Raw genomic sequence first — 57,671 nt, forward strand, 5'->3', positions numbered from 1 at the left:
TTGTTTTATCTATTCCTGATTATGCTTTTACTCCTTTTGGAAATGGAAACAAAATTATTTCACAAGAAATTCAAAAATACAACACGTACATCAAAAATTTTTGCTCAAGTAATAATATCACATTTTTAAATATTACAAACATCACCCAATCTGGTCTAGCAAATCCAGATTATGTTGCCAATGATGGTTTACATCCTTCTAAAGAAGCTTACACAGAGTTTGTAAAGCTACTGCTACCTTTGGCAACCCAAAAACTTGGATTATAATTTTTGTTTCTAAGTAAATATCTCCTAAAACGTATTCGTAGATTCTACTGATAACATGACATTTGACATGTTTTTTTGGGCATACTTGCTATAGTTTTGTTTCTGAAACTGAACTATTAATATTAAGTAATACATTATGCAAGAAACTAGAAAAGACACTGTACAGTTTATCAACTTACAATTGGCATCTTTAGGGCAACCAACTTTTAAAGATGATAAAGGAGAGTTTTTAGATCCTAAATTTGAAGAATTAACTACAGGACTTATAAAAAGCCTTCAACAAAAATCTAGATTACTAACAAATCATCATGCACCAGTAGATGCAAGAATTCAAAATTTTATTGATGATTATTTAAAAGATGTATCTATAGATAAACCCATAGTTGTTCCAAACAATACTTTAATATTATCTAAGAAAGGACAAGCTAGAGAAGTTAGTTTGCCACCAAATGGAGATTCTTTTAAAAGTGATTTAGTAACTTCTAATAGAGTAAAGCAAGGTATTTTAAATAATCCTTTACACGATAAAAGAACTACAAAAGGTACTTTTCATATTGTTGAAGGAGATTTACCTGTACCTCTTGATAAGTTTGAAGTTCCAAAAGTTGTTTTTGCACATTTTTTAAACGCAGCTTTTAATCCTAATGATGATTTAAAAGTGCTACCATTTACTTCTAATCAAGAAGAAAAAGCAAAAGTGATGGTTTCAATGTTATTAAGACCCACTGTTTGTCCTGAAGTAAAAGGTGTAATTTCAAAAAAATCTTTAGAAGTTAGGTTCTTTGTTCCTGGAAACTTAGTAAGTAATTTAGATTTTGTAGAATCTATCTTTGGTAATGCTGGCGATCCTAATTTAGCTCAAAACGATGCTGCATTAGACACAGAACATTGGACAGGTCATACAGGTTGTATTGTATTAGCTCCTCAATTATTAAAACTTACAAAAAAAGAAGTTGGTTTACCTCATTTTGATGATGCAACAGAGCGTCAACGTAAAGATGGTATGTGCTGGAAAGATGAAAATGAACTGTATAATGATGGTGGTGCCTTTAAAATTACTTGTAGAGATGACAGAGGTGTAGTAATTACTTTAATAGCTGATAATTATTACGGATATTCTAAAAAAGAAATAAAAACTCAAATTAGTTATTCTGCCAACTTATATGGTTTGGTAGAAGAAGAACACGCTGGTGGTGCAATTGCATTTGCAAGAAGAGTAATGGGTGATACTCTTGATGGTAAAGACTATTCTGAGTTCCATAATTTTCAACATACTTTTGAAGGGGTTAAAGAACTTTTAGGAGACAGAATTGATGTGAAGCCAGAAAACTATGCTGTTGATAAAAAATATCCAAATATCATATACATTCCAGAGTTTTCTTATGTAAACACAAACACCAATAGCATTACTTGGACGCATAATAGTAAAGAGCAAAAACTTACATTATCTCCTCATAAAACATACGTACACCCTACTGGAAATAAATTCAAATTAGAAAAACACAAATCGGTTAATCTTTGGAGAATTGTAGATACGTTTGCAGAAGGTATATTCTGTCATAAGCCTTGTACAGTATCTGGTGGAGGAAAATCTGAGATTTCTAAATCGATGCAAAATGCGATTACATATAGCACTTTTAACATCCAAAATATAGAAGAAGATTTTAAGAAAGCTGATGAAATTATAGAATACACATATTCTAATCGTTGGAAAGTAAAAGATCCTAATAGACCCGTTTCTAGATCTTTCTTAAGTGAAGAAAGAACATTAAGTTCTGCTGTAAGGTTGTTAACACCATCAGATCAAAACTCTGATGAATTTAATGAGATGTTAAGAAACATTCCTGTTCATATCCGTTCTTTAGTGTTGTTTGTAAAACGATTATACAGACAAGCACATGGTGGATTAAACTGGAAGGAGTACATGACTGTTGAAATTATCAACGGTAAAAAAGGAACTGGAGTGATTTACAACAATAATCCTGTGGTGGGTAGTTATGTTCGTATCGGATTTAATCCTCAAGGAAACTGGATGTTAAACAAATTACGTTCTGATTTTTCTCCGTGTGAAAAAATTCAAACAGAAGATGATATTACAGCATCTATAACTATACCAAGAAACAGATTAGACAACTTAAACCCAGAGTTTACCAATAAAAGTTTAAAAGTTCTTACCAATTGCGAAGCACATTTGTTTCAAAGACCAGATGAAGCTGTAGTAAGAGGTTATGACAAAGGTGCTGAATTAGATTTGGTAACAGAAGGTAGATTTTTAACAAACTATGAGTTGTTGAAAAAAGAAGATGCAATTGCTTTGTATGAAGACACCATCAACTTTGATAAATACACAAAACCGGTACAAGACTTTATAGAAAGTATTGTAAAAAGTGATAAAGAGGAAGAATATTTTGTTGTTCCTTCGCATACAAGAATTGTAAATGGAGAACCAACTAAAAATCCTCGTTATCTAGAGCCAAATAGATTTATTGAAGAAACTGAAGCAAGTTATTTAGCTGATATTGGAGTTCGGTTAGTTAGAAAAATGGGATTAAATGAACCATTAAATCATGTTGTAAATGCAGTTTTACCAGGTAGAAGAAACAACCCTGTTGATAAAGCTAATGGAATTAGACCTTTAGCAGTGTATAATCCAATTCATTTCCAAGAAACTCCAGAATTATTTATGGACTTTATCTGTAGTTTAACAGGTAAATCTCCGTCAACAACAGGAGCTGGTTCTGAAGGGGCTTTAACTAAAGCACCGTTTAATATGTTAACACCAACAACAGATTTAAACAATGCTTTATTATCACATATTTTAACAGAGTCTCACGGATTTAGTACTGCTGCTGGTTATGTAGGAGCTGAAAATAAAATTGACCATGATGTTAGTTTATTAATTCCTGAAATTTGGGCAAGATTAGAAACTGAAGATAGAAACCCAAAAAGCCTAATAGAAACTGGGTGTTTAGAAAAAATTGAAGATTTTGAACATGAAGGTGAAACTATTTTAGCGAGTAGATTAGGGTACAGAATTACCAAAAAATTCTCTTACAGATGTATGAGTAGAATTTTTGACGAACCTACAGCTGTATTTAGTGATAGAATGTTAAAACCAGAATTACAAGGTTTAGAAGATTATGTAGATGGTATTAAAAACATCACTGAAGCACAACAAAAAGTAGCTTTAAACTATTTTGAAGATGGAAGTATAGAAGCTGCAATACCTCCTTTAAAAATTTTGTTACACATTATGGCGTATGGAAATTATGAAGGAAAAGAGATTAGTGATCCAGAGTTAAGAAAATACTTTGATAGAGATTATGTAGTGAATAGCGATTGGTATAAAGAACGATTAAAATTAAAACAAGAAAAAGATATTGCATTTTTCACAAAACAAATTCAATATTTAGAAGATTTTATTTCTAATCCATTCAACACAAATATTGCTAATGAATTAAATATTCAAGATCGTTTAACACAAGTTAAACAACGTCTAGAAGAAGTAAGTTCTAAAGTGTATTTAAATCTTTTAGAAGGAACTATAGGTGTAGATCCTTTATGTAGAAAGTAAATTTATGTATTAAGAAGCTGTTTTCAGCAGAATATTAGGGCATCGCTTACAGTTGATGCCCTTTTTTTTGTATTTATTACAACACTTGCTTTTTAAAGAAAAAAACTGTTAAGTAATATTAAAGACGATTTTTTTTACTTTTTAAAATCTATTTTAAATTGAAAAACTTCCTTGTAAAACTTAAATTATAGTTAAATAACTATAATTTAAGTTGTATAACTATAAAAATAGTTATACGTTTGTAGTGCTTTTAATAATTATCAATTTAAAATGGAAAAACTAACGAACAAAGAAGAAGAAATTATGCACGTTTTATGGAAGCTAAAAAAAGCTTTTGTAAAAGATGTTTTAGCAGCAATTAAAACAGACAAACCTCATTACAACACACTTTCTACAATTATTAGAAAACTAGAAGAAAAAGGCTATGTTGGTTACACAGCTTATGGAAAAACACATCAATATTTTCCTATTGTGTCTCTAGAAAATTATAGAAAAAAATTTATGAATACAGCTATTAACAACTATTTTAATAGCTCTTATAAAAATATGGTATCTTTTTTTGCGAAGGAAGAAAAAATTAGTGTGGAAGAGCTTAAAGAGATTATTGCTTTAATTGAACAAAAAAAATAATTATGGAATATTTTTTTAAAGCAAGTTTAATAACGGCAATTTTGTATTTGTTTTACAAAATAGTATTACAAAACGATACGTTTTTTCAGTTTAATAGAATTTTCTTATTCGTAGGAGTTTTTGCAATATTTTTAATTCCTTTCATTACAATTCCTATTTATATAGAATATACTCCAGAATTTACAACAAATTCTTTTGCTGAAACTTCATTCATTCCTATAACGACAGAACATATAGAACAGCCTTTTCAGATAATAAATTATATACCTTCTATTTATCTACTTGGTGTTTTAGGATTTTCTATTCGTCTTGTGCTTCAATTCGTATCCCTAATTCGTGTCACCAAACAAAACATATCTATAAAACAAGACGGTTTTACAATTATAAAAACAAATGAAAATATATTACCATTTTCGTTTTTTAAATGGATTGTATACAATTCTACAATGTTTAGCAAAGTAGAATTAGCGCATATTTTAAAACACGAAAAAGCACATGTTAAAGAACTACATTCTATAGATATCATCTTAACACAACTCTCTTGTGTAGTCTTTTGGTTTAACCCTTTTATGTGGTTGTATGCTAAAGCTGTAAAAGAAAACTTAGAATTTATTGCTGATGAAAATGCAATTAAGAATACAAACTGTAAAAAAAATTATCAATATACTTTACTTAAAACGAGTATCAAAAATAAACAGTTGGCGATATCCAATAGCTTTTATAAATCACCCATAAAAAAACGAATTGTTATGTTACAAAAAACTAAATCTAAAAAAATTAACCAACTAAAATATGCGCTGGTAATTCCTGTATTAGCTCTTTTTCTTATGAATTTTAATAAAGAAGAGGTTTATGTTGAAAAGGAAATAGAAAAAAATATTCCAGAATACAATCAGGAATCTTTTATCATAAGAAGTTATGATACTGATGCAGCTTTAAAAAGAATTAAAAATTCTTTAAAAAAGAAAGGAATGGATGCCAAAATCACAGGCGTTAAAAGAAACAATAATGGAGAAATTATTGCTATTAAAATTAATGTAAAATCTAAAAGTGGTAGTACAGTAAATTATAGTCAAAATAATAACAAACCTATTGAATCAATCGAAATAACCTCTTACACAGATGAAAATGGACTTAAAATTGGTCCTCATAGAAAGAGCAACAATTCCAAAAAAATAAACAAATCTAGTGATAAGACAACATCGCTTTTAGTAATTGAATTATTAGAAAGGTATAAAGGTTCTGCTTTTTTTTTAGACGGAAAAAAAATTACAGAAAAAAAATTACAAAAAATAAATGAAGTTGATATACATTCTATATCAGTATTAACTGGAGAATCTACTAAAGTATTTGGCCAAAAAGGAAAAAATGGGGTCGTACTTATAAACACCAAAGAAAAATTCATAGAAATTATTTTCAATAAAAACACAACTTTAGAAAAACTAAAAGCACAAAGTAAGTCTTTAAAAGAAAATTATAATATTGGTTTTGATTTTGAAATCATAAATAAAAATGGTGAGGTTGCAGATTTTAAATATCTATTTGACAATGGAGAGCATAAGCAAGAAGCAATCTTTGAAAGAATATATCCATTTACCACAATGAGAGAAACTAATTCTTTAATTTTAAAATACGATTTAAAAACTAAATCACTCTCTATGTATACTATTATTGATAATACGTTTGGAGAAGAACACAAATTAAATTTTTTCAGCAACAGTTTATTTTATATAAATGATAAAGACACGAATGAAATATTAGAAAAACAAAAAAAATCAATAAAAGAAAAAGGAGTAATTATCGAGTTTTTAGATATCAAACGTGATACAAATAACAGAATTACAGAAATTAAAATTAATGCACAAACTAAAGACTCGAAATCATCTTATAACTACAAATTAGATGGAAAGAATTTTAATGGAATATCAATAAGCTTTTATTCAAACGGTAATGGTTTAGAAATTAAACCTGTGTTAAATACGTTTTAATTTAAGAAGCTTTTTGCAACAAAATGTGAGGGCATCGCTTACAGTTGATGCCCTTTTTTTGATACTTTTTACAGCATTTACTTTTTGGTTTTATACAATTAGACGAACAAACACTATCGCAAACTGAAGTGTTTGTCATTGTAATTGTTGGCTTATTATCAGTATAAAATATAATCATTATTATAAAATATACTGCAAATATAAATGTTTATTTAGAATAAATAAAAATAAAAAGTTGTTAAAATTAAAAAGAGGTTTCTTCTTAAAATGAAGAAAACCTCTTTTTTTGAGTTGGAGAACAGTTATTTAACAAGAAGAGCAAGAAGCACTTTCTTTTTTTACACCAAGTTTAACTAAAATAGTTTCTAACAAACACCATTTTGTAAATGCAGATTGTATCATATTTACACCAATAAAGACACCAAACCACAACCAATTTATGCTCACAAAGTAAGATAAGCTTACCATTAATAAAACCATAAACCCTACTATTACTCTAAAATACGTATTTAACATTTTCTTATTTTTTTATTATTATATAAATCTTTCAATGGGCAACACCACTCCTTTTACAGGGTTATTGGTTTCCATGTTTTTATTAAAATCTTCAATTAAATTGAACAATACATCAATATGTTCATCATCTGTAAAAGAGAAAAACAACGTGGAATCATTACCATTTTTTCCTGCTGAAAACCAATTGGAAGAAATTTCTGAAGGAATATTTTTAAACCCATTAATTTCTGTGATACTTAAATTTTCTATCGCTGCTTTTTTAAAGATTTTTAAAATAGCTGCCTGAAATTCTTCTACTGCTGTTACGAATACTAATTTCATCTGATTATTTATTTATAATTCTTTTTTTCAATCATATAATACACCAATGGCACTACTAATAAAGTTAGCACTGTAGATACTATGGTTCCTCCCATTAAAGAGATTGCCAATCCTTGAAAAATGGGATCAAATAAGATTACAAAGGCTCCAATTACTACAGTTCCTGCGGTTAATAAAATTGGTGTTGTTCTAACTGCTCCAGCTTCTATGGCTGCTTGTTTTAACGGAATTCCTTCTGCTAACCTTAGGTTGATAAAATCAATCAGTAAAACAGAGTTTCTTACCATAATTCCTGCTAAAGCAATCATTCCAATAAAAGAAGTTGCTGTAAAAAAGGCACCCATCATCCAGTGTCCTAAAATAATTCCAATTAAGGATAAAGGTACAGCAACCATCATTACAACAGGTGCTTTAAAGTTTTGAAACCAGCCTACAATTAAAATGTAAATTAGAATTAATGCTCCTAAAAAGGCGATTCCTAAATCTCTAAAAACTTCTAAAGTAATTTGCCATTCTCCATCCCATTTTACTGTAAAATCGTCTTCAAAATCTGGTTGACCTAAATACATTTCATTTAATTGATAACCTTCTGGAAGTTTAATTTCTTTCAATTTCTTTTCCATTCCTAAAATTGCGTATGCAGGACTTTCTAATTCACCAGCCATATCTGCCAACACATACACCACTCTTTTCTGGTTTTTTCTGTAGATGCTTTTTGCGGAATTGGTTTCTATAATTTCAACCAAATCTGCAATAGGAATCATGTTTCCTTGTTTCGATTTTACTTTTAGTTGAGAAATATCAGAAATGGTAGATTTTTCTTTTTCATCTAAACTCAACACCAAACCAACTTGATGTACTGAAGCTTCATCATATAAATTGGTGATTGGTCTATTAGATAAAGCCATATTCATGGTATAAGCAATTTGCTGTGGTGCAACTCCATACAACATGGCTTTTTCTCTATTAATTTCAAATTGATATTCTTTTTGATTGGCTTCTACCATCCAATCAATATCAACCACATCATCTGTATTTTTTAGAATGTTTTGAACATCGTTTGCAATTCTAATTTGCTCATTATAATCTGGCCCATAAACTTCTGCAACAATGGTTGATAAAACTGGTGGTCCAGGTGGAACCTCTACCAACTTTACATTGGCATTGTATTTTAATGCAATTTTCTGAATTTCTGGTCGTAATAATTTTGCAATTCCATGACTTTGAATAGAGCGTTCTCCTTTATCAACTAAATTCACTTGAATATCTGCCATATTAGAGCCACCACGTAAATCGTAATGACGTACCAAACCATTAAATGTAATGGGTGCAGAAGTACCAATATAGTTTTGGTAATTCACCACTTCTGGTCTTGTGGCTAAATATTGTGCAATTTCTTGGGTAACTACTGCTGTTCTTTCTAAAGTAGTTCCTTCTGGCATATCAATAACCACTTGAAACTCATTTTTGTTATCAAAAGGCAGCATTTTTACTGCTACAGAATTGGTTAAAAACAAGCCCATTGTTACTATTAACACAAAGAATGTTCCTCCTAAAAATAACCACCTTTTGGTTTTACTTTCTAATAATGGTCTTTCTAACTTGCTATAAATTCTATAAATTAAAGTTTCTTCTAAAGGCTTTTCAGCTTTCTTTTCTGCGCCGTTTTTATCTTTTTCTCTTAAGAAAATATATCCTAAATAAGGTGTAATGGTTAACGCTACAAATAATGATAAAATCATTGCAATAGAAGCTCCAATTGGCATTGGTGCCATATAAGGCCCCATTAAACCAGATACAAAAGCCATTGGCAACACAGAAGCAATTACTGTAAAGGTTGCTAAAATGGTTGGGTTACCCACTTCGTTAATGGCATACAAAGCCGCTTGTTTAAATGGCAAGCGTTTCATTTTAAAATGCCTGTGCATATTTTCGGCGATAATAATGGAATCATCAACTACAATACCTGTTACAAAAACCAGTGCAAACAACGTAATTCTGTTTAAGGTGTAATCTAGCATATAATAGCTCAACAACGTTAATGCAAACGTAATGGGCACAGATAAAAATACCACCAAACCACCTCTCCAGCCCATAGCTAGCATTACCACTAAAGTTACTGCAAAGATAGAACCAATAAGGTGTAACAATAATTCTGATACTTTATGAGAAGCAGTTTCGCCATAATTTCTTGTTACTTCTACATGAACATCATCAGGAATTAAAGTAGTTCTTAAATGTTCTACTTTATCAATAATTACCTCAGCAATTTTCATAGCATCAGCCCCTTTTCTTTTGGCTACAGAAATAGTTACTGCAGGATATTCAGATTTGTAAGTTGTAGATTTATCACTTGCTTTTCCAAACCCTAAAGACACGTAATTTTGTGGAATTTCTGGTCCGTCAATAATATTTGCAATTTGTTTTAAATAAATTGGCTGATTTTGTTTTACACCCACCACTAAATTCTCCACATCTTTTTTAGAGGCTAAAAACTTTCCTGTTTTTACTAAAAACTCGGTATCATTTTTATCAAAACTTCCAGCACTTAATTGCGTGTTATTGGCTTTTATCATTTTAGAAACAGATAAGAAATCTAATCCGCTTGCGGCTAATTTATCCTTGTCTAAAACAACGCGTAATTGTCTGTTTCTTCCCCCAATTTTATGGGTAATCGAAACATCATTTACTTTTTTAATTTCACTTTCTAATTCTTGCGCCATTTGCCCAAGCTGAAAATCGTTATAATTTTCACTCCACAAGGTTAAACCCAACATAGGTACATCATCAATAGCACGTGTTTTTACTAATGGAAACGTAACGCCTTGTGGCATTTGGTCCATGTGTTTGTTAATTTCATTGTACAACTTTACAAACGAACGCTCAATATCTTCGCCCACATAAAATTGCACAATTACCATGGCTTTTTCGTTCATCGAGGTCGAATACACATACTCTACACCTTTGATATTCGAAATTAATTTCTCTAAAGGTTTTACCACTCTAGACTCTACTTCTGTAGGACTTGCACCTGGATAACCCACAAAAATATCTGCCATTGGCACATCTATTTGTGGCTCTTCTTCACGCGGAATTAAAAACGAACTATACACACCAATGACCATAAAAACAATCATTAGCAACACCGTTAATTTAGAACCGATAAAGACTTTTGCAATTTTTCCTGCTAAACCTTCTTTCATATTGTTTATTTTTTTGGGCGTTTTAACAGGCTATCCGTTTCAATCTTTTTTTGCCATATATGGCAGCAAAAAAAGGATTTCCACTACTATCCTTAACGCGACTTTTTAATTATTGAATTGAAATTTTTGCTCCGTTAAATAATTTTCCATCAGCAGAAATGATATAAGATTCTGATGCTGATAAACCAGATAAAACCTCAACTTTATCTCCATACATTCTTCCTAAACGTAACCAACGTAACAAAGCTGTATTGCTTTGGCTTGTGGTATACACGCCAGATAATTGTCCGTTTTTAACAATAGCATCTGTAGGAATTAAAACCATTGCTGATTTTACATTTTGCGAAACAGGAAACTGAATTGTTGTAAACATTCCTGATAAAATGTTTGCGTCTGTTTTTTCTAAATCTACTTTTACCAAATACTGCCCACCTGTATTTTTAGCAGATGTACTAACTTCTGTAACTTTTCCTTTAATGGTTTTATAAATAGATTTTACCAAAACATTTACAGTTATTCCTTTTTTAATGTTAGAAATTTCTGTTTCTGGCACCATTGCCATTACTTCAAACTTTTTTGGAGTTTCTAAGCTAATTAAAGGCATTCCTGGATTTGCCATATCTCCATTTTCTACATTTTTACTGGTAATTACACCACTAAAAGGAGCAGTAATATTAGAATATGCAAACTGAGCATTAATTTCGTTTTTCATTTGTTTGGCAGACTCTAAACCTGCTTTTGCCATTTTGTAATTGGCAGTCATATCATCCATTTCTTTTTGGGTAATACTATTGCTAGCAAACAAATTTTTAAAACGTTTGTAATTTTTTTCAGCATTTGTAAAAGCAGTTTTAGCTTGTGTAATGCCTGCATCTATTTGTGCTTTTTTAGCTTGTAAATCTGCATTGTTAATAGCCACTAATAATTGACCTTTTTTAACTTTATCGCCTACATTTACATACACTTTTTTTACATAACCCATCATTCTTGTACTTAAATCTGCACTATTTGTAGCTTGTATTTTTCCACTTACAGATAAAAAAGGATTGTTAGCATTTAGCTGAACTTTAGCAACTTTTACATGGATTGTTGGTGAATTATCTTGTGCTACTTTTTTGTCTTCACTACCACAGCTTGTAACAAATATTGATAAAGCAATTAGTGTAATTATATTAATGTATTTTTTCATTTTTTCTGTTTTATTGTTTTTTTGACTGTATACTGAAACTGTATAATGACTTCTATTCTTTCGTTAAAAATTCTAAATATTTTTGAGTATAATTATATTCAAATATGGTTTGGTAATACTCTAATTGTTTTTGTGCAAATTGGGTTTCTGCTTGTAATAAGTCAGAAGTTTTTTCTAAACCTTCTTTAAATCTGTTTTTACGGATTCTTAAAGATTCTTTAGATTGTTGCACTGCTAATGCTGTTAGTTCTAATTTGTTTTTAGCATCTATTAACTGACGCTTTACTTTATTTAATTCTAAATTACTTTGAGATACATATTGATTGTAAGCTAACTTAGATTTTTCGAATTCTGCTTTACTTTTTTGTGCTTTTCCAAAACGTTTAGAGCCTTTAAAAATATCCCAGCTTAATTGTGCACCAATTAAGTATCCACTTGCATTTCCTTGAAAAATGGTATTGTCATACATTTCATAACTTCCAAAAGCATTTAAACGTGGTAAAAAAGACATTTTATCGGCTTTATTCATTGCCTCATAAGCTTTGGTAGAAAGTTGCATTGCTTTAATATCAGATCTGTTTTCTGAAATCGTTTTGTTATCCATAGAAAAATTAGAAACCGTTAAACTATCTGTGGGTTTGTATATTACATAGCGCTCATCATTCATTAAAAAAGACAAATAATTAGACGCATTTTGTACGTTGCTTTTTGCTGTTTGCAACTGATTTTTAATTTCTGTAACACGCACTTCTACATTTAATACATCTGCACGTTGTAAATACCCTTGTTGAAAACTGTTTTCTGCTAACTTTTTGTTTTCATTTGCTGTCTGTAAAGCTTTTTCTAGAACTTGCTCTCCTTTATAAGCCAATTGCAATTGCATGTATGCTTTTTCTACTTCAAAAAACAAATAATCTTCTGTTCTTTGCGATTGTAAAGACATGGCATCCATTTTAGATTTGGCAGCTTTTCTTTGATAAACTCCGTCTAAATTAATTAGAGGTTGTTCTACTTTTATAACAGTTGTAAAATTCTGAGTTTGTTCTGGGTTGTTTAACAATGCAGGATTAAAATCGTTCTGAGTTAAAATACCTTGATTTAACTTAGAACCAAATGCCATTAACGGATTTGTAGTGGAAATTCCGGTATGAGTTGCTGTAATATTTGGTAAAAAAACAGCATTGGTTTGTTTGTAATCTGCTTTGGCAGCATTAAACGACTCTTTAGAAATTTTTAAAGATAAATTTTGATCAGAAATTTTAGACAAAACCTCAGACTTATCTATCGAAATTATTTCTTGCGCTCCTAATTGTTTAGAAAACAATAACACAATTATAAGTATGCTTTTTACTATTTTTTTCATGTATTCTATTTTAACACTGCAAAACTAAATCGAATAAAATGTTTTTTTAGTAACATTAGTTACCAAACAAAAAGCACTTAAATCATAGAGATTTAAGTGCTTTCTAACCAAACTGAAAACTAAAATTTAATTACATTGCTCTTGACTACTATTTAATATCGCATCAAAGGCGTCTTGAGTTATAAATTGAGGTGTGTAAGTGCCTCCATTTTTTTCTAAGCCTTTCATAAAACTTCTTAAGTGATTTCTAGACCCACATATTAAATTTTGATATACATTTATTAAGGTATTATTTTTAGTAAGAGAGACATAGTTTTCTAAATCTTTTATATCTAAATCTTCTATAGTTGCACCAATTTTTAATGCATTTATAACACTTTTTGCACCATCTTCTTTAAATGTATCGTAATGCGCTTGTAATTCTTTATTATTAAAAACTCCTTCTGGCAAAATAGTGTAAGAAATCTCGTTTTGTTTTAATAAATTTTCAATAGCATCCATATGCGTTTGTTCGCTTTTTTTAATGTTTGCAAACTGATTTAAACCCCATTTTTCATATAGAATACTATAAGTGTCTCTTGCTAATTTTTCTTCTTCTAACATAAACAATAATGCATCAGCGTCTTCTTGTAAAATTGTTATATTTTCTTCAATTTTATCTCCAATGAATTCGTCTTCTGAATCATTAGAACATGCATTTGTAGAGATTATCAATATGATAAACGTAAATATGTACTGTATTTTTAGTATTGTTTTCATAATTTTTAATATTTAAAATTCTTTGTATAAAGGTATTACGAAAAAGAGAATCTATAAGTAACCTAAGTAACACGGATATGTTATTTTTGAAGCCTATATTTGTACTGTTATAACTTTAATACAAAACGTTACTTCTGTTGGTTTTTCTTTCTAAAAATAAAACCTTTTTCTATGCTATTTTTTTAAGCAGTCTTGTATTATATAATATGTTAAGGGTTTCTTTTACCTATATATACTATACTATAGATCCTATTGGTTTTATTGAAGAGTTGTGTGAAAATAAAGACCAACCCCAATTGCAATGTAATGGTAAATGTCATTTAAAAAAAGTTACAGAAAGTAGTAAAAGTTCAGAAGAAGTTCCTCTTCAAATCATTGATTTTAAAGATATTTTACTTCATCAAAACTCAGCTTTAGCAATAGATTTTAAGATAAAACCAACCACCAAAAAAGGTGTTTTTGGTTATCAAAATTATTACAAATACTTAGTTAGCAATTCTAGTTTCCATCCACCACGAGTTTAGTTTTTTTACTATTTAAAAAACCTCTTATTAAGTAATAAGAGTGTACAATCTTATAAAAAACTAAAAATTTAAAAATGAAAACAATTTTTAGTGTGCTTTTATGCGCACTTATTTCTACAGTTTCTTTTTCTCAAGACAAAAAAGAGACTAAAAAAGACACCCTAAAAAGAGTAAAACTAGATGAAGTAATTGTAACTGGGAAATTACAAAAAGACCCTATACATACCATTATTTCTAATAGATATGCTAAAAACGTTGTGCAACCAAAAAACGTGGCAGATTTATTTAATAACATCAATGGTTTTTCTGTAATCAAAAGAGGAAATTATGCTATTGATCCCTCTTTTAGAGGAAGCCAGTATGAACAATTAAATATACAATATGATGGAGGAACCAAAGCAATGCACGCTTGCCCAAACAGAATGGATCCTATTACAACGCATATTATTCCAGAAGAAATTTCTAAAATAGAAATTATAAAAGGACCTTATACAGTGCGTTATGGAGCTACTTTTGGTGGTATTGTAAATATGGTTTCTAAACAAACTAATTATTTAGAAAATGGCTTTCATGGTAAGTTTTCTTCGGGTTTTGAAACCAATGGAAATTCTACCGTAAATATGCTGCAATTACAGTATATTAAAGACAAATATGATGTGGTTGGTAATTTTGGTTACAGAGATTTTGGAAGTTATAAAGATGGTGATGGCACAGAAATTCCGTCTTCTTTTTTAAGTACAGATTATGGTGTAAAAGTGGGTTATAATTTTTCTGATGTTGAGCGTTTGCAATTTCATTGGAGACAATCTTTTGGACGTGATGTTTTACACGCAGGTTTGCCTATGGATACAGAGTATGACAATAGTAGCATTGCTTCTTTAGACTATAAAAAAACGAATTTATCAGGAAAATTAAATAGTATTTCTGCCAAAGCGTATTATAGTTATGTAGATCATTTAATGACAAATACCAACAGACCTTCTTTTATGATGATGGAAGCTTCTTCTGCTGTAGAAGCTACAACAATGGGTGGAAAAATAGAATTGAATTGGCAACCTACTAAAAATGTAGATATTTTTACAGGTGTAGATGTGATGCTTATTGCTAGAGATGGTGGAAGAACTCGTTTGGTAAAAGTAATGAACGGAAACATGCTACCAACTCCAAGAGAATTTAACGATAAAGTTTGGCAAGATTCTTACGTAAATGATTTTGGTTTATTTACAGAGGCAAAATGGTTACTTACAGAAAATACATTATTAACTGCTGGGGTAAGATATGATAAAATAATTTCTGACATTAAAGACCCAGAAACTGATTTTGCAGCATTGTATGATTTAGAGAAAAGAACAGAAAATAATATTAGCGGAACTGTTTCATTAAAAAAAATAGTTTCTAAAAACTTTACTCTGGAAGCTGCTTTTGGTAGAGGAGTTCGTTCTGCAAATATGATTGAGCGTTTTATCAATCACTTTACCATCAATCAAGATCCTTATGAATATATTGGAAATCCTGATTTAAAAGCAGAGGTGAACAATCAATTTGAAATTGGTTTTAAAGCAAAAAACACCAAAAACAGTATTAAATATGCTGCTTCTGTGTATTATTCTGATTTGCAAAACTTTATTGTGGGTATTGTAGATCCAACAAAAACCAGAAAGTTTATGCCAACTGCACAACCTGTAAACCCTAAAGTGTTTCAAAATTTAGACAACGCTTACAGAACAGGTTTTGAAGCTTCTTTTGAAACTGCAATTTTAACTGATTATTATTTTAAATCTGAAATGGCTTTTGTATATGCAAAAAATAAAGATTTAGATGAATCTTTACCTTTAACACCACCTTTTAATGCAAGATTAATTTTAGGAACAAATAAAGAAAAATACTGGGCAAATGTACAGTATAATATTACCAGTTCTCAAAATGAGATTGCACCAAGCTTTGGAGAAACAAGCACAGATGGTTACCAAACTGTTGATGTTCGTTTTGGATTTAAACCTTTTAAAAATGCAAATTTAGGTTTTGCTGCTATTAATGTTTTTGATAAAACGTATAACAATCATTTAAACTTTAGTTTTACCAATCAAGCTAATTTTGGTAGGGTTCCTATTACTGAACCTGGAAGGAATTTCACTGCTTTTTTTCAGTATAATTTTTAAACTATTCATAAAAAAGAGGGCTACAAAAAGCCCTCTTTTTTTATTAAACTTACCTTGCTATAAAATAACGAACAATCTTATTAAAACTATTTTTTAAGTAATTTTTGCCTAATGGTTTTGTTGTTATTTTTAAAAACCAATATATATTCACCAGAAGCTTCTTTAGTTAAATCTAAAGAAACTTTTTTTATTCCTATTGTATTTTTTAAAGTGATGGTCTTTATTTTTTTCCCTAAAATATCAAATATTTCTAAACTGCTTTTTTCTGTATTTGGTGTAAAAACCTCAATAGAAAAAAGACCTAGTGATGGGTTTGGATATACTTTTACATTATAAATATTGTCTAACTTAAGTGCAACCTCACTTGTATTTAATGTTGATTTTTTATCGATAAATACTTTAAAAGCTAAACTACTTGCAGAACTTTGCGAACCATCATTAATAAAAAAAATATTTTCTTGTGTACTTTCTATTCCTCCAAAAATATAACCAACTAATGTTTTGCCCTCTTGTAAATTATTCAAATCTACAATTTCATCTGATACATAATTAGTTTCATTATGCAATGGAATAAACTCTGCACCAGAACCTAAAAAGGTTGGCATTTCTATTCCTAAACTACTTTCTTCCATAGTGCCATCATTAAACCTAGATACTTTACTTATGGTTTTTACAAATGGTACATTATCATCTTGTATTAGATTGTTATTGGCATCTAATTTATATTGACTCATTCCTCCAAAAAACAAGGTGTGCATTGTATTATTTTCTTCATCAAAAACAGGAATTTTTGCACTATGATATTGACTTAAATATTGGTTAAAAGTAGTATTAACTGAATAACCAGAAGCTGTAACATCTACTGAATTTAACCAAGGTAAATTAGCTGTATGCTGAAAAACGCCACTAAACATGGTAAATCCTTCTGTACCATCTGGAAAAATTTGATAAGCCATATTGTAATCTCTTCTATGTAAATTATTAGTGTCTTGTTGCGCTGAATAATTTGCAATACTTAGGTTAGTACCATCATCATTGATTTGAAATGTTCTAATTTCATCAGTATATTTTTGAATAAATCCAGGTCCATTATTTGGTCCTTGCGGATTATATCTTCCTTCAAAATATTGACCACCACATAAATAAAATACATCGTTTAACAAGCCCAATTGCCCACCTGTTACAGCAAGATTTGTATCGGAAATTTGTCTAAAAAAAGACGTAATACTTGTATTATTTATAACTGCATTAGCTAAGCCATCAATATTTACTGCTGTTAATTTATCGTAAGTAATATGGTCATTTTGTGTGGCACTAAAACCATATCCACCAATAATATATAAAGTGTTTCCTCTTTGTATAAACTCTTGGTTTGTAGATTGTAATTGCTCAAATAATGACGCTGGTAAAACACTTATTGAAGTGCTCCAAGTTTGCTTTGTTACTGGATCTATTACAAATACATTTTTATTATTATCGTTTTCTAAAAAAGAAGCAAAAGGCTGTCTTTGATGTAAACCATCAATTCTACCACCGAAAATTACCCATTTCCCATCAGAAGTTTTTCCCCATGAAAATGAATGAACACTTGGCGCATTTGTAATTACTAATGGCTCTATTTGAACTGTAAATTGATCTTGAGATAAACTTGAACTTACTATTAAAATTGAGAATAGAAACGCGAATATTATTTTCATAATGCTAAAGTATTTTTGAATTTGATAAATTTATAAAAACAAATTCTTTATCAGCGCAACTTTTGTTACATAAAAAAGCACTCTAAAGGTGCTTTATAAACAATATAAATTGAATACTTAATAACTTGTATCATCTAATTTTACCTTACCATGAAATGTTTTGTACAAGAACAAAAAATACCCTGCCAAAAGTGGTGCACCTATAAGAACAATAGTTAGCATAATTCCTAGCGATTTTTGTGAAGAAGCTGCATTGTATATGGTAACACTAAATTTAGGATCTATTGTAGAAGGTAATAAAACAGGATACAATTGAAACGCGACTAACATTAATAAAAATGCCATTGTTAATGATGAAAATACCAGAGCATTCGCATATTTTTTCTTAGAAACCAATCTTGGTACGTTTGCAACCGCCAAAAATGCCAAAATAGGTAATATAAAAAATACAGGATTTTCTTTAAATTTATCAGTTACACCTGGCAAAAATACTAGTGTATATAATGAAGTAACAGCAAAAGAAATGATGAAAAAAATCATTCCTTTTTTAAGTAAAAACGTTAATCTTGCGTATAGGCGACCTTCTGTTTTTAACAATAAAAAAATGGCCCCTTGTGTCATAAAAATAGACAAAGTAGTAAATCCTACCATAATTGCATAAGGACTTAAAAAAGCAAAAAATATTCCACCTTTGTAGCTAAAATTTTCGCCAATTTCAAAGCCTTGCAATACATTTCCTAAAACTACACCTAATAAAAAAGCAATTAATGTGTTGGAAATAAAATAAATAATATCCCACGTTTTTCGCCACCAAATCATTTCTTCTGAACTTCTAAACTTTATAGCAGAAGAACGTAATACCAATAAAACCAAAAACAACATAAACGGAATATACATTGCAGATAACATGGTTGCATACATTACAGGAAAACCCGCAAACAAAGCACCACCACCAATTATTAACCATACTTGATTGGCATCCCATAGAGGACCAATGGCATTAATAGCAATTCGTCTGCTCAAATCTTTTTTTAAGAACAAATGCCAAGCTCCTGCACCATAATCAAAGCCTTCTAAAATTGCATATCCTGAAAATAGTAACCCAACCACTAAATACCAAAGTGTTGGATAATCGATCCCTAAAAACGTTTCTAACTCTACCATTTTATATAATTTTTAAATCGTTTTTAGCTTCATCATAAGGTCCATGTTTTATTTTTTTATTTAAAGAATACATAAATAAAAGAAATAATAGCGTGTAGACTACTAAAAATAAGATTAATGAGAAAAGAATTTGGTTTGATGATACCTCTTGAGAAAAGCCTTCATTGGTTCTTAAATGGCCATAAACAATCCAAGGTTGTCTACCCATTTCTGCAGCAAACCAACCCACTTGATTGGCTATTTGCGGTAAAATTACCGAGAACGCAAAAAATATGTAAAAGCCATCTTTTGTCGAATAATTTTCCTCTCCACCATAAAAAACTTGCATATAATGTTAATGCGATTAAAAACATTCCAATAGCAATCATAATATGATAAAACTGAAAAACAGCATTGACTTGACTTGGTCTATCTTCTTCAGGAAATGCATTTAAACCAGTAATGGGTGCTTCAAAATCTTGATGTACTAAAAAGGATAATCCACCAGGTAAAGCTAAACCTGTAACTTCTTGACTTTGGTTATCAACCCAACCAAAAAGATACAAATCTGCAGGTGCAGATTTCTCATAATGTCCTTCCATTGCTGCTAATTTTGCAGGTTGATTTTTGGCAACCCCATCAGCAGAACTATGTCCTGAAATTAATTGTGTTAAAGAAATGATGGTTGCTACAGCTAAAGCAATTTTAAATGCTTTTTTAGAAATTGTAGTATATCGTCCTTTTAAAAGATAATAGGCATGCACACTTAGCACCAAGAAAGCTCCAGCTAAAAAAGCTCCTTGCCAAACGTGAATAATTCTATCTACACTAGATGGATTGAATACCATTTCCCAAAAATCGGTAACTTCTGCTCTAGCATTTAAACCTTCTCCAACAATGTGGTAACCAGCAGGAGTTTGTTGCCAACTATTGGCTACAACAATCCAAACTGCAGAAAACATAGATCCTAAAAACACACCAATTGTAGAGATAAAATGTACTTTGGGTGACACTCTGTTCCATCCAAAAATTAAAATACCTAAAAAGGTACTTTCTAAACCAAATGCAAATAAACCTTCTGCTGCTAATGCACTACCAAAAATATCACCCACATATTTTGAATAAACAGACCAATTGGTACCAAATTCAAACTCCATAATAATTCCGGTAGCAACACCTATACCAAAAGTTATAGCGAATATTTTTAACCAAAAACGAGTTAAAACTTCATAATATTTATTACCCGTTTTTAAATATAAACCCTCCATAATTACCATAATTAAGCCTATTCCTATACTTAAAGGTGGATATATGTAATGAAAGGCAATGGTGAAGGCAAACTGAATTCTTGCTAATATTTCTGTATCCATAATAATGATTTAAAAATAGAGTAAATGTAAGATCTTACACCTGTTTTTAGTGTAACAAATATTACACTTTTTCAATTTTAACAAACAGCTCCATTCCCTGTCTATTTGGATAAGAATTATAACAAGGTTCCATTTGAATATTCTTAAAATAAGGTTGAAAATAGTTGAGATATTCCTCTTTGTTTCCGCCAAAAGGTGGATGATCTTCGTTTAAAACTGCATCAAAAAGTACACCTACTAATTTTCCTTTGGGTTTTAAAATAGCATTTATTTTGGTAGCATATTTTGCTCTTAATGTAGGGTTTATGGCACAGAAAAATGTTTGTTCGATAATCAAATCAAATTGATTGTCTAAATCAAAAAAATTAGCATGAATTAATTGAGATTCTGGAAAATCTGGGACTCTTAATTTTATATTTTTTAAAGGTTGTTTAGCAATGTCTACTACATAAACATTTTTAAATCCGTTTTTAAAAAAATACTCAGCCTCATAAGAATTTCCTCCTCCAGGAATCAATATTTTTTGTTCTTTGTTCTGTAATTGATCAAAATAATTTTTTAAAGGAGGAGATACTTCTCCTAAATCCCAACCAATTTTGTTTGTTTTGTACTTATTTGTCCAAAAATTTTCCGATAAATTCAACATTTCTTGCATTATAGTTATAATTTAATAGAATGACTTTAATCATTTTCCTACCAATAAAATAGAGTTTATATTTGTGTAATAGTTCAAATTAAACAATTTTTATGGAAACTTTAATCGCTGCTAAAGAAAAATTGAACGAAAAAGGGTTTTTAGATATCGAAACTCCTAACATTAACTACGTTGAAGAAATTCTTCGATTAAAGAAAGAGAAAAATGCAGTCTTATTAGCGCATTATTATCAAATTGATGAGATTCAAGAAATTGCAGATTTTGTTGGTGATAGTTTAGCTTTGGCACAACAAGCTGCCAAAACAGATGCAGATATGATTGTATTTGCTGGTGTGCATTTTATGGCAGAAACTGCTAAAATTTTAAATCCAACTAAAAAAGTTTTATTACCCGATTTATTGGCAGGTTGTTCCTTGGCAGATTCTTGTCCACCAGAAGAATTTTCTGCTTTTAAAGCAAAATACCCAAATCATGTTGTTGTAACTTACATTAATTGTTCTGCAGAAATTAAGGCTTTAAGCGATTATGTGTGTACCTCATCTAATGCTAGAAAAATAATTGATGCGATTCCTAAAGACCAACCCATTATTTTTGCTCCTGATAGAAATTTAGGTGATTATTTAAACAAAGAAACTGGAAGAGAAATGCTACTTTGGGATGGAGCATGTATGGTTCACGAAGCTTTTTCTATGGAAAAATTAATTGATTTGTACAAAGAACATCCAGATGCCGAATTGATTGCACATCCAGAATCTGAAGCACATATGCTAAAAGTTGCCAAATATATTGGCTCTACTTCTGGACTTTTAAATCATGTTAGAAACAGCGATAAAAATAAATTTATTGTAGCCACAGAAGCTGGTATATTGTTTCAAATGATGCAAGAAAACCCTGATAAAGAAATAATTCCTGCTCCTGCAAAAGAAGATAATACTTGCGCTTGCAGTGAATGTGCGTATATGAAAATGAATACGCTGAAAAAATTATACTTGTGTTTAAAACACGAATTACCAGATATTGAAGTAGATGCTGAATTGTGCCAAAAAGCTATTGTACCTATTCAAAGAATGTTAGAAATCTCTAAATAACACTATGCCTTCTGAGCAAAAAATATTTACTACCGATTTTTTAGTGATTGGTTCTGGAATTGCAGGATTAACATTTGCCTTAAAAACAGCAACCAAATTTAAAGAAGCTAAAATTACCATCATCACTAAAGATGAACAAAGCGAATCTAACACCAAATATGCGCAAGGTGGTATTGCTTCTGTATACAATAAAACTGTGGATACTTTTGAACAGCATATTAAAGATACTTTAATTGCAGGCGATAGTTTATGTGATGAAGAAGTAGTAAAAATGGTGGTTGAAGATGCACCAAAAAGATTACAAGAATTAATTGATTGGGGTGCTCAATTTGATGAAAATGAACAAGGAAATTATGACTTAGGTCGTGAAGGTGGACATTCTCAAAACAGAATTTTACATCATGCAGATATTACTGGGGCTGAGATTGAACGTACTTTATTAGCACAAGTAAATGCACAACCAAATATTGATTTTTTAACGTATCATTATGCCATTGACTTGATAACAGAACATCAAGTTAAACAGAAAAAAACCAAAAGAAACTCTAAAGTTTCTTGTTTTGGAGCCTATGTGTTAGACATAAAAAAGGAAAGCGTAAAAACCATCATCAGTAAATTCACCATTTTAGCTTCTGGTGGAAATGGTCAGGTATATGAAACTACAACAAATCCTCCAGTTGCAACTGGAGATGGAATTGCCATGGCCTACAGAGCTAAAGCTGAAATTTCTGAAATGGAATTTATTCAATTTCACCCAACTGCGTTATATAATCCTGGAGAATATCCTGCCTTTTTAATTTCTGAGGCAGTAAGAGGTTTTGGAGCAAAATTAAGAGATTTTAATGGCAATTTCTTTATGCAAAACTATGATGAACGTGAAGAATTAGCATCTAGAGATATTGTTGCAAGAGCTATTGATAACGAACTTAAAAAAAGCGGTAAACCACATCTGTATTTAGATTGTACACATTTAGATATGGAAAAATTTAAGGAGCATTTTCCTAACATCACCAAAAAGTGTTTGTCTTTAAATATTGATGTATCTAAAGATTATATTCCTGTGGTACCTGCTGCACATTACATTTGTGGTGGCATAAATGTGAACAAAAAAGCAAAAACCTCCATTAAAAAACTATATGCTTGTGGAGAAGTTACTAGAACTGGTTTACATGGTGGAAACAGGTTAGCTTCCAACTCTTTGTTAGAAGGTTTGGTTTATGCCCATAATGCTTTTAAAAATGTTTCTAAGAAATTTAACAAAGTAAAATTACCAGAAAATGTTCCTGTTTGGAATGATAGTGGTGTAATAAAAAATATGGAAAAAGTCTTAATTTCTCACGATAGAAATGAGGTTAAAACCATTATGACCAACTATGTTGGAATTGTACGTTCTAATGAACGATTAAAACGTGCAGAAAAACGATTACGTGTCTTATACGAAGACAACAAACGTTTGTATGATTATTCTGAACTTTCTGTAGATTTATGTGAATTGAGAAACCTAATTACAACAGCCTATTTAATTACTCAATTCTCTAAAAAAAGAACCAGCAATTGTGGTGGATTTTATAGTTTAGATTGTATCTAGCATAAAAAAAGCACCTGAACATTAATCCAGGTGCTTACTAACTAAACTATTATAATAATCAACCAACGTTATTAATAATAGAAACTAATTCGTTTTTCTGTACCATACCAGATTGTCTCCAAACCTGTTTTCCAGATTTATATAAAATTAATGTAGGCACACCTCTAACTTGATATTTTGCTGCAATAGCTTGGTTTTTATCAACATCAATTTTAAGAATTACAACTTTATCTTGCAATGTGTCTTTTACTTCTTTTAAAATAGGACTCATCATTTTACATGGCCCACACCATTCTGCAAAAAAATCTACTAAAACGGGTTTTTCTTGATTTATTATTTCTGAAAATTTGCTCATGCCAAAGAACTATTATTTACTAAATGAAACATTCCAAATTCCACGAACTTGGTTTATATCATAACTCAAAGCTTTATCATTTGGGTATAATTTTTTTAATGCAGCAAGTGTATTTTCTGTAACTTGTGTTTTAGGTGTACCATGGCATTGTAAACACATACTATTTGTTTTTATAGGATAATACACATTTACATGATTTGACGATTCTACAACTATGGGTTCTGAATCTTTGTTTGATGCTACATCATTTTTAAATGAATTAATCATTTTTAGCTCCTCTAAATTGGCAGCATTTTTAGGGTTTCTAGGTTTATCTGATACTCTTTTGATAGTTGCATTGTGATAAACAGACATACTATCTGTTAAAGGATATGCTTTTACATTACAAAATTTTAATGCAGCTAAAGTGCCTTCTTTTTGAATTTTACCCATTAAATTTTTGCCTAAAACCGCTTTTGTAGAAAGTGCATATTGCAAACCTCTTTCTGAGTTTGGTAAATCTTTTAAATTTTCACCCATTTTATGGTTCTGCTTTCCTTTCATTTTTCCTTTTCCCTTTCCTTTTCCTCTTTCTTCATTAAAGTGAGACTCAAACCATTCTGGTTCTTCAATATCGTTATCAAAAATGTAATCTGCAATTTTTTTAATATCGTCTGCTGCAAAAGCTTGTTTTGGCATTACTCCAAATCTTTTAACAGCACCTCTCATTTTTGTAGCTTCTTTAGTTGGGTTATTTACAAAATTTTGTATGGATTTTATAAACTCTTCTTTAGTAGTTTTTGAAGAAATATAGTGCTTCTTAATGGCGATCATTGGTGGTGCAATTCTATCATCATGAGAAGCAGATGGACTATGACAAACATAACATTTGTTTTCCATGAGTTTTTTACCTTCATGTTGTTGTGTGTCTTTTGCAGTTGCCAAATTCTTTTTAGAATAAGAAGGTCTGTTAGTATCTTTACAACTAAAAAATACTGTAAATGCTAAGAGTAATATTAGTATTCTCATCTTTTTTTCACAAAAGTAAGATGTAGTTTTCTTTTCTACAGTAACCTATGTTACAGTTCTAAAACTTTTATACTATTTCTAAAAAGTTGGATTTTTTCATCGTTTTCTAACTTTTTTAATAATCTTGAAATTACCACTCTAGACGTATGCAAATCTTCTGATATTTCTTGATGTGTTATTGAGATAACATCGTTATGATTTACCATTGCCTTGTCTTTTAGGTATTTAAACAAGCGTTCATCCATTTTTAAGAAAGCAATAGTATCTACTGCCTCTAAAAGCTCGTCTACTCTGTTGTGATAACTGCCTAAAATAAAAGCTTGCCAAGAACTATATTTTCCTAACCAATCTGACATTTTTTCTTTAGGTACCATGATCAAATTAACATCAGTTTCTGCTATTGCTCTAATTTTACTTTTTGTTTCACCCAAACAACAAGATAAGGTCATTGCACAAGTATCTCCTTTTTCTAGATAATAGAGCACCAATTCATCTCCATTTTTATCTTCTCTTAATATTTTAATAGCACCATCTAAAAGTAAAGGCATAAATTTAATATAACTACCAATTTCCATGATAGCTTGATCTTTTTTAATGGTTTTATGGACTCCTACTTCTTGAATTTCGGCGATTAATTCATCCTCAAACAAATAACCAAAATTGGCGTGTAAATTATTTTCAATCTCTAACATTAAACTTTGATTTGATTTTATAAATTTACTAAAATGTAAGGAATAATAAGTAATATAGAAATGAAAAATCCGAGTTGAACTCGGATTTTTCTTGACTAAACTACTACTATTTACTCTTAGGTTTCTTATCGCTATTCATAAGAAGAAAAAGCGTGACCACTAAGCCTACAACAACCAAGGCAAAAACACCAATCATAATGGTGCCATTTGTCCAAGAAACCTGAGGTAAAATTAAAAAACTCATCTATCACTATTTTGATACTGTAAAATTAAGAGATATTTAAACAGTGAAATATGATAAAAATCAGTTTCCTAAAAATTAACATTTAAAATATCTCCACTTAATTGTAGTAACTGTAATTCTATCAATTTAGCATCAAATTTTGCGTTGTTTAATGCTGTTTTTGCATTGATTAAATTGATTTGTGCTTGACGAAACTCTACAGAAGAGATTTGTCCCAATTTAAAACGCTCTTCTGATCTATCAAAATTGTTTTGAGTAGTTAACACATTGGTTTCTTGTGCTTTTAAAATAAACAACTGGTTTTTATAATTCTCCCAGGTATTTTTTAAGTTATTTTCTATAGTTATTTTTTGCTGTTCTAATTGCAATTGCTGATTTTCAATCGAAATTTTTGCATTAGCAATTCTTGTTTTTCTGTTACCACCATCAAAGATATTCCATGTTAAATTTAAACCTGCATTTAAACCATCAGAAGTAATTAATCTTGCTCCAAAAGGGTTGACTAAGTTTTCGTTTTCTGTTCTGTTAAAAGCATATGAGGCATTAAAACCTAAAGTTGGGAAAAAATCTGATTGGTTGACCTTTAAATTAAATTCGCTTATTGCTAAGTTTTTCTTGTTCTGATTTAGTAGCGAATTGTTTTGTAATGTTTTCTGCTGCAAATCATCAAGGTTTAATATATTTTCAAAATCAACGTTTGTTTCAACTTCATAAGTGGTTTCCTTTTTCTGACCTAAAATTACATTTAAACCACGTTTTGCGTTACTTAATTGTTGTTTTGCTGAAATTAAAGTGATGCTATCATTATTAACATCAACTTGAGCATTTAAGTATTCTAATTTAGTAGATTGTCCATACTCATATTGATATTTCGCACGCTCTAATCGTCTTTTAGAAATGGCTAATGCTTCTTTTAAATTTGTTGTATTTTCTGATAATCGAGCAATTTGAAAATATACCGTAAATAATTGTAAATAGGTATTTTCAATAGTTTCTTTAGCTTGTAATTCTGATAGATTATACTGTTCTTTTAATTGTTTGTAATTGTATTTTCTACCTAAACCATCAAAAATTGTATAATTTACTGCTACAGAAGCATTGTAACTTTTAGTAACAACACCATTACCAACACGTTCACTGTCATTACCTGTTTGTGGATCTGTAAATACAATCTTTTGATTATTTCTTCTATAATCTGCTCCAGAATTTAAAATTGCAGTAGGTAAAAACCCTGTATTGTAGATACTAGAATTATTTTTAGCAACTTCTAAATTATTTTTGGCAATTTTAATTCCGAAATTGTTTTCTAAAGTAATTTCTAAAGCCTCTTTTTTGGTTAAAATTTCTTGTGAAAACCCATTTAGAGTTATCATAAGAACTAGAATAACAATATGTGTTTTATTAAATTTCATCTTCATCAAATTTAGATTCTATAATAGCTCTTTCTACTTCTTCTCTAGTTATTTCACCATCATGAATAAGCCATTTAATTTTTACTTTTATCTGATTTGAAACAGACAACATCATTGGTAACATTACCAGCGTTAAAACTGTAGCAATTGCAATACCATAAGCAATAGATATGGCCATAGGAATTAAAAATTGAGCTTGTCTACTTTTTTCGAAAATTAAAGGTGCTAAACCTGCAATAGTTGTTAAAGAGGTTAAGAAAATTGCCCTAAAACGAGATTGACCTGCTCTAATTAAAGCATCATTAAATTTTGTTCCTTCTTTTAAGTAACTATTAAACTTACCAATTAATACCAAACCATCATTTACCATAATTCCTATTAAGGCTATAATTCCTAAAAAAGATAAAATACCAAGAGCAAAGTTGTGCACATAATGCCCCCAAATAACACCAATCATACTAAAAGGTATCATTATTATCAATAAAATGGGTTGCGAATAAGAACGGAATGTAAATGCAATTACAATGTAAATTAATATTAAGATAATGGGTCCTACCAAACCTAAAGAATCTGTAGTTTTTTTAGCCTCTCTATTCTGCCCTTCATATAAAGGAGTTACAGTTGGATATTTAGATAAAATTTCGGGCATAATATTAGCTTTAATATTATCTAAAATATCTGTCTCACTTGCTGTTAAATCTTTTAAATCTGCTGTAATTTGAATTTCTCTTTTTCCTTCTAAATGATTAATAGCAATATCTCCCCTTTCTATGATATAATTAGCAATTTCAGAAAACGGAACTCTACTTCCAGATGGAGTTACAATTCGCATATCGTCTAAATTTTTAATAGAAGACCTGTCTTTTTTGTCATAACGTACCCAAACTTTAATTTCATCTTGACCTCTTTGAAAACGTTGTGCTTGAAAACCAAAAAATCCTGCTCTAATTTGAGCCATTACCGACTGTAAATTTAGGCCTAATAAATACGCATTGTCTTTTAATTTTATTCTTACTTCTTTAATTCCAGCAGGATCATTGTCTGAGACATCTTTTAACACAGGGTTGTTTTCTAACACTTGTTTTAGTTCCTCCTTTACTGCTTTTAATTCTGTAATATTATTTCCTAATAAAGAGACTGCTACAGGACTTCCACCAAAGTTACCTCCAGAACCAAAAATCAAACTTTCTACACCATAGATTTTACCTACTTTTTGTTGAATAGCATTTGTAATTTCTGGTGATGAAAAATCTCTTGTTTCTCCTGGTAAAAGGTTTACACTTAACGTTGCATTTGCACTTCCTGGACCCACTCTTTTAATTACATTTTCTACAACAGGAATGTTTCCTGTTTGCTTTTGGGTATATTCGTCACTTACCAGCCAAACTTTTTCTTCGATAAAAGAAATGATAGAATCTGTAATTTGTTCGTTAGTACCTTGTGGCATGTTTAGAGTGATTTGAACTCTATCACTTGCAATTCTTGGAAAAAATGAACTTTTAATAACTCCTCCTCTTAAAGCCGAAAAACTAATTAAAAGTGTTGCTACAAAAAGACAGAAAACAAAAATCTTATTATTTAATGAGAACTTTAAAAAAGGTACATAATAATTATCTCTAAATTTACCTAAATAAGTATCAGCTCCTTTATTTACTTTCTTAAAAAAAGCATCTATTTTATTTGTTTTTTTCACTTCACCATTTTCTAACCTTTTTCTATCTAAAGCTTTAGAATGTGCAATATGCGCAGGCAAAATAATTAAAGCTTCAACTAGAGAAACCGCTAAAGTTAAGATTACAATTGTAGAAACCTCTCCAAAAAAACTTCCTATTCTACCATCCACGAAAAAGAAAGTTGAAAAGGCAATAATAGTTGTTAAAATTGCGGATACAATAGGCGGAATTACCTCCATTGTTCCATCTATTGCAGCTTTAATTTTAGATTTTCCTAAATCGTAATAATGATGGTAAATGTTTTCTCCAATCACAATTCCATCATCAACCAAAATACCAATAACAATAATCATCCCAAAAAGAGAAAGTACGTTAATGGTTACATTAAACTGAGCTGCAAAAACAAACATTCCTAAAAAGGCAACTGGTAACCCAAATGCTACCCAAATAGCTAATCTTAGATTTAAGAATAATGCTAAGAAAAAAAGTACTAATAAGATTCCTGAAATTGCATTTTTAGCTAGAAGTTCTGTTCTTCCTTTTAGTGTGATACTTCTATCGCTTGTAACACTTAATTGAACATTTTGTTGCTTTTGATTGAACTCGTGAATGTAATCTTTAATTTTATCTGCAGAAGAAATTAAGTCTTCATTATTGGTATTACTCACAGTAATATCTATACCTAAATTTCCATTATAATACAGTCTGTCCGGGTTTTCAGACCAAGTATCTCTTACTTCAGCAATATCTTGTAAACGGATAATATTACCATTTGTTTCTGTTCTAACAATTAAATTCTGTAATTCTACTCCATAATAAGAACGATTACTGGCTCTAATTAAATAATCTTCATCTGCTGTTTTAATGTTTCCACCTGTAATTAGAATGTTAGAGTTTCGAATTGCATTGGCCACTTCTGTAAATGATAAATTATAGGCACGTAAATCATTTTCTCTAACAGCAATTTCAATTTCTTCATCAGGGAAACCAGAGATTTCTACTTGTGAGATTCCTTCAATTCCTCTAATATCATTTTCAACATTTCTTGCATATTGTTTTAATGATTTCAAAGAAACATTTTCTCCGCTAACTGTAAAGCTAATGGTTGGTCTTATACTTTCTACCTTAGCAATAACAGGTGGTTCCATACCAGAAGGGAAAGAAGGAACTCTATCTACTGCATTTTTTACATCAGATAAAACGATATCTATATTTTTTCCTTTTTCTACTTCAACATTTACACTTGCAGAATTTTCTCTAGAGACAGATGTTACTCTTTCTACACCAACAATTCCTTTTAAATTATCTTCTATTTTTAACACAACACCTTCTTCCATTTCTGCAGGTGAAGCTCCTGGGTAAGCAAGTGTAATTCTAATTAGTTGAGAATCTACCAATGGAAAAAAGGAAGATTTCATACTAAAATAACCAAGTACACCAAAAAGGAGAAATGCAATAATGATTACGTTTACAGCAACAGGATATTTAATAAAATAAGTAATGATTTTTTTCATAGCTTATTTCTTTTTATTGATTTTTACAATCATACCATCAAAAGCTCCTGGTAATGTTTGAGTTAAAATTTTATCGTTATTATTTAATCCTTTTACAACAACTTTATCAGATCCAAAGTAAACAGGTTTTACATTTACAAGGCTTAAAACGCTATCATTTTTAACCGTATAAACAGCTCTATTATCAACCAAAAGTTTTCTTGAAATTTCAATCGCATTAGATTCAGATTTCGCAGTCAAATCAGCTTCTAAAAACATACCCTCTTTTAAATCTGGATGCTTAACATCTATATATGCTTTTATAGTTTGTGACACCTGATCTACCTTGCCATTAACACGAACTACAGTACCTTTATAATTCTTAGTTTTTTCTAAATTAGAAAGTGCTACTGAGTTCCCTACTTTTAATAAATCTGCAAATTCAGAATTTACAGAAACTTCCATTTCATAGATGCTTGGGTCAATAAATTCTCCTAATTTTTGTCCAGATCTTACCAAAGTTCCAGAACTTACAAGTGCTTCTGTTAGGATACCAGAAAAAGGCGCTTTAATTTGATGTTTAGAATAACGTACTTCTAAATTATTAACATTATAATATGCTGTTAAAATTCCTCTACCAGATATAAAATATTTTTCTTTATCTGTTGAGAAATTTGGGAGTTTAGGAACAGGTTTACTCATCTCAAAACCCTGTAAATAGGTTTCCCATTTTTTAAATTCTGATGGATAGTCTAAACGAATGTCTGGAAGAATAGCAGTAATTAAATTAAATAAATTACTTTTTTGAGATTGTAAACTTGCGTAAAATTCATCACTTTTAATACTTAAAAGTATTTCTCCTCTGTTGTATTTAGTTCCTGGTTTAAACGCTTTTTTTGATGTTTTTAAAACACCCTGAACCTCAGAGAATAAATCAATTTTATTCTTAGCAACTAAGTTTCCGCTGGCAGTTATAATAATTGGAATGTCTTTGTTTTTGACATTTGATACGAAAACCGTTTTTATTGATTTCTTAAATTTTGGCCTAGGTTTAAGGCTTTTTTCAACCAAATAATTTCCCAAAATTATAGCTCCAACAACAGCAAGAATTCCTAAAGTTGTTAATATTATTTTTCTCATAGTTTGTTAGTTGATATTTCTTTAGAAGATAAAAGAAAGTTTAAAGTTGCTGCAAAGATACTTTTTAGACAGAACCATTAAAGCATAGTTTAACTGTTACTTTGTTAAAGAAACGTTATAATTAGACTTTTACAAGGGTAAAAGAGTAAAAATCACTTTTTTTTAGCATCTTTATACTAGAATAAATTTTCACTAAATCTAACTATTGAAATTCTGCTCAAACACAAATAACGCCTCATTTTTTGCTTCTGTAGATGATATTTCTGAGGATATTTGGCAAATTCTAAATTGTGAAAACAATATCTATTTTCATCGAGATTTTTTAAAGTCAATTGAAAAAAATCATCCTAAGATTCTCTTTTCTTATATTGTTTTAAATGATGAAAACAAGCAACCTATTGCTTTAGCCTCTGTTCAAATTGTTGATTTTTATATAAACGGAATTAAAAATGACCTGGAATCGTTTCTTAAAAAAATTGAACAATTTGCAAGAAAAATTCATCTATTCCCTTCAAAAAAACCACTTCGATTATTAATCTGTGGAAATACTTTTGTAAGTGGTGAACATGGTGTTTTTATCAAAAAAAATAATGATAAAAAAAAGGTGATTAAAAAACTAGCAAAATCCATCTCTCACCTTTCAAATTCAAATAAAAGTTTAAAGGCAGATGCTTACCTTTTAAAAGATTTTACAAACGAATCTCTTTTTATTACTAATGAGCTTAAAGAATATTACTACCATCCTTTTTTAGTAGAGCCTAATATGGTTTTAAAAATTGATGAGCAATGGCATTCTTTTGATGATTATTTGGCAGCAATGAAAACCAAATTTAGGGTAAAAGCAAGAAAAGCATTTAAGCAAAGTTTATCTCTAAGAATAGAGGAAGTTACCTTAAAAAACATAGAAGATCAATTGCCAGAAATGACAACACTTTATCAAAAGGTAGCCAATAATGCTGATTTTAATTTAGGTACTTTTAATCTTGCTTCTTACAAAAATTTAAAAGAAAAATTGGGTGAAAACTATATTTTAAAAACCTATTGGCTAGAAGATAAAATTGTTGGTTTTATATCGGGTATTGTCTCAAATACTTCTTTAGACGCGCATTTTGTTGGTATTGATTATAGCCTTAACAGAACATATGCTATTTATCAAAGAATGTTGTATGATTACATAGAAATTGCCATAAATAAAAAGTTAAAAACATTGAATTATGGAAGAACGGCAAGCGAAATTAAAAGTTCTGTTGGTGCTTACCCGCAAGATTTAACCATGTATCTTCGACATAAAAAAACCATCACAAACAAAATTTTAAAGTTATTTTTGCAAAGAGTGCAGCCCACTCCATTTCAACAAAAATTCCCGTTTAAAAAAATAGAATTGGTCAATGAAAAATAGCAAAGAACTTATTGAACTTTTAAATTTAAAAGATTTAGGAAATCATAATTTTAGTGGAGATAGTGTAACTATTGGTAGTCCACATGTTTTTGGTGGACAGGTATTGGCACAGGCAGTAAATGCTGCTTACAGAACCATTCCTGCAAATCGGTTTTTGCACTCTTTACATTCTTATTTTTTAGAAGCTGGAGATTTAACCATTCCTATTAACTATCATGTGGCAGAAATGCGAGATGGAGGTAGTTTCTCTACACGAAGAGTTACTGCAAGTCAAAGAGAAAAAACCATATTTATTTTAGCAGCATCTTTTCATAAAAATGAGGAGGGTTTTGAACATCAAATAGAAATTCCTATAGTAAAAAAACAACCTGAAGAGTTGTTAAGTTGGGATAATATGCTAACACAGTTTGGTGATTTTTTACCAAAATCTACCAAAGCTTTTCTAAGTATAGAAAGACCCATAGAATTTAAACCTGTTAGAGTTCCAAATCCTTTAGAACCTAAAGATTTACCTGCTAATGAACAAGTTTGGTTTCGTTTAAAAGGAGAGAAACCTAGTTTAGACTACAGAACAAAACAAGAAATTTTGACCTATATTTCTGATTATAATGTATTAAATGCCGCTTTTAATCCGAATGCAAGTAAATTTAATTTTGGGAATACACAAACTGCAAGTTTAGATCACTCTATGTGGTTTTTTAGAGATTTTGATTTTGATGATTGGATGCTATTTTCTGCTGAATCTCCAAATACATTTGGAGCGAGAGGTTTGGCAAAAGGAAATATTTTTACAAGAGATGGAAAATTAGTAGCTTCTTTTGCTCAAGAAGGATTATTAAGACCAAAAAAGAAATAATTATGAATGCTATTACATACGTATTAACCACAAATGGTTTGCTTTTTTTACTGAGTATCGTTTTCTGGAAATTTCCACCAAAGAAGATTAACAATTGGTATGGCTATAGAACACATAAATCTATGCTTAACAAAAAAATATGGGATTTTGCCAATGCAGTTTTCTCAAAAAACTTAATAATCTATTCAGGTATCTCTTTTCTTGGAGGCTTACTTTTTGCCAATTTTGCAACAAAAGAAATTTCTTGGCAACCTATGGCTTTAGTTTTTTTAGCTGTTATTGTTTGCATCATTAAAACAGAAAAAGCCTTATCTGATAATTTTACTGAAGAAGGAAAACCTAAAAATTAGCTGTAAAAGCAACTGATAAATTTCTTCCAGGTGCTGCAACACCAGAGGCAAATTCTAGGTAATGTTCATCAAATATATTGTCTAACCTTGCTTGCACAGAAAAAGTATCGTTTACAGTATAGGTTCCATTAAGGCCTAAAGTCATCCAACTTGGTGATCCATAAAATTTATCTACATCTTCTGTTGCATTAGCATTAACTACTGGTGTTAAATCATGATTATCTATACCTTCTGTAATATTAAAATCTGCGATATCTTTTTTGCTGTTAAACCTAAAATCTGCTCCTAATTCTATTTTTTCTTTTTTATAATTGATTTGAAATTGACCAAATAAAGGAGGAATTGATGACATAGGTTCTTCTGTATCATAAGTTCTACCCTTTGTGTAAGTAATAAACCCTGAAGTATTCCACTGATTTGATAGCTTTCCTAAATAATTTAAAGTATATCCCCAAATATATGCAGTCTCCTTATTTTGATTAGAAACAGCATTACCAAATTCACCGTCAAATTCAACTTGTTTTTTACTTCCATCAGCATTAAAAACAAAATCTCTCTGAATATAATTATCTAATAAAGTATAGTAGAAATTACCTCCTATCTTAAATTTTCTGTCGTTAAAATATTTTTGAATTCCTATTTCTGCATTGTATGCGAATTCTGGTGCTACCAGAATATTTGGTACTGTAACATTACCTGATTTTTCGCGAACTCTACCTACATCATCTATATTAGGTGAGCGGAAACCTGATGATAAAACACTTGTAATTTGCCAATTTATATTGGGTCTATACACATAGCCTAAAGTTGCTGTTACTGCAGAATTATCTGCAACTAAGTTGGTATTTGGCAACTGAATAAAAGTTTGATCTATCCAGTTGGCTTCTAAATGTGTTTTTGTAAAACGGATTCCTGAATTTAAGGTTGATTTTCTACCTAAATCTTGTCTGTAATCTAAATAAGCAGCAGAACTCATATAACTACTACCACCATCTGGATAGCGCGATTGTACTTTAAAATCGTTAGAAAAACCATTAATTTCACTATTAACAATATTTAATGTTTTACCATAAGAATTTGAGGTTACATCATTGTAAGAAAACTCAAAACCATAGGATAAATTTCTTGTTTTATCTTGGGTAAGTGGTACAGAAAAATCTCCATTTATACTAAAAACATCAACTGCTTCTTCTCTGTAAGAGCGGTCTAAACTATTAAATTTACGCTGAATTCTACTTTCTTTAATATTCTGATAAGCTAAAGTAATCGCCCCATTTTCTATCCAATTTTTGTTTGGATTAAAAAGTAGTTGACTAGAAGCTAGAAATCTGCTTTGTGGCCCATAATTCCATTCTGCAAATTTTAAAGAAGAGGTATCTGTGATATCTGTCAACTCTGCTAATCGATCAAATCTTGGAATGTCTGAAGATGTTGAATATTGTAGGTTTACTTTTAAATCTGTTTTTTTTGATAATGGAATGTAAAACTTCTGTAATACATCTGTTTGATTGTACCCTGTATTTCTTAACAAATTAGGATCTGAGTTTTGTGTTGGATTTGCTGCATAGTTACCGTTAACATTCTCTGAGTAGTAAAATACTTTTCCCCAATCTTCAAAGCCATGATTTCTACTTTTACCAGCTTTTAAATCACCAAAATCACTATAAGAAATACTAGTAAAAGATGCCCAGTTAGAAAAGCGTAATTCTGCAGAAACATTGGTTGTAATTTCATGATTTACAGTTGAAAATCTAGAAAACAACTGACTTCTAACCTCTCCTTCTTCCGATAACTTTGGTGTTTTTGTATAATAATGAATTACACCTCCTAAAGCGTCAGAACCATAAATTACGGAAGATGGCCCAAAAACAACTTCGGTCTTGTCTAACATATTAGGCGTAACCGTAATTGAGTTTTGTAGATGTCCTTTTCTGTAAATTGCATTATTCATTCTAACTCCATCAACCACCAATAAAACACGGTTAGATTCCATACCACGAATTACAGGACTACCACCACCAAACTGCGATTTTTGTACTTTAATACCTGGAATTGTTGCTAACAAATCTGCTGAAGTTTGAGGAGATACTTTTTGAATATCTTTAGCAGATAGAACTGCAACCTGTTCTGCGATTCTTTTGGCTTTTGCATCTTTTTTAAAAAGCGACAACACAATTTCATCTAACTGTTCTGATTCTTTGGTTAGATAAACAATAAATTTTTGACGTTTTAATTGAGATTTTTTTATGCGTTTAACAGCATAAGATAAGTGCGAAAACACAATAATTTCATTTTCTTTGAATTGAGAAACATTAACAAATCCTGTGTCATCTGATGTAAGACTTATAGTATAATCATCATTAAAAATAGTCACATCATTTACAGACTTACCCGTATTTTTATCTAAAACTTGTACTTTTTGTGCATAAACAATACTGCTTACTAAAGCTAAAAAACCTAAAATTATATACCTCATCAACTAAATACTGCTTCTAAAATTTGTAACGATTTTGGTGTTTTAAAACCGTCCAAATGTAATTCAAAATATCGAACTATTATCTTTAAAACTTGCTGCCTTTCTTGTTTACTAAAAGACACATTTTCTATACTATCAAAATTTATGCCTAACAGCTTTTTAAATTGATAAAAATCGTTTTTGTAAATGATATTTTTTTGAGAGGTGTCATCAGTAAAATTTCCCTCCATAAGATCAAACCCTAATTTCTCTTTTTCTGACAAATCTGGATAAAAACCAAGAAACTGAGTAAGATTTAGTAAAAAAAGTAAGTGAAAATTAGATACTTTATCATGAATATCTAACCAACTAAATGCAGTTTCTAAAAAGCTAAATAAGTGTTTATTTGGTTCTTCTTCTTTAATAGCGTGGGTTAAAACCTCAGCTAAAAACATCACAATAGATTGTTTAACAATATCTTGATAAATGGTTTTGTAAGGGTTAGCAATGTGAACCTCTTTAATGTTATGTAAAGATCTCTTTTCTGAATGATTGGCTACTAAATTTAACTGAGTTAGTGGTTGGAAATAACCTACTTTTATTCCTCCTTTTTTAGATTTAAGAACACCTCTAACCAAGTAAGATTTTAAACCATCTTCTAAAGTATAACACTTAACTATTAAGCTTGAATCACTATATTTAATCGTATTAAAAACGATAGCTTTTGTAGATACAACAGCCATTTAGTTTACTATAGCAATTTTTGTAACAGAAGTTTCTGAAGCATCATCACTAGACAACAAAACAATATATACACCAGAGGCTACTTTTCTGCCTGCCAAATTTGTCTTGTTCCAAACTACTTTTCCTCCCTGTAACTCTTGCCCTTCTACTACGTTAGTTTCATACACCAAATTTCCAGAAACATCTACAATTTTTACGTTGGTTCCTTTTGGTAAATTGGTTCCATTTCTTCCGGTAACAGTTACTGTTTCGTGATTTCTAAGTGCAGGGTTTGGGTATGCATAAACATCACCCAAGACATCTCCAAACGGAGCTACATCACTATTATACACAACAATTCCTTTGTTTGTAGCAAAATATACTTTACCATTTGTATCATCAACAGCAATTTTTACAATCTTGTTTGAAGGTAAAGGCGAGTTCTGTTTATTAAAATTTGCTAAGGTTTTTTGACCACTGGGATTTGTATAAATTACTCCTCCATTGTCTGTTCCAAACCATTTATTATCTGCACCATCTACAACAATAGAATTAACAGTTTGATCGCCTAACAATCGGTCTCCAAAACCATCTTCATTTGCATTAACAACAATAGGAGTTGCGTTTGGTGTATCGTCTGCAAAAACTCCAGAAGCATTGTTATATACTACCATACCTGATCTTGTACCTAACCAAACTCTATTATTTCTATCAACAGCAACTGTTCTAACGTTTGAATCTGGTAAATTTCCTAAATTGGGAGTAGCGATAAGCGCTTTCTTTCTATTTCCGTTTTCATTGTAAGCATAAACTCCATTTCCTCTAGAACCAATCCAAACAGTATTATTCCTATCTACAAAAACTTCATTTAGACCTTGTGAATCACTGGTTTTTACGCTACTTAAATCTATTGAACTCCATTGACCGTTAGAAGATAATTTTTTTAGTTCTTCTGTTGTTTCATAATTTGTAGCCCATAGGTTTCCACGACTATCAAAAGCAGAACCACCTACTCTTATATTTATACTTGGTAGAGAAACCTGAATTGGTGTAAAAGTACTATTTAAATGATTGTATTGTAATGTTACAATATCGTTTTCTACAACAAGTAAGCCTCCTGTTGGTTTTGTATTAACATCTGCAGAAATATCTAAGGCACTAATGTAAGCTTTCTCGTCATTATTAGGATCTATAGTAACATCTACTAAATCTCTTGGTAAACTAGGGTTAAATTTAGTATTTATCCAATTATTTCCATTAAACCTACTAAATCCTTTCTTTACAGTAGTTGGTGTATACGTTATGTCATAGCCACCGTAAACCACCCAAAGATTATTGTTTTTTGCTGTTATAGAAAATATATCATTAGATAAGGGTCCTTCTGGATGAATTTCTTGGTAGTTATTTGATGTATTTGGTGCGTCTTTTAAAATACCAAAGCCTTTTGTTCCTAAAAAAACTGTATTATTCTCAAAAAATGATGTGTTTAATTGATAATCAAATGCGGTATTAGAAGAAAATTGAATTACTTCATTCATGGATGAATTTAATACAACAGCTGTTTTATTTAAAGTAACTGATAAATGTAGATTCGACGATTTTATTGCGATAATATTCTGAGAGAAGTCTCTTACTTGAACTAAAGTATTATTCTCTAATTTAAATAACACTGAACCTTCTGTTACATACAATTCATTATTAAAAGCGCTAATTTCTTGAAAATTTCTTCCAGAGAATTCTTGTTGCCAATTATTAAAATCTATCAATAAATTACTTGTAATATCTGCTGTAAAAATTCCGTTTTCTGAAACTGCATAAATAAAACCATTAAATACTTCAATCTGATTTACTATTTCAGAAGTAGAATCATTTCCAATAAAATAAGTATCACCAAATTCTAACTTATCAATATCATAAACTACAATACCAAACGGGGTTGACAAGTATAATTTATGATCAAATTCTTTAATATCATTAATACTCTTTTTACCAGATTCATTAAAGTTTAGAATATCTGATGAGATTGTTATAAAACCATCATCGTCAACTACCTCTACCAACCCATTTTCATACCCTATAATTAACCTTTTAAAACTATTGCTGTAATGAATTGATGTTGTAGTTTCTCCTGATAAACCTTGAACTGATGAAAATTTAGTTAATTCTTCTGTTGATGTATTGTAAGTAAATACAGCATTATCAACTAAAGCATAAATTACATCACCAACTTTTTCAAAATCTTTTACATTGTTGTAAGAATAAAAATCTTCCCATACATCGCTGTAATCTGTTTGGGCGAAAGTTAATAGCGAAAAGCACAAGAAAAGTGTCGAAAAACTTTTTTTCATTATCAAATTTTGATTCTCAAAGATATTTATTTATTGTTACAATAACGATAAAACAACTTACATTAGTACAAAAATCAGAATATTTTATGAGTATAGAAATAGAACGTAAATTTTTGGTAAAAAATAATGATTTTAAAGATCAAAGTTTCCAAAAAAAAATTATTAAGCAAGGATATTTAAATTCTGATAAAAATAGAACTGTTCGAATAAGAATTAGTGATAAAAAAGCATTTATTACCATAAAAGGAAAATCTAATGATTCTGGTACTACACGATTTGAATGGGAAAAGGAAATTAAATTAAAGGAAGCTGAAAATTTATTATCACTCTGTGAGCCTTCTATAATCGAAAAGACAAGGTATTTAGTAAAAATACAAAATCATGTTTTTGAGGTTGATGAATTTTACGGTGACAATAAAGGGTTAATCATTGCAGAAGTAGAATTGAATTCTGAAACTGAAAAATTTAAGAAACCAAATTGGTTAGCTAAAGAAGTTACAGGAGATATAAAATACTATAATTCAAGCATTAGCAAGCAGCCATTTAAAAATTGGAAATAAAAAAACCTCGAACAAAAGTTCGAGGAAATTTAATAAACCTACCCCCTAAATAAGATTTATAATACCTGACATATTAACATAAGTTAATTTATCAAGTTCTACAAAAGTAATTTATTTTTTAAACCTGACAAATATTACATTCTTTTATTTTAACAAATCACTATATATCAAATAGCTACAGATTATAAATTGCAATAAAATGACTTGCACTTCCTAACAAAACAAATACATGAAAAGTAGCATGATTGTATGGTAATTTTTTTATGGAATATAAAATAGCACCAATAGTATAGAAAACTCCTCCTGCAATTAAAAAGTTTAAGTCAAAACTTGTTAGCGCATTCATTAATGGTTTTATAAAAAACATAACTTGCCAACCCATTAATAAATACATTGCAGTAGATATTTTATCATATTTCCCTGTAAAAAATAGTTTTAAAATTACTCCTGTTAATGCAAAAATCCAAACTGCAATAAACATATACCAGCCTAAATCTGAGTCTAAACCTACCAAACAAAAAGGTGAGTAACTCCCTGCTATTAATACATAAATTGCTGCGTGGTCAAAAATATTAAGTCGTCTTCTTTTCTTCGGATTTTTAGCAGCATGATAAAATGTAGAAGCTGCATATAAGAGTATCATACTTAATCCGTAAATAATAAAACTAATTGGTTTCCAAAAGCCAGAAAAAGTTATTGCTTTAAGAATTAAAAAAGGAAAAGCAATGATACTTAACACAAATCCTAATCCGTGAGAATATATGTTTAATCGTTCTTCTGCTTCAGAATATCTATGGTTTATTTTTTTACTCATTTTTGTTTATTGGTATCTTTCATATACTTTTTATCGTTCGATAAATCTGTACAGATAACATCAAATGTTTGTTGTTTTAAGGTTTCTATATCCTTAATTTCTAATTCTTTTGTAGATATAAATTGATGTTGGCGTATTCTAAAAACTCCAGGACCTCCTTTTAAAAAATTCCAAGAAAAAAAGCGCTTACAATCATAATATACTTGAGGAACAATCGGAATTTGAAACTCTATTGCTAAACTGAATGCACCTTTTTTAAACGGTGCCAAAACTACATCTTCAGTTGGTACTAATCCTTCAGGGAAAATTGCCATACTTACTCCGTTTTGTAATCTTTTCTTTGCCATTTCATACACTCTTTTTCTACTTTTAAAACTATTTCTGTCTACCATAATAACAGTTTTTTTATAGAAAAATCCAAAAATTGGAATTTTAGCCAACTCTTGCTTACCCACAAATACAATTGGATTTTTGCTTAAAACAATCAACACAAATGGATCCATTAACGACGCATGATTTGGACAAAACATATAACTTCTATTCGGTTTTATTTCTTGATCTAACTGAATGTCTAATCGAAATCCCATTCCGTAAATGAGTACTTTAGACCAAATTCTTACCAATTTCCAGAGCAAGTGATAATATTCTTCTTTTGCAGTAAAAATGATTAATAGTGGTGACATTAAAATAATGGTCGTAAACATCAAAATGTAAAACCATAAACGCCAAATTAGTAAGAAAGGAATTTTAATATACTTCACAGATTCTATAAACGCTTGTTTCGTTTTTTAATTATACTAAAAACCACTTGGAAATCAAAAGTAGTAATATTCTTTTGTTTGATGCATTTTACAATGCAAAACCTTACTTTTGCCATCGCAGATAGTTTTTGTATCTCATCTTATACTTAAAAAGAAAAAATAAAATTATGTCTAGAGTTTTAACTGGTGTACAAAGTACAGGAACACCTCATTTAGGAAATTTATTAGGTGCAATTTTGCCCGCTATAGAAATGGCGAATAATCCTGATAATGAAGCTTTTTTATTTATTGCTGATATGCATTCTTTAACACAAATTAAAGATGGGAATCAACTTAGAGAAAACACATATAGTACTGCTGCAACTTGGTTGGCTTGTGGTTTGGATATTAACAAAACTGTTTTTTACAGACAAAGTGATATTCCTCAAGTTACAGAATTATCTTGGTATTTAAGTTGCTTTTTTCCCTACCAACGGTTAACATTAGCGCATAGTTTTAAAGACAAAGCAGATCGTTTGGCAGATGTAAACGCTGGTTTGTTTACCTACCCAATGTTAATGGCTGCTGATATTTTATTGTATGATGCAGAAATTGTTCCTGTAGGTAAAGATCAATTACAACATTTAGAAATAACACGCGATGTTGCCAATAGATTGAATAACCTTGTTGGAGAAACCTTAATTGAACCACAAGCAAAAATTCAAGAACACACCAAATTGGTTCCTGGAACTGATGGTGAAAAAATGAGTAAATCTCGAAATAACATCATTAACATTTTCTTGACTGATAAAAAGTTGAGAAAGCAAATTATGAGTATCAAAACAGATAGTAAAGCTTTAGAAGAACCAAAAGATCCAGATTCTGATAACGTTTTTGCATTGTATAAATTATTGGCTTCTGAATCTCAAATTAAAGCAATGAGAGCAAATTACGAAGGTGGAAATTATGGATATGGGCATGCTAAACAAGCTTTGTATGAATTAATTATCGATAAATTTGCTGATGTAAGAACTCGTTACCATCATTTTATGGAAAACAAACATGAGATTGATGAAGCTTTGCAACTTGGAGCAAAAAAAGCAACTCTTGTAGCTGATGATGTTCTAAAAAGAGTTCGTGCTAAAGTTGGGTATTAAAAATTAAACAAAAAGTCAGAAATTTAATTTCTGACTTTTTTATTTTAGTCTACTAGAAACTTTTTGCCAATTAGGTTTCCTTTTTCTGAAAAATACCTTGCAATATAAACACCCTTTTTTAGATTGACTTCTATTGAACTCTGTGTCTTTTTTACACTAGTGTCTAAAACTTCTTTTCCAAGTATATTATATATTTTTAAAGTTGGATTTTTGGGTTCCCAATTTTTTAAATGAATGGTATTTTCTGAATAATGTAATTGTAATTTGCTTTGAAAAAAATTATTTACAGATGCTGTTGCACCATTTTTATATTCATACAGTTCTACCCCCAAACCTTTATTTGCATTCGCACTAAAAACTAAGGTATTATTTACTACTGCATGAGATACAGATGTTGTAAAGTTTGCAATAAAACCAGTGCTTCCAGCAGCATAATCTTGTATGAGCATAGTACCGCTTTCTGTACCATCTGTTCTCCATAATTCTTGACCTTCGTTTTTGGTGACACCACCAAAAATGAGTTCGTTACCCACTTTAATAAAACGAGATGGATGAACTACAAAATCTGAGTCTATTACTTTTACTAAAACTGTACCTTCTGTAGTACCATCTGTTTTCCAAAGTTCGTTTACATCAATATTACCATTTCTATCAAGTCCTCCTCCTCCAAAATAAATTTCGTTATTAAATACAATCGGAAAACTACTCCATTCTATACCTATATTGGCTGGATTAACTTGTGTGGTTCCTGCTACAGTTCCATCGGTTTTGTACATATTTTTTCCTTCATGAAAGTATAATTCATTATTTAAAACAATTAGATATCTTTCGTCACCATTAGCGATTTCAATAGTATTTTCTGATGTACCATCTGTTTTCCATAATTTTCCATTTGCCTCAAAATAGACATTACCATTCATTTCTGTAATAGAGTTTATATCATCACCAGAGGTACCTGTATGTATATCTTTTACTAATTTTGTACCAGATGCTGTACCATCTGTTACCCAAAGTTCTCTCCCTTCATTTTCGGTTTTGGCTGTAAAAAATAATTTTGATTTATCCTGAGTTACAAAAAAATCTTCTGGATCACTGTCTTTATCACCGATATAAATATCTTTTAATAAGACAGTACCTGCTTCTGTACCATCTGTTACCCAAAGTTCAGTTCCTTCATTTTGAGTATCTCCTACAAAAATCAATGTGTTGTTCACAACAGCTCTTTCAGTTACATTCCAACTAATTAAAGTTTTTACATCCTCTTTTAAATATCCTGTACCTGTTGCTGTACCATCTGTATAAAACAAAGGAGATTTACCATTAAGTTCGGCTGTAAAATAGTATATACCATTAAATTTTATACCTCCTCCCCAAGGACGTTTATCAGAAATCTCTGTAAATGAAGAACCATTAAAAGTAAATGTCTTAAAATTTAAACCAACAATCATTGGATCGTCTGCACCAATTTCTGGAATGTAAATGGCAGAAATGTTAGTTTCATTACCATCATTATCTTTTAAAATTTCTACGGAATTACCATCATAAACATAACTTTTTGTTTGAAAAGAATTGTTTATTGCATTAACATATATTTTGTTTTTATAAACTCCTAATATCAAAGGATTTCCATTTTTGCTTCCTTCTGCAAAATCTTTTAAAAGACTTATTTGTGAGAAACTAGTAAAAGAAAAAACTAAGGTAAAAAAGATGAGTAATTTTTTTTTCATGTCTTGATTTTTATTGTTTAAACAAAAATAAGAATTGAAATAGTAAAAAAAAATACGGCAATTGCCGTATTTATAATATCAGGATATTAAGGTTTACAGCCACTGGCAAATAATTCCTCCCATAATGGCTAAAGTTACAACCCAATAACCAGCATTAATGGCTACATATTTTACAGTTCTTTTTTCAAACATTGCAATGATTGATAAAATTGGAAGTATTAAAACCACACCAGTCATTACTCCATGAATAACTCCATGACCAAATGTTCTAAAGCGATCTCCATACATTCCTATAAAACTTTTAAAATAAGTAAATGCTTCACCTTTTTCTTCCTGAAAATCAGGTTCATTGATTAGCGTTTGAAATAAACCCATTTGATGAATAACGATAAACTGTAAAAAGAAAGCTACAAGCAAACTAAAAATGTAGCTAAGCACTAATATCTTTACCATATTTGTGCCTTCAAGAGATTCTTTAGTAAAACCCATTTCTTTCATCCATGGTTTTCCAAAAATAGGACCATACCACACAAAACCAATTAACATTGGTATAAACGCTGCAATAAAGAGCACATAAAAATTTAATTCCATATTTAAAGTTTTTTGGTTGAATACCAAATATATGAAATATGAATTTGATGTGTACAAATATAAAATGCTGAAAGAGAATCTTTCAGCATTTTATATTTAATGTAAGCTGTTTTTTACTGAATTATCATAGATTTTGCAATCGCCTCTAACTCAAAAATAAAAGCTCTTTTATTTACAGAAGGAGCATACGTAAATCCTTCAAAAACAACGATTCTGTTATTCTTTTTATCAATAATGTTATAATTGATAAAAGGGCCTGCCATAAAATCGTTTTTAACTTCCCATTTTCCGCGAGTTTCATACGCTTTTTTTCCATTAATGGTAGCATCAAAAGTAGAAGGTGTGTAAGCTTCTTCTGTAATCATGTGCATGGTTTCTGGGTCTGAACCTGGTATGTATTTTTTTCCTATTCTATTTCTAACTGCAACAATACTGTCTGCAACTGTTTCTTCGTTTTCTAACGGTACTGAATACACGAGAATATTATTACTTCCTGTTTTTGCAATTCCACTAGTTAAATGATGACGCAACCATAAGAATTCTCCTGTATCGTCAACAGTTTTAAATTTATCATGGATGGTTAATGAAATCCCTAAATTTTGAAGTGTTTTGAATTTAGAATCGTCTAATTTACTATTTGCAAAAATACGTTGAGTCATTTTTAAATCAGCAGCTAAAAAGATATCGATAATCTCTTTTTGATGTTTTTTAAATACCTTTAATGTACTTTCTCTATCTTTTCCGTATACATAAACAATTGTTTGTGGACTAGCATATACATTTGTTTTTACAAAAAATTCGTTTTTATCTCCTTCTCCTATTACCATAATATTTCTGGCAACTTTCATCATATTTCCAAAACCATTTGGTGCAATTTGAGATACAGATAATGTTGGTTCTGGTTGAGGTAAACCCACCACTAACTCTCCGAAAGAATTACGAATTTCTTTACCAATATCTCCATTCCAGTTGTTAATATTAGCAACAACCATTACTTTGTTTAATTTCCCTATTGAATCTCTTAGTATGATTTTATCATTTCCCCCACATGAAATTAAGAGAAAAGCAACTGAAAATAAGAGTATTATACGTTTCATAAGATTAGCTTTTATAGATTTTAAGTTTTGTTCCAGGTTTTATATTCTTAGCACTCCAAATATTGTTCCATTTTTTAATATTATCAACAGAAACATTTTTAAATTTTTGAGCAATACTCCAAAGTGAATCTCCTTTTTTAACAATGTAAATATTAAATTTACCTTTAAAGATTGTTTGTTTAGCATTTTTACCTTTAGTCTTCGAAGTAGATTTACTGATAGAATTTGGAATTCTTTTCGGATAAATATACAAACGTTGTCCTATTTTTAAATTACTTGTTTTTAAACGATTCCAACGTTTTAATTGGCTAACCCTAACTCCATATTTATTTGCAATCTTTCCTAAATAATCTCCACTTTTAACCCTGTAACGGATTCGTTTATCCATTTCAAAATATCTAGGTAGTGGCTTTTCTCTTTTGGCATCATCTGTATCTGCTAAAGCATACAATTCTTTTTCTTTATTTAAAAAAGTAATCATTTCTTTTGATGGTAATCTCAACGTATAGTCTCTACCTTTTACAAACGGAATAATATTTAGTTTGTATTCTGGATTTAAAAACGTCAATACCTCTTCATCTACTCCAATAGTTTCTGTAATTTGATCAAAACTAATGGTTCTCTTAATATGAACTGTATCTGTTTGAAAATTAAATAACTTTGGTGCTTCTGAATATATTTTATGCTCATCAGCATATTCAAAAATGTACATTGTAGCATAAAAAGCAGGAACATAACCTGCAGTTTCTCTTGGCAAATACGGACGAATATTCCAATAATTTTTATATCCTCCAGAGCGTTTTATGGCTTTGGTTACATTTCCTGGTCCAGAATTGTAGGCTGCTAGTGCCAAATCCCAATCACCAAAAATTTTATACAACTGACTCAAATATTTACAAGCAGCAACAGTTGCTTTTAGTGGATTATAACGTTCATCTACATAAGAACTTACTTTTAAATCGAACTGTTTTCCTGTACCATACATAAATTGCCATAACCCAGAGGCTCCAACTCTAGATTTTGCTCTAGGTTTTAATGCAGATTCCACAATAGCTAAATATTTCATTTCTAAAGGAATATCGTATTGATCTAAATACTGCTCAAACATTGGAAAATAATATTTGGCTTTAGCCATTAAAGCAGGATAGTATTTTTTACGATACTGTAAATAACTATTGATTACCTTTTCTAAAGATGGATTATATGCCAAATTAAATGGTGTATTCTCATTTAAAACAGATAATCGTTCTTTTAATAAATCTGTGGTAATTGCAATTTTTACTGTGCCAACAATATCTTTATCGTTGATGACATATTCTAAAGTATCAATTAAAGGAGAACTAAACTTTTCTTCAATGAGCAAACTATCTATAGTTCTTAAATCATCATCTGTAAAGATTTCTATAGCTCCATTTGCAATAGAATCTTTAGCTATAAAAATGGTGTCTTTTTTTTGAATAGGGATACTATCTTTCTCTTGAGAAAATATTGAAACTGTAAATAATACTAAAAATGTAGTTAGGTTTCTCATAATTTAATTGTCAGGTTGAGCGCAGTCGAAACCTACTTAATAACCTCTCGACTGCACTCGAGGTGATATTTTATTTTTAAATATCTAATTCTAATGCAATCGGACAATGGTCTGAATGTTTGGCTTCAGGTAAAATATACGCTCTAGAAATTTTATCTTTTAACGGTTCTGAAACCATAGCATAATCTAAACGCCAGCCTTTATTATTTGCTCTAGCATTTGCCCTGTAACTCCACCAAGAATATTCTTGTCTTTCAGGATTTAAAAAACGAAAACTATCTATAAAACCACTATCTATAAATTGCCCAATCCAAGTTCTTTCTTCTGGTAAAAAACCAGAAACTCCTTTCACTTTTGGGTTGTGAATGTCTATGGGTTCGTGACAAATATTATAATCTCCACAGATGACTAAATTCGGAATTTCTTGTTTTAAATTATTGATGTATTCTTGGAATTCATCCATATAATTTAGTTTGAAATTAAGTCTGTCTAAGTTTGTACCTGAAGGTAAATAGAGACTCATTACTGACACCTCATCAAAATCTACACGCAAATTTCTACCTTCAAAATCCATAGTTTCTATACCTGTTCCGTATTCGATATGATTTGGTTTTTCTTTACAAAAAATGGCTACTGAAGAATACCCTTTTTTTTGTGCAGAAAACCAATAATGATAAGGATATCCTGCATTTTCGAACTCTTCTAAATTTAATTGTTCTTTGTGTGCTTTGGTTTCTTGTATGCAAATAACGTCTGGATTTGCGGCTTCTAACCAATCTAAAAACCCTTTTTTTAATGCTGCTCTAATTCCGTTTACGTTGTATGATATTATTTTCATATTCCCATCTTTATTTCTTCCCAAAGGAAAGAAAACTCAATCTCTAAAGTTCTTTATTAATTACTTTTTTGAAAAACAACCATTTTATTTGTTCTTCTTCACCATTTTGTTTTTCTACAATTTTTACTTTTGGTGATAAAATGTAAGCTAAACTTACTGCAATTGTAGTATTAATTACAATTTCTTTTACGTTAAAAACCTTATCTAACAACAACATAAAAACCACAATTAAAAATGGAGTTATCAACCAATATGTTTTTTTAAAAAGCTTCATTTGTTTTATTTAACTTTATAATTATCTCGTAAGGTTCGTCTCATAATTTTATTAGATGCTGTTCTTGGCAACACATCAATCTTTAGCAAATCTGTAACTTTAAATAAAGGATTCAGTTCTGATTTTACAATTTTTTGTGCTGCCTTTAATCGATCTTCATCGTTATTTTGGTTTTTACTCTCCACATAAAACACCACTAATTTTGCAGGCCCTCCATCTTCTGGAGCTGCTGCAATGGCTGCAGATTCTAACACAAAATTTAATTGATTGATGGCTGCTTCTATTTGGGTGGCGCTAACTTTTATTCCGCCTAAATTCATAGCATCGTCTACGCGTCCTAAAATTTTAAAATAACCGTTTTCTAATTGCCTCAACTCATCTCCATGTCTTCTTAAAACTTTTTGATGTTTAGGTGTATCATCATAATATATTTTTTGATGATTTTTATTCAGCAATTCTGTTGAAAGCCCCATTATTGGCGGAATTAAAAACACTTCTCCTTTAGTGGTTTCCTGGTAATTTTCATCTAACAATACAAAATCGCTACCTAAAGCTTTGGTAGAAAAAGTACTTGGTATATTTTCTTGCACAACTGTACTTGTTACGTAACCACCACCAATTTCTGTACCTCCACAATACTCTATAACTGGTTTGTTGTTGGCTAAATGCATTAAATAGTTCATTTCTGTAGGGTTAGAAACCTCTCCTGTAGAACTATAATTTTTAATTGCATTCCAATTAAATGGCTGCATACAACCTGAATTCTTCCAATGTTTTACAATACTTGGTATTACACCCAACATAGATACTTTTGTACTTTGAACAAATTCTCCAAAACCTGCACCTAAAGGCGCATCATAATACAAACCTATAGCTGCCTTATTAATTAAGGTTGCAAAAATTAACCAAGGCCCCATCATCCAACCTAAGTTGGTAGGCCAACAAACTACATCATTTTCTTGTATATTTTGATGATAAAAGCCGTCTGAAGCTGACTTTATGGCTGTAGTATGATTCCAAGGAATTGCTTTAGGTTCTCCAGTTGTACCCGATGAAAAAAGAATGGTTATACAATCTTGTGGTGATTGTTTTACAGAGGTAAAATTGGTGTTTTCTGATAGAAAATCATCCCAAAAAACATCTTGATTTCTTAATGAAACAGCTGTTTCTTTTTGCGTTTTTATAACAACTATTTTATGGGTATTAGCGGTTACAACTTTTTCATATAAAGGAAAAGTTTTACCAGCTCTCTCTAAAACATCTTGCGTAAAAACTACTTTTGGGTTTGTAATTTGTAACCGAACTTGAATTTCTTTTGGGGTAAAGCTATCTACAATTGTAGCTACTTTAATACCCGCTTTTATGGCAGCTAAATAAATAGCTACACACTCAACTGTCATTGGTAAATCTATTGCAATGGTATCACCTTTTTCTACTTGAATATTTTTAAAACTATTGGCAATTTTATTTACAAGATTTTCTAATTCTTTTTGTGTTACTTTTTGAACCTTTTTATTGGGTTTTTGAAATACAATTGCAGTAGCATTGTCTTTATTTTGAAAACAAGAATCTATGATGTTTAATTGAGCACCAAACAACCATTTTGCTTTGGTTACTCCATCATCAATATTTAAAATTTGTTCAAATTTTTTATGTTGAATGATATTAAGATTCGCAACAGTTTCTTCCCAAAAAGTTTCTTTATGTGCAACAGACCATTCCCATAAATCTTTATAGTTGGTAAATTGATGTTTTTTCATCAATGTATCAATATTTGAATTTAGAGTTTTTTTTGCTGTTGGTTGCCACATAAATGAGTTGTATTAAAAATCTGTATCCTCTTCTATAATTTCTTTTTTCTCTTTACCTTTTTCGTCCTTATCATTATCTTTTTCATTACCACAATCTATATTTATGGTTAAAACTTCAGGCTTTTCAAAATCTTCTTGACTAATATTTAAGGTTTTGTCTGCATAACATTTTTTCATAAATAATGCCCATGTAGGTAAAGACATTGTTGCTCCTTGTCCTTTTGAGATTCCTGCAAAGTGTGTTGCTCTATCTTCACCACCAGTCCAAACTCCAGTTGCTAAATTGGGTACAATTCCCATAAACCAACCATCAGATTGATTTTGAGTTGTACCTGTTTTTCCTGCAATAGGATTTGTAAATTTGTAAGGATAACCAGTTACATAACCAGGTTTTTCCCAAGGTAAACGCAATCGAACTCCAGAACCAGATTGGGTAACTCCTTTTAGTAAATCTAATACAACATAAGCAGATTCTTCACTTAAAACCTCTTTAGTTTTTGGGATAAATTCTTGTAAAACAGTCCCGTTTTTATCTTCAATTCTTGTTAAAATCATTGGTTCTACTCGCAAACCTTTGTTAGCAAAGGTAGAATAAGCACTTACCATTTCGAATAATGACAAATCTACAGCTCCTAATGCAATTGAAGGATTTGCTTTAATTTCGCTTTTAATACCTGCAGATTTTGCCAAACGAACCACATTTTCTGGAGAAACCATGTCTACCAATCTTGCTGACATTGTATTTACAGAACCTGCTAAACCATCCTTTAAACTTAACATTCCTCCATATTTATCATCAGAGTTTTTAGGTGTCCATTCTTCAGGGATCCCATATTTTCCTTTTGGAATTGTATAAGGTGTGTTTGGATACTCATCGCAAGGAGACATTTTTAATTGATTAATAACAGTTGCATACACAAATGGTTTAAATGTAGAACCAACTTGTCTTTTTTGTTGTGCTACTGCATCATATTTAAAATGTTTGTTATTTACACCACCAACCCAAGCTTTTATGTGTCCAGATTGTGGCTCAATTGATAATAATCCTGAGCGTAAAAAATACTTATAATATTTGATAGAATCATAAGGAGACATCACAGTATCTTTATCTCCTTTCCAAGAAAAAACACTCATTTTTGTCTTGGTTTTAAATATTTTATCAATTTCTTTTTCTGATTTTCCTGCAATTTTTAATCGTTTGTATCTATCAGAATTTTTCTTTCCTCTGTTTATAATTGTATTAATTTCACTTTTATCTAAATCATAAAATGGAGCAGTTCTATTTCTACTTTGTTCCTTAAAAAAATACTTTTGTAAATTAGACATGTGTTCTGTTACAGCTTCTTCTGCATATTGTTGCATTCTAGAATCTATAGTTACATAGATTTTTAATCCGTCTCTAAAAATATTGTATTGTTCTCCATTTGGTTTTGGGTTTTCTTTTACCCATTTTCTCAATACTTTTTGCAAATGCGATCTAAAATAAGTTGCGTAACCATCACTGTGTCCTTCTCTATGAATATCTAAACCTAGATCTAATTGTTGTAATGAGTCTTTTTCTTTTAAAGTAATAAACTCACTACGATTCATTTGTTTTAACACCACGTTTCTTCGCTGTTTTACTCTTTCTGCTCTTCTTAAAGGATTGTAAAGTGATGAGTTTTTTAGCATCCCAACCAACATTGCAGATTCTTCTAAATCTAATTCTTTAGGCTCTTTACCAAAGTAAATTCTCGCTGCAGAACGAATACCAACTGCTTGGTTTAAAAAGTCGTACTTATTTAAGTACATGGTTAAGATTTCATTTTTGGTATACTGTCTTTCTAACTTTGTTGCAACTACCCATTCTTTTACTTTTTGTCCAATTCTTAAAAAAATATTTCTAGAAGCTCTACCAGTAAATAACATTTTTGCCAATTGTTGTGTAATGGTACTTGCTCCACCACTTCCTGGTTTTAAAACTGCTCTAGCAGTACTATAAAAATCAATCCCAGAATGTTCATAAAAACGTTCATCCTCAGTAGCTACTAAAGCTTGTACTATATTTTGGGGTAAGTCTTTATATTTTATTGGAGTTCTATTCTCAGTTGCATACTTTCCTAAAGTTTTACCATCTGAAGAGATTACTTCTGTTGCTAAGTTATTCTCAGGGTTCTCTAATTCTTCAAAAGTAGGAAGTGCTCCTAAAAACCCCCAAGAAGCAAATAAAAATAAAAGTATTAAAAATGAAAATCCACCTAAAACAGTCATCCAAAACCATTTGATGTATTTTTTAAAATCTGTTGTTGTTTTCTTTTTTGCCATTTTATTTTAAATTTTCAACACTAAAACCAACATCTTGAATTCCTTTTAAAAATTCTATCGGTTTGATTTCACCATTTTTACGCATTGCATGACGTACATTAAATATATATTTTCCAGAAAATGGAAACCTCTTTTTTTCTTTGTAAAATAATGTATTGTCTTTTATATCTGAAAAACCTGAACCTAAAAACTGACCTGTTTCGTCTGCCATTTCATATTGCAAAGTATCTACAATTACTGTTCCGTTTGGAAAATTTAATTCAGATATTAGATACAGATTACTAAACTCATAATCGTTATTATTTCTAATATTGATAAACAGATTTTTTTGGGAAATAGTATCTGTAACTTCAAACTCAAAAAAAACTTTTTCGTTGGCTTTCCAACCTTTTTTATCAACCGCTTGATACTGGTTAAAATCTGTTTTATCATCACAAGAAAACATCATAAAAAGAAATCCTATAACAATTGAAAACCTATTTCTTTTCAGAATTGTTGCCATTTTTTTTATTGTTAGTGTTTCGATTTCTGTTATTTCTTCTTGGTTTTGGTTTCTTTTTCACCTCTCCTTTTGGTGTATTTTGGTTTCCTTGAGGTTTTGGTTTCTGATTTTGATTCTTCTGCTGATTTGCTTGTGGTTTTCTTTTCTGATTCCGATTTTGTTGACGATTCTCTACAGTAGCACCAACTGGTTTTTTCTTTTTTCGATTTCTATTGTTTCTGTTTCGTTTGCTTTTCTTTGGTGCATCAAAACGTGTTAAACTATCTTGACCAACAGCATCCTCGAAATCAACTTTTTCTGGAATCACCACATCAGACTCATACTCTTCTAACGTTTGTGATTTCTCATTATTTTTATTAAGTTCAATTATTTCTAAAACTTGATCTAGCGTTAATCGAAACCACTTGAAACGTTCTTCTTTGTAGGTATACCAAAGGTGTTCTTTAAAGATATCCATCTTTACAAAAACAGCTTCTCCTTTTTCTGTTTTTAAAACCACATCTTGTTTTGGAAAAGATTTTAACGCATCTAAATACGTATCTAGTTCAAAGTTTAAACAACATTTTAACTTACCACATTGCCCTGCTAATTTTAGTGGATTTAATGATAATTGTTGATAACGTGCTGCAGATGTAGTTACTTTTCTAAAATCTGTTAACCAAGTAGAGCAACATAATTCTCTACCACAAGAACCTACACCACCTAATCTAGAAGCTTCTTGCCTTGCACCTACTTGTTTCATTTCTACACGAATAGAAAATGCACTTGCCAAATCTCTAATTAACTGTCTAAAATCTACTCTTGCATCGGCTGTATAATAAAACGTTGCTTTATTTCCATCACCTTGATACTCTACATCAGACAATTTCATTTGCAAACCTAAACGCCCTAAAATTTCTCTTCCTCTACGTTGTGTTTCTTCTTCTCTAGCTCTGGCTTGTTGCCAAACATCGATATCTCTTTGACTTGCTTTTCTGTAGATTTTCTTAACATCTTCGTGGTCTTCAGTAATTTTGCGCTTTTTCATTTGCACTTTTACCAATTCACCAGCTAAGGAAACTGTACCAATATCATGCCCAGGATTTCCTTCTACAGCAACAATATCTCCCATAGTTATGGGTAGATTATCTGGATTTTTATAAAAATGTTTTCTTCCGTTTTTAAAGCGGACTTCAAAAATGTTAAATCGTTCTTGACCACTTGGTAATGTCATGTTAGACAACCAATCAAAAACGGCTAGTTTTTGACTACCACTTCCACAGGTTCCAGACCCACAATTACCATTACTTTTACAACCTCTTGGTACTCCATTTTCTGTTGTACCACAACTTCCACATGCCATATATTTATAGACTTTAGTTGTTAGTCTCTAGCTATTAATTTGCCAAAAGAGCTACAATAAAGTTTTGTTTTAATTTGATTATTAAATAGTTGCAATAAAATTAACTTTTATTGCTTAATCAGTAAATATAAGAAATCTTACTGAGCAATAAAATTTAAATTTTTGATAAAAAAAGACCCCTAATTTTAAGATTTTATCGAAAACCATTACGATTTTAAACCTGCTTCACCTCAATAATTTTAACAGGACATGCTTTTTTGGCTTCATTTGAACAATCGAAGATAGATTCATCAAAAGATTTTATGGTAAAAAAACCTTTTTTTTCTGTAGAATGTAGCAAGACAGATTTTCCGTCTTTTTTAGACATTTGAAACTGCTCTGGAGCCAATTCTACACAGTAATTGCAACCAATACATTTATTTCTTTGTAACGTAATAACAACCATTAATTCTGCGCAAATTCGGTTTTTACAATTTTATACAATTTGTCTGAACGCCTGATTTTAAAGTCTAACTTCATGGTAACTTCATCACCTTTTGTTGCTTTTTCTGATGGTTTATCGTTCACAAACATTTCTTTTAATTCCATTTCTTGAGCGCCTGTAGTTGGACCAGTTATTAGAATTGTATCACCAATAGTTACATCATAGGCATCAATTTTAAACTGACCAATTTTGGCTTTGTCAAAATAATGCTCTCCTTTGCCTAAATAAACTTTCTTTTGGGTGGCATGAGAACCAGATTCTTTACTCCATTCACCTAATTTTTGTCCTAAATAATAGCCATTCCAAAAACCGCGATTGTATACTTTTTCTAACTCTTGCATCCAAGAAATTACTTTCTCTTTATCGTAAGTATCTGCAGCCAAACTATCAATGGCATCTCTGTAACATTTAATTACTTTTGCCACATATTCTGGAGCTCTACCTCTACCTTCAATTTTTAAAACCTTAATACCTGCATCTGCAACTTTATCTAAAAAATCGATGGTACACAAGTCTTTTGGAGACATAATATATTCATTATCCAACTCCATTTCAAAACCGGTTTCTTGGTCGATTACTGTATATTTTTTTCTACAATTTTGCTTACAAGCACCTCTATTTGCAGATGAATTTGAAGAATGCAAACTCATGTAACATTTTCCAGAAACTGCCATACATAGAGCTCCATGACCAAAAATTTCTACCTCTACCAATCGCCCAGAAGGTCCTTTTATTTGCTCTTTTTCTATTTGCGCTGTAATCTTTTTTACTTGACGTAAACTCAACTCTCTACTCAACACAATAGTATCTGCAAACAACGCATAAAACTTTACAGTTTCTATGTTTGTGATGTTGATTTGTGTAGAAATATGTACTTCCATTTGCTGTTCTCTAGCCATAGAAATTACAGCTTGATCCATAGCAATTACAGCAGTAATATTTGCTTCTTTTGCTCTTTTTATCAAGATTTTTACAATAGATAAATCATGATCGTACACAATGGTGTTTAACGTTAAATAGGTACGCACATTTTTTGCAGCACATCTTTTAGAAATTTCTTCTAAATCATCTAAAGTAAAATTGATGGATGCTCTTGCACGCATATTTAGTTGCTCAACTCCAAAATAAACAGAATCGCAACCATTGTCTAAAGCAGCTTGCAGGCTTTCAAAGTTTCCTGCAGGTGCCATTAATTCAATTTTTTGCATCTTTTTTATTTTTTGAATTTCAACTTTTCTGAACGTCCTTTCTTAAAAATTTGATTGCTATTTCCCTTTCCTTTTCTGAGTTCTTTTTGTTCCTCATAAGATAAATGAATAATTTCTTGGCAATCTGTAGAACAAGTATTTTCCATTTTTTCTGAACATTCATCACATTGTATAAATAACAAATGACACGCTTCGTTAGCACAATTAGTATGTGTATCGCAAGATTTTCCGCATTGATGACAATTGGCAATCACATCGTCAGAAATTTTTTCTGCTCTTCTGTGATCAAACACAAAATTCTTACCAATAAATTTATTTTCTATACTTTCAGCATTTACTTGACGTGTGTATTCTATAATTCCGCCTTCTAACTGAAATACATTTTTAAAACCTTTATGTTTGTAGTATGCTGATGCTTTTTCGCAACGTATTCCGCCAGTACAATACATCAATAAATTTTTATCTTCTTTATGGTCTTTTAAATCTTCTTCGATAATATCTAAAGAATCT

The 57,671-nt window shown here is 30.3% G+C and carries 46 protein-coding genes and 1 pseudogene (2 of these 47 cut by a window edge); 13 read left to right on the forward strand and 34 right to left on the reverse strand.

The annotated features are described in order from the left end of the window. The 4 genes from FP421_RS07575 to FP421_RS07590 all read left to right on the forward strand — a co-directional run. Positions 1-266, forward strand: partial view of an SGNH/GDSL hydrolase family protein gene (locus FP421_RS07575; protein ID WP_236548074.1) — the end only. Its footprint begins 406 nt before the window's first position; only the last 266 of its 672 coding nucleotides appear in the window; its start codon lies off the left edge, out of view; it ends in the stop codon at positions 264-266. Between the two features lie 136 nt (positions 267-402). Then, positions 403-3,840, forward strand: a complete 3,438-nt coding sequence (locus FP421_RS07580) for a hypothetical protein (RefSeq protein ID WP_159949245.1) — start codon at positions 403-405, stop codon at positions 3,838-3,840. 270 nt (positions 3,841-4,110) lie between these two features. After that, a complete protein-coding gene (locus FP421_RS07585; protein ID WP_159949247.1) occupies positions 4,111-4,470 on the forward strand; it encodes a BlaI/MecI/CopY family transcriptional regulator in 360 nt (119 codons plus the stop codon). Between the two features lie 2 nt (positions 4,471-4,472). Further along, on the forward strand, positions 4,473-6,458 hold the full coding sequence (locus FP421_RS07590; protein ID WP_159949249.1) for a M56 family metallopeptidase: 1,986 nt from the start codon (positions 4,473-4,475) through the stop codon (positions 6,456-6,458). A gap of 306 nt (positions 6,459-6,764) precedes the next feature. Here the strand turns inward: FP421_RS07590 and FP421_RS07595 are convergent, their stop codons facing one another. The 6 genes from FP421_RS07595 to FP421_RS07620 all read right to left on the reverse strand — a co-directional run bounded on the left by FP421_RS07595 (position 6,765) and on the right by FP421_RS07620 (position 13,809). Beyond that, positions 6,765-6,974, reverse strand: a complete 210-nt coding sequence (locus FP421_RS07595; RefSeq protein ID WP_159949251.1) for a YgaP family membrane protein — start codon at positions 6,972-6,974, stop codon at positions 6,765-6,767. A gap of 18 nt (positions 6,975-6,992) precedes the next feature. Beyond that, positions 6,993-7,295 carry a hypothetical protein gene (locus FP421_RS07600; protein ID WP_159949253.1) on the reverse strand — a complete coding sequence of 101 codons (303 nt, stop codon included), beginning with the start codon at positions 7,293-7,295 and terminating at the stop codon, positions 6,993-6,995. Between the two features lie 8 nt (positions 7,296-7,303). Further along, positions 7,304-10,498: an efflux RND transporter permease subunit gene (locus tag FP421_RS07605; RefSeq protein WP_159949255.1), complete on the reverse strand. Its 3,195-nt coding sequence runs from the start codon at positions 10,496-10,498 to the stop codon at positions 7,304-7,306. A gap of 109 nt (positions 10,499-10,607) precedes the next feature. Continuing rightward, positions 10,608-11,687 (reverse strand): efflux RND transporter periplasmic adaptor subunit, encoded by a 1,080-nt coding sequence (locus tag FP421_RS07610; protein ID WP_159949257.1) that lies wholly within the window; start codon positions 11,685-11,687, stop codon positions 10,608-10,610. A gap of 52 nt (positions 11,688-11,739) precedes the next feature. Continuing rightward, positions 11,740-13,050, reverse strand: a complete 1,311-nt coding sequence (locus FP421_RS07615; protein ID WP_159949259.1) for a TolC family protein — start codon at positions 13,048-13,050, stop codon at positions 11,740-11,742. A gap of 126 nt (positions 13,051-13,176) precedes the next feature. Further along, positions 13,177-13,809, reverse strand: coding sequence for a DUF2202 domain-containing protein (locus FP421_RS07620; protein WP_159949261.1), 633 nt, complete (start codon positions 13,807-13,809; stop codon positions 13,177-13,179). A gap of 206 nt (positions 13,810-14,015) precedes the next feature. On the opposite strand from FP421_RS07620, the gene FP421_RS07625 reads away from it, so the two are divergent. Further along, positions 14,016-14,333, forward strand: coding sequence for a hypothetical protein (locus tag FP421_RS07625; protein WP_159949263.1), 318 nt, complete (start codon positions 14,016-14,018; stop codon positions 14,331-14,333). Between the two features lie 74 nt (positions 14,334-14,407). Continuing rightward, on the forward strand, positions 14,408-16,492 hold the full coding sequence (locus FP421_RS07630) for a TonB-dependent receptor domain-containing protein (protein WP_159949265.1): 2,085 nt from the start codon (positions 14,408-14,410) through the stop codon (positions 16,490-16,492). Between the two features lie 86 nt (positions 16,493-16,578). Here FP421_RS07630 and FP421_RS07635 read toward each other — a convergent pair whose 3' ends face one another. From FP421_RS07635 to FP421_RS07650, 4 genes and pseudogenes are all read right to left on the reverse strand, one after another. Next, positions 16,579-18,189, reverse strand: coding sequence for a T9SS type A sorting domain-containing protein (locus FP421_RS07635; protein ID WP_159949267.1), 1,611 nt, complete (start codon positions 18,187-18,189; stop codon positions 16,579-16,581). Between the two features lie 117 nt (positions 18,190-18,306). After that, entirely contained in the window at positions 18,307-19,353 is a 1,047-nt protein-coding gene (gene cydB / locus FP421_RS07640; RefSeq protein ID WP_159949269.1) for a cytochrome d ubiquinol oxidase subunit II, read from the reverse strand. 1 nt (position 19,354) lies between these two features. Then, a pseudogene (locus FP421_RS07645) lies at positions 19,355-20,702 on the reverse strand (cytochrome ubiquinol oxidase subunit I). A 61-nt stretch (positions 20,703-20,763) separates the two neighbouring features. Further along, a complete protein-coding gene (locus FP421_RS07650; RefSeq protein ID WP_159949914.1) occupies positions 20,764-21,345 on the reverse strand; it encodes a methyltransferase domain-containing protein in 582 nt (193 codons plus the stop codon). 104 nt (positions 21,346-21,449) lie between these two features. Here FP421_RS07650 and nadA point away from each other — a divergent pair, with 104 nt between their 5' ends. Together nadA and nadB are read left to right on the forward strand one after the other, a co-directional pair. Then, positions 21,450-22,445: a quinolinate synthase NadA gene (gene nadA / locus FP421_RS07655; protein WP_159949271.1), complete on the forward strand. Its 996-nt coding sequence runs from the start codon at positions 21,450-21,452 to the stop codon at positions 22,443-22,445. 4 nt (positions 22,446-22,449) lie between these two features. Further along, on the forward strand, positions 22,450-24,033 hold the full coding sequence (nadB, locus tag FP421_RS07660; RefSeq protein WP_159949273.1) for an L-aspartate oxidase: 1,584 nt from the start codon (positions 22,450-22,452) through the stop codon (positions 24,031-24,033). Positions 24,034-24,091: 58 nt separating this feature from the next. Here the strand turns inward: nadB and trxA are convergent, their stop codons facing one another. The 6 genes from trxA to FP421_RS07690 form a co-directional block, all read right to left on the reverse strand. After that, positions 24,092-24,388, reverse strand: coding sequence for a thioredoxin (trxA, locus tag FP421_RS07665; protein ID WP_159949275.1), 297 nt, complete (start codon positions 24,386-24,388; stop codon positions 24,092-24,094). A gap of 12 nt (positions 24,389-24,400) precedes the next feature. After that, entirely contained in the window at positions 24,401-25,396 is a 996-nt protein-coding gene (locus FP421_RS07670; RefSeq protein ID WP_159949277.1) for a c-type heme family protein, read from the reverse strand. A 50-nt stretch (positions 25,397-25,446) separates the two neighbouring features. Beyond that, the gene (locus tag FP421_RS07675) at positions 25,447-26,088 is read right to left on the reverse strand and encodes a Crp/Fnr family transcriptional regulator (protein ID WP_159949279.1); all 642 of its coding nucleotides are present in this window, start codon (positions 26,086-26,088) and stop codon (positions 25,447-25,449) included. A gap of 312 nt (positions 26,089-26,400) precedes the next feature. Continuing rightward, the gene (locus FP421_RS07680) at positions 26,401-27,744 is read right to left on the reverse strand and encodes a TolC family protein (RefSeq protein WP_159949281.1); all 1,344 of its coding nucleotides are present in this window, start codon (positions 27,742-27,744) and stop codon (positions 26,401-26,403) included. After that, positions 27,734-30,931: an efflux RND transporter permease subunit gene (locus tag FP421_RS07685; RefSeq protein ID WP_159949283.1), complete on the reverse strand. Its 3,198-nt coding sequence runs from the start codon at positions 30,929-30,931 to the stop codon at positions 27,734-27,736. Before FP421_RS07685 ends, FP421_RS07680 begins: the two co-directional genes overlap by 11 nt. A 3-nt stretch (positions 30,932-30,934) precedes the next feature. Next, the gene (locus FP421_RS07690; protein ID WP_159949285.1) at positions 30,935-32,050 is read right to left on the reverse strand and encodes an efflux RND transporter periplasmic adaptor subunit; all 1,116 of its coding nucleotides are present in this window, start codon (positions 32,048-32,050) and stop codon (positions 30,935-30,937) included. A 205-nt stretch (positions 32,051-32,255) separates the two neighbouring features. Between FP421_RS07690 and FP421_RS07695 the strand changes: the two genes are divergently transcribed. The 3 genes from FP421_RS07695 to FP421_RS07705 are packed head-to-tail and all read left to right on the forward strand — an operon-like array spanning position 32,256 to position 34,655. Next, complete coding sequence (locus tag FP421_RS07695; RefSeq protein ID WP_159949287.1) at positions 32,256-33,449, forward strand: peptidogalycan biosysnthesis protein; 1,194 nt, start codon at positions 32,256-32,258, stop codon at positions 33,447-33,449. Further along, positions 33,439-34,305, forward strand: a complete 867-nt coding sequence (locus tag FP421_RS07700) for an acyl-CoA thioesterase (RefSeq protein WP_159949289.1) — start codon at positions 33,439-33,441, stop codon at positions 34,303-34,305. The genes FP421_RS07695 and FP421_RS07700 overlap by 11 nt, the downstream gene beginning before the upstream one ends. Before the next feature lie 2 nt (positions 34,306-34,307). After that, positions 34,308-34,655: an SdpI family protein gene (locus FP421_RS07705; RefSeq protein ID WP_201288812.1), complete on the forward strand. Its 348-nt coding sequence runs from the start codon at positions 34,308-34,310 to the stop codon at positions 34,653-34,655. Here the strand turns inward: FP421_RS07705 and FP421_RS07710 are convergent. From FP421_RS07710 to porZ, 3 genes are read right to left on the reverse strand one after another with little or no spacing between them, the layout of a single operon-like run. Next, positions 34,645-37,131, reverse strand: a complete 2,487-nt coding sequence (locus FP421_RS07710; protein WP_159949291.1) for a TonB-dependent receptor plug domain-containing protein — start codon at positions 37,129-37,131, stop codon at positions 34,645-34,647. The genes FP421_RS07705 and FP421_RS07710 overlap by 11 nt on opposite strands. After that, positions 37,131-37,853 (reverse strand): DNA repair protein RecO, encoded by a 723-nt coding sequence (recO, locus tag FP421_RS07715; protein WP_159949293.1) that lies wholly within the window; start codon positions 37,851-37,853, stop codon positions 37,131-37,133. Before recO ends, FP421_RS07710 begins: the two co-directional genes overlap by 1 nt. After that, positions 37,854-40,181, reverse strand: coding sequence for a type IX secretion system anionic LPS delivery protein PorZ (gene porZ, locus FP421_RS07720; RefSeq protein ID WP_159949295.1), 2,328 nt, complete (start codon positions 40,179-40,181; stop codon positions 37,854-37,856). A gap of 86 nt (positions 40,182-40,267) precedes the next feature. On the opposite strand from porZ, the gene FP421_RS07725 reads away from it, so the two are divergent. After that, positions 40,268-40,741, forward strand: a complete 474-nt coding sequence (locus FP421_RS07725) for a CYTH domain-containing protein (protein ID WP_159949297.1) — start codon at positions 40,268-40,270, stop codon at positions 40,739-40,741. A gap of 175 nt (positions 40,742-40,916) precedes the next feature. On the opposite strand, the gene trhA is transcribed toward FP421_RS07725, so the two are convergent. Further along, a complete protein-coding gene (gene trhA, locus FP421_RS07730) occupies positions 40,917-41,555 on the reverse strand; it encodes a PAQR family membrane homeostasis protein TrhA (protein ID WP_159949299.1) in 639 nt (212 codons plus the stop codon). Then, positions 41,552-42,238 carry a lysophospholipid acyltransferase family protein gene (locus tag FP421_RS07735; protein ID WP_201288813.1) on the reverse strand — a complete coding sequence of 229 codons (687 nt, stop codon included), beginning with the start codon at positions 42,236-42,238 and terminating at the stop codon, positions 41,552-41,554. The genes trhA and FP421_RS07735 overlap by 4 nt, the downstream gene beginning before the upstream one ends. Positions 42,239-42,483: 245 nt before the next feature. On the opposite strand from FP421_RS07735, the gene trpS reads away from it, so the two are divergent. Next, entirely contained in the window at positions 42,484-43,452 is a 969-nt protein-coding gene (gene trpS, locus FP421_RS07740; RefSeq protein WP_159949303.1) for a tryptophan--tRNA ligase, read from the forward strand. Positions 43,453-43,496: 44 nt separating this feature from the next. Here trpS and FP421_RS07745 read toward each other — a convergent pair whose 3' ends face one another. The 13 genes from FP421_RS07745 to trhO all read right to left on the reverse strand — a co-directional run. Continuing rightward, entirely contained in the window at positions 43,497-45,179 is a 1,683-nt protein-coding gene (locus tag FP421_RS07745) for a T9SS type A sorting domain-containing protein (protein ID WP_159949305.1), read from the reverse strand. A gap of 93 nt (positions 45,180-45,272) precedes the next feature. Next, on the reverse strand, positions 45,273-45,770 hold the full coding sequence (locus FP421_RS07750; protein ID WP_159949307.1) for a DUF1761 domain-containing protein: 498 nt from the start codon (positions 45,768-45,770) through the stop codon (positions 45,273-45,275). Between the two features lie 113 nt (positions 45,771-45,883). Next, positions 45,884-46,867 (reverse strand): DUF4837 family protein, encoded by a 984-nt coding sequence (locus FP421_RS07755; protein WP_159949309.1) that lies wholly within the window; start codon positions 46,865-46,867, stop codon positions 45,884-45,886. A 4-nt stretch (positions 46,868-46,871) separates the two neighbouring features. After that, positions 46,872-48,398, reverse strand: coding sequence for a lytic transglycosylase domain-containing protein (locus FP421_RS07760; protein WP_159949311.1), 1,527 nt, complete (start codon positions 48,396-48,398; stop codon positions 46,872-46,874). A gap of 76 nt (positions 48,399-48,474) precedes the next feature. Continuing rightward, the gene (locus FP421_RS07765) at positions 48,475-49,236 is read right to left on the reverse strand and encodes an exodeoxyribonuclease III (RefSeq protein ID WP_159949313.1); all 762 of its coding nucleotides are present in this window, start codon (positions 49,234-49,236) and stop codon (positions 48,475-48,477) included. 43 nt (positions 49,237-49,279) lie between these two features. Beyond that, on the reverse strand, positions 49,280-49,510 hold the full coding sequence (locus FP421_RS07770) for a hypothetical protein (RefSeq protein WP_159949315.1): 231 nt from the start codon (positions 49,508-49,510) through the stop codon (positions 49,280-49,282). A gap of 5 nt (positions 49,511-49,515) precedes the next feature. Next, on the reverse strand, positions 49,516-51,270 hold the full coding sequence (locus tag FP421_RS07775) for an AMP-binding protein (protein ID WP_201288814.1): 1,755 nt from the start codon (positions 51,268-51,270) through the stop codon (positions 49,516-49,518). Between the two features lie 63 nt (positions 51,271-51,333). Beyond that, on the reverse strand, positions 51,334-53,625 hold the full coding sequence (locus FP421_RS07780) for a transglycosylase domain-containing protein (RefSeq protein WP_159949319.1): 2,292 nt from the start codon (positions 53,623-53,625) through the stop codon (positions 51,334-51,336). A gap of 1 nt (position 53,626) precedes the next feature. After that, complete coding sequence (locus tag FP421_RS07785; protein ID WP_159949321.1) at positions 53,627-54,127, reverse strand: gliding motility lipoprotein GldH; 501 nt, start codon at positions 54,125-54,127, stop codon at positions 53,627-53,629. Then, on the reverse strand, positions 54,102-55,469 hold the full coding sequence (locus FP421_RS07790; protein ID WP_159949323.1) for a PSP1 domain-containing protein: 1,368 nt from the start codon (positions 55,467-55,469) through the stop codon (positions 54,102-54,104). The genes FP421_RS07785 and FP421_RS07790 overlap by 26 nt, the downstream gene beginning before the upstream one ends. Before the next feature lie 214 nt (positions 55,470-55,683). Beyond that, positions 55,684-55,914: a ferredoxin gene (locus tag FP421_RS07795; RefSeq protein WP_159949325.1), complete on the reverse strand. Its 231-nt coding sequence runs from the start codon at positions 55,912-55,914 to the stop codon at positions 55,684-55,686. Next, positions 55,914-57,161 carry a peptidase U32 family protein gene (locus FP421_RS07800; RefSeq protein WP_159949327.1) on the reverse strand — a complete coding sequence of 416 codons (1,248 nt, stop codon included), beginning with the start codon at positions 57,159-57,161 and terminating at the stop codon, positions 55,914-55,916. Before FP421_RS07800 ends, FP421_RS07795 begins: the two co-directional genes overlap by 1 nt. Positions 57,162-57,166: 5 nt before the next feature. Beyond that, positions 57,167-57,671: the end of an oxygen-dependent tRNA uridine(34) hydroxylase TrhO gene (gene trhO / locus FP421_RS07805; RefSeq protein ID WP_159949329.1), read on the reverse strand. It continues 527 nt past the right edge of the window; 505 of the gene's 1,032 nt are visible here — the last part of the coding sequence; the start codon falls outside the window, past its right edge; it ends in the stop codon at positions 57,167-57,169.

It is taken from the genome of Polaribacter septentrionalilitoris, assembly GCF_009832745.1.
Classification (GTDB): Bacteria; Bacteroidota; Bacteroidia; order Flavobacteriales; family Flavobacteriaceae; genus Polaribacter; species Polaribacter septentrionalilitoris.

Excerpts from the sequence above, each read along its gene's own strand:
- FP421_RS07790 (WP_159949323.1), bottom strand. The coding sequence starts at position 55,469 with ATGGCATGTGGAAGTTGTGGTACAACAGAAAATGGAGTACCAAGAGGT.
- FP421_RS07615 (WP_159949259.1), bottom strand. The coding sequence starts at position 13,050 with ATGAAAAAAATAGTAAAAAGCATACTTATAATTGTGTTATTGTTTTCT.
- FP421_RS07785 (WP_159949321.1), bottom strand. The coding sequence starts at position 54,127 with ATGGCAACAATTCTGAAAAGAAATAGGTTTTCAATTGTTATAGGATTT.
- FP421_RS07605 (WP_159949255.1), bottom strand. The coding sequence starts at position 10,498 with ATGAAAGAAGGTTTAGCAGGAAAAATTGCAAAAGTCTTTATCGGTTCT.
- FP421_RS07700 (WP_159949289.1), top strand. The coding sequence starts at position 33,439 with ATGAAAAATAGCAAAGAACTTATTGAACTTTTAAATTTAAAAGATTTA.
- FP421_RS07680 (WP_159949281.1), bottom strand. The coding sequence starts at position 27,744 with ATGAAATTTAATAAAACACATATTGTTATTCTAGTTCTTATGATAACT.
- FP421_RS07780 (WP_159949319.1), bottom strand. The coding sequence starts at position 53,625 with ATGGCAAAAAAGAAAACAACAACAGATTTTAAAAAATACATCAAATGG.
- FP421_RS07595 (WP_159949251.1), bottom strand. The coding sequence starts at position 6,974 with ATGTTAAATACGTATTTTAGAGTAATAGTAGGGTTTATGGTTTTATTA.
- cydB (WP_159949269.1), bottom strand. The coding sequence starts at position 19,353 with ATGGTAGAGTTAGAAACGTTTTTAGGGATCGATTATCCAACACTTTGG.
- FP421_RS07580 (WP_159949245.1), top strand. The coding sequence starts at position 403 with ATGCAAGAAACTAGAAAAGACACTGTACAGTTTATCAACTTACAATTG.
- FP421_RS07770 (WP_159949315.1), bottom strand. The coding sequence starts at position 49,510 with ATGAAGCTTTTTAAAAAAACATATTGGTTGATAACTCCATTTTTAATT.
- FP421_RS07775 (WP_201288814.1), bottom strand. The coding sequence starts at position 51,270 with ATGAAAAAACATCAATTTACCAACTATAAAGATTTATGGGAATGGTCT.
- FP421_RS07625 (WP_159949263.1), top strand. The coding sequence starts at position 14,016 with ATGTTAAGGGTTTCTTTTACCTATATATACTATACTATAGATCCTATT.
- FP421_RS07690 (WP_159949285.1), bottom strand. The coding sequence starts at position 32,050 with ATGAGAAAAATAATATTAACAACTTTAGGAATTCTTGCTGTTGTTGGA.
- FP421_RS07745 (WP_159949305.1), bottom strand. The coding sequence starts at position 45,179 with ATGAAAAAAAAATTACTCATCTTTTTTACCTTAGTTTTTTCTTTTACT.
- FP421_RS07610 (WP_159949257.1), bottom strand. The coding sequence starts at position 11,687 with ATGAAAAAATACATTAATATAATTACACTAATTGCTTTATCAATATTT.
- FP421_RS07585 (WP_159949247.1), top strand. The coding sequence starts at position 4,111 with ATGGAAAAACTAACGAACAAAGAAGAAGAAATTATGCACGTTTTATGG.
- FP421_RS07725 (WP_159949297.1), top strand. The coding sequence starts at position 40,268 with ATGAGTATAGAAATAGAACGTAAATTTTTGGTAAAAAATAATGATTTT.
- FP421_RS07795 (WP_159949325.1), bottom strand. The coding sequence starts at position 55,914 with ATGGTTGTTATTACGTTACAAAGAAATAAATGTATTGGTTGCAATTAC.
- nadB (WP_159949273.1), top strand. The coding sequence starts at position 22,450 with ATGCCTTCTGAGCAAAAAATATTTACTACCGATTTTTTAGTGATTGGT.
- FP421_RS07620 (WP_159949261.1), bottom strand. The coding sequence starts at position 13,809 with ATGAAAACAATACTAAAAATACAGTACATATTTACGTTTATCATATTG.
- FP421_RS07755 (WP_159949309.1), bottom strand. The coding sequence starts at position 46,867 with ATGAAACGTATAATACTCTTATTTTCAGTTGCTTTTCTCTTAATTTCA.
- trpS (WP_159949303.1), top strand. The coding sequence starts at position 42,484 with ATGTCTAGAGTTTTAACTGGTGTACAAAGTACAGGAACACCTCATTTA.
- FP421_RS07675 (WP_159949279.1), bottom strand. The coding sequence starts at position 26,088 with ATGTTAGAGATTGAAAATAATTTACACGCCAATTTTGGTTATTTGTTT.
- FP421_RS07800 (WP_159949327.1), bottom strand. The coding sequence starts at position 57,161 with ATGCAAAAAATTGAATTAATGGCACCTGCAGGAAACTTTGAAAGCCTG.
- FP421_RS07600 (WP_159949253.1), bottom strand. The coding sequence starts at position 7,295 with ATGAAATTAGTATTCGTAACAGCAGTAGAAGAATTTCAGGCAGCTATT.
- FP421_RS07710 (WP_159949291.1), bottom strand. The coding sequence starts at position 37,131 with ATGAGGTATATAATTTTAGGTTTTTTAGCTTTAGTAAGCAGTATTGTT.
- porZ (WP_159949295.1), bottom strand. The coding sequence starts at position 40,181 with ATGAAAAAAAGTTTTTCGACACTTTTCTTGTGCTTTTCGCTATTAACT.
- FP421_RS07735 (WP_201288813.1), bottom strand. The coding sequence starts at position 42,238 with ATGTCACCACTATTAATCATTTTTACTGCAAAAGAAGAATATTATCAC.
- trxA (WP_159949275.1), bottom strand. The coding sequence starts at position 24,388 with ATGAGCAAATTTTCAGAAATAATAAATCAAGAAAAACCCGTTTTAGTA.
- FP421_RS07760 (WP_159949311.1), bottom strand. The coding sequence starts at position 48,398 with ATGAGAAACCTAACTACATTTTTAGTATTATTTACAGTTTCAATATTT.
- FP421_RS07765 (WP_159949313.1), bottom strand. The coding sequence starts at position 49,236 with ATGAAAATAATATCATACAACGTAAACGGAATTAGAGCAGCATTAAAA.
- FP421_RS07635 (WP_159949267.1), bottom strand. The coding sequence starts at position 18,189 with ATGAAAATAATATTCGCGTTTCTATTCTCAATTTTAATAGTAAGTTCA.
- FP421_RS07630 (WP_159949265.1), top strand. The coding sequence starts at position 14,408 with ATGAAAACAATTTTTAGTGTGCTTTTATGCGCACTTATTTCTACAGTT.
- FP421_RS07750 (WP_159949307.1), bottom strand. The coding sequence starts at position 45,770 with ATGGAATTAAATTTTTATGTGCTCTTTATTGCAGCGTTTATACCAATG.
- recO (WP_159949293.1), bottom strand. The coding sequence starts at position 37,853 with ATGGCTGTTGTATCTACAAAAGCTATCGTTTTTAATACGATTAAATAT.
- FP421_RS07685 (WP_159949283.1), bottom strand. The coding sequence starts at position 30,931 with ATGAAAAAAATCATTACTTATTTTATTAAATATCCTGTTGCTGTAAAC.
- FP421_RS07670 (WP_159949277.1), bottom strand. The coding sequence starts at position 25,396 with ATGAGAATACTAATATTACTCTTAGCATTTACAGTATTTTTTAGTTGT.
- nadA (WP_159949271.1), top strand. The coding sequence starts at position 21,450 with ATGGAAACTTTAATCGCTGCTAAAGAAAAATTGAACGAAAAAGGGTTT.
- FP421_RS07705 (WP_201288812.1), top strand. The coding sequence starts at position 34,308 with ATGAATGCTATTACATACGTATTAACCACAAATGGTTTGCTTTTTTTA.
- FP421_RS07590 (WP_159949249.1), top strand. The coding sequence starts at position 4,473 with ATGGAATATTTTTTTAAAGCAAGTTTAATAACGGCAATTTTGTATTTG.
- trhA (WP_159949299.1), bottom strand. The coding sequence starts at position 41,555 with ATGAGTAAAAAAATAAACCATAGATATTCTGAAGCAGAAGAACGATTA.